This window comes from Natrinema sp. HArc-T2 (assembly GCF_041821085.1).
Taxonomy (GTDB): Archaea; Halobacteriota; Halobacteria; order Halobacteriales; family Natrialbaceae; genus Natrinema.
The window spans coordinates 1-56,905 of sequence record NZ_JBGUAZ010000008.1 but is presented as its reverse complement, the minus strand read 5'-3'; the positions used below and the strand labels follow the sequence as shown (position 1 = coordinate 56,905).

Below are 56,905 nucleotides of genomic sequence, written 5' to 3'. Positions count from 1 at the left end.
GGCGAGCCAATCGCAGCCAGCCTCGATAACCGAGGCTATTTTCACCGCCGTCGAAGACGCGATTGCCGTTTTCACGGTCGAACGTGACGGTTCGGAACCGACCTTCCGATTCCAGCGAAACAACCACACCCACGAAGAACAGACCGGGATCACAGCGACCGCGTGCCGTGGCCGATCACTCCGTGACCTTCTCGGCGAATCGGACGGCACTGCGGCAGCCAGCCGGTTTCACGATTGCGTTTCTCGACGTGAGCCCATCGACTACGAGGAAACGCTCGAGTTCCCTCCCGGAACTGTCGAGTGGCAGACGACACTCACGCCGGTCGTCGAGGACGGCACACTCACCACGATCGTCAGCGCGTCACAGGCAGTCTCCGAGGAAACGAACCGAGAATGCAAACTTCAGTCGCTCCAGCGCGAGTACGAGACGGTTTTCGAGCACGTACAGGACGCCCTATTCCTGCTCGATGTCGACGAAGACGGGACGATTCGGTTTCAGCGGTTCAACGAGCGCGAAACCGAGTTTACGGGCAAGTCGACCGACGACATCCGTGGGAAGACGCCGGTCGAAGCCTTCGGGGACGACCTCGGAGCCGAGCTCGCAGCGAAGTATCGCGAGTGTCTCGAGTGTCGGGAACCGATCGTCTACGAGGAAACGCTCGAACTGGACGGCGAGACGACGGTCTGGCAAACCAAGCTGACGCCACTCATCGTCGACGGACGCGTCGAGCGGATCGTCGGCTCGGGGCGAGAGATCACGACGCTTAAAGACCGCGAGCAGGCACTCGAAGAGAGCAGAAACCGACTGCAAGCGTTGTTCGACCAGTCGCCGGATGCGATCGCCGTCCACGATGCGGACGGAGAGATCATCGCCACCAACGAGCAAAACGTGGAGAGTCTCGGCTACGCACGCACAGAGCTCACCTCGATGAACGTCACCGACTACGAGATCGGACTGGACCGCGAGGGCGCACGCGAGCTCTGGGCGTCGATGGACATCGGCGAGACAGTAAAAGTCGAGGGGAAACACGAGCGAAAGGACGGGTCGACGTTCCCGGTCGAAGTCTGGCTCAACAAAATCGAGATCGGTGACGAGCCGCAGTATCTCGCACTCGGTCGTGACATCACCGAGCGCATCGAGCGCGAACGAGAGCTCGCGGCGGAACGTGACTTTCTCACCACGGTCATCGAGAGCCTCCCGTATCCGTTCTACGTCCTTAACGTCGAGGAATACACGATCGAATACGCGAACTCACATGCGACCGTCGAAACGGGTGACACCTGTTACGAGCTTACTCACGGACGGACCCAGCCCTGTGATGAGGGTGAGGACCCGATCCCGTGTCCGATCGCCGAGATCAAGAACACAGACGAGCCGGTCACAGTCGAGCACGTCCACCGCGACGACGAGGGAGACGAACGGATCTTTCAGGTCCACGCGAACCCGATCTATGACGACGATGGATCCCTCGTCCGGCTGGCAGAGAGCAACATCGACATCACGGCCCGTGTCGAGTACGAACAGCAACTCGAGACCCAGCGGGACAACCTCGAGATGCTCAATCAGATCGTGCGCCACGACATCCGCAACGACCTCCAGCTCGTGCTCGCATACGCGGATACGCTCACGGCATACGTCGACGCGGATGGGAACGCGTACGTCGAGCAGGTTCTCACGGCGGCTCGCGATGCCGTCGAGATCACCGAAACAGCGAGAGACATCACGCAAGCGATGCTGCAGTCGGATGCCGACCGCTTCCCCGTTGGCCTTCAGTCCGTTCTCGAATCGGAAGTCAACGCCGTCCGCTCGAGCCACGAACGGGCAGTCGTCTACATCGACGGCACGATCCCAGATATCGAGGTACTCGCCGACGACATGGTACAGTCGCTGTTCAGAAATCTACTCAAAAACGCGATCAAGCACAACGACAAGGAGATCCCGACCGTCACCGTCACGGCAACGCGAGCGGAGACGAAGGTCAGAGTTCGGATCGCGGACAACGGTCCCGGAATCCCGGAGACACACAAAGATCGGATCTTCGATGAAGGAGAGAAAGGGCTCGAAAGCAACGGAACCGGGCTCGGGCTGCATCTAGTGAAGACGCTCGTCACTCGCTACGACGGGCGCATCTGGGTCGAAGACAACGATCCGGACGGGAGCATCTTCGTGGTGGAGCTTCCGGTCGCCGCCGAGGAGACCCCCTAAACCGAGGGACCCGATCGCCGGGCTGTGTCGGATCAGACGAATCGTGGGGCGACGACAGGAGACTGCGGACTACGATTCAATTCGGTAGAACGCATCACAGACCCGCTTTTCGAAGCGGTGGTCAACAGCCTCGGGTCGAGGCGTCATAACTGTGGCACAACTGGTGAGCCCGCGAAGACGCGTTCGAGTCCCTGTTCGATCAGCGGCGATCCATCGTACTGGACCGTGCCGTGACGCCAGTCGTAGGTGATGAGTCCTGCCTGTTCGAGCCGTGGCAACTGCCGGTGATGGAGGTCGATATCGATCGCGTCTCTGTCCGGTTGGGTCGGTCGGTTCGGATCCTGCACTTCGGATTCGAACACCACCTCGACCAACTGTGATCGATCAATCTCGAGGTCGTCCGTATTGACGAGATAGGTGAGAATACACGCCCGTCGCCAATCGGCTAAGATGGCAAAATCAGGATCGGCAGTGGTACTGACTGAATCTGCGTCCGCGTCCGCTCGCTCATCGGAGTGTGGGTGTCGCCAGAACGTCCAAGCCATATTCATCACAGCGGGCGACTCGATCAAGTACCTTCCTAGGAGAGATATTGAGACGTCTGTATCACTCCCCTATCAGTAGTTGGTAATGCGGTTTCTTTACTCAAAGTGTGTCGTGAAACTAGCGGTGAGTACAGCAACCTCTTTTACCGGGGTCCTCCCTCGTTCGCGTTGCTCACTCGGTCGAACCCCGGCAAAACCCGTTGATGTCAAAAGACCGCCGTCGCGAGGTGAAAACCCGCTCCGGCGGCGAACCGCTCGCTTCGCTCGCGGATGCTTGTTTACCGCCTGCCGTTCAATAAGCACGTGTAGTGACCGAACTTCCAGATTCTTTTTAAATAGAATTCTGAATTAATAAATCGCGCTACTATCTACTGCTATAGTAACAACTGAAACGATTTACACACCGATCGCATAGCCCTCGTTCGATCTGGTGTACATTGACTTTCAGTGGCTACTGTAGCCGTCAACGCGGATCGACCGTGTACGCGTCGACCCAGGGCGGCATCGACCGATCCTTCGACCACTCGAACAGGTGGCGCTTCTCGTTCGCGTAGTAGTATCGGTAGGCGTCGACGTAGTCGTCAGCCGTCCATCGCCCGGTCAGTTGCGGCGGGTCCGTTCGCCCCTCGGTCGGCCACTCGAGGCCACGGACGGTCGCGTCGTCCAGCGATCGAACGGTCTCCCACGAGCCGTGGCGCTCCGTCGGCCCGTGATCCCACCGGTAGCGCCACTCCTCGTGGACTGCTTCCGTATAATCGCACAGATACTGCCAGTTCGCGATCGAGCGCGCCGCCCAACGAGTCAGCGGGTGGTCGGGATGGGTAAAGGATAGCGTGTCCGATTTCGGATAACCGTTCAACTGGACCGCAGTCGTCAGCACCATCGAACACTCGAAGACGCTGCTGGTTACGTGCCGGTCGACGAGCCACGTTACGGTTCGCTCGAGGTCGCGATCGAGCCAGAAGGCGTTGACCATTCGTCGGAAGCTCCGTTGTGCAGCAGCATAGAGCTCTCACCGAACGCGACGGACGGCCCATCGTGGTGGCGTATATTCAATATCGTACGGATGATAGCAGGGTCACTATAGATGAGTGACGCCGGTTCAGACGGCCCCACAGAGTCCTACAGCGGAGAGCCGACTGCTGAGCGACTCATCGAGATAGCGACGTATTTCATCTATATCGGGATCGTCGGATTCGGCGGCCCGCTCGTCCACATCGCGATGATGGAAGACGACCTCAGCGGGGAGGACGGCTGGACTGACCAGCAGACGTTCATGGAAGGACTCGCGATCTGCAACACACTGCCGGGCCCAGCCTCGACACAACTCGGCATCTTCATGGGATGGGTTCGCGGCGGGACGCTCGGCGCGCTCGTTGCCGGCGGTGCGTTCATGCTGCCGACGTTCATCATCGTGGTCGTCTTCTCGTGGCTCTATTTCGCGTATCAGGCCGTTCCCTCCGTTGAAGCGTTCTTCTACGGGATCAATCCCGTCGTCATTGGCCTCATTGCCGGTGCGGCATGGTCGATGGGCAACTCCGCACTCGCAGAAGGTCGCACGGATCTCGAGTTCCATATCGGCTCCGAAACGTGGTCGGTCGATTACCTCCTCGGTGCCCTCCTGAGCGCGACGATCGTCGTGACCGTCGTAGCGAATCCGAATCCCGTGCTCTCGTTTATCGCAGCAGGGCTCGTCACCGTTTTCCTCTATCGGTCGACGTGGATTCGGCACAACATTCGACAGGTAGGAGTATGGGGTCTCGTCGGTGTCGTCGCCACACTCCTGTTTCTCCGACGTGATCGCATCCTCGCGGTTCTTCGACCTCGAGTCCGCACCGCTGTGGAATCCTCCCCGATTTGGGGCCTTTTAACGGTCCTCTGGACGAACGAAGGGGTGAAACTCTTCCTGTTTATGCTCTACACGGGATCGTTCATTTATGGGGGAGGGCTGGTTCTCATTCCGTTTATCGAAAAGTACGTCGTCAACGAATTCGCCTGGATGACCGGTCGTGAGTTCGTCGACGGCGTCGCTATCGGGCAACTCTCGCCCGGTCCCGTCGTGATGACGACGGCATTCATCGGCTACAAGCTCTTGCTCGACATCTCGGATGGCTCAGTTGGGGTCGCTGTCCTCGGTGCACTCGTGGCAACGATTGGCGCGTTCGGGCCCTCGTTCGTGTTTATTCTGGGTTTCTTCCCCAGCTTCGCACAGGTCCGAGAGAACGACGTCATCCAGACGGCGCTGATGGGTGTCAATGCTGCAGTGGTCGGTGCGATTTTGGGAGCGATAGTGACGCTCGCCCGCGATTCCTTCGTTGATCTCCTGACTGTCAGTGTAGCGGGACTCACGTTCGCCCTGTTTCTCCGCGGAGTCGACGCAGTATACCTCATTTTCGGCGGGGGAGCGGTCGGAATCGCCGCGTTCTATCTTCTGTGATGGAGCAACGAGAAGCGGAGGCGGAAGAACTACTCAAGGAATACGAAAGTCTCGCAGCCGAACACGGAGTCGCAGTCGAAACGAGACTCGCACACGGATCACCAGCGCGAGCGATTATCGGTGCCGTTGATGACCTCGGTGCCGATCATATCGTTATCGGGAGTCGCGGACGGACGGGCGTCGGTCGGATACTGCTGGGAAGCGTTGCTGAGGAGGTGGCAAAGCGGTCTCCAGTTTCAGTAACGATCGTTCGTCCCGAAACGTGAACCGCCTCGGGGGTACGTCCCGAGATACTCGGCCTGCTTTTTCTATAGAAACGAGAAATCCGGTCGCTCGAACGCTCACTCGCGGAACGTCACAGCAGCCTCGTTCAGCCGCGCCGCGATTCGGGTCGCGGCAATTCGGAGCTGCTCGCGAGTGGCACCGCCGTCGGTCCTGCAGGCAAGTGGGGGCGCTCTGTTACCTTGTGTTCGCTCCTCCTGAGTGCGGGGTAACTCGAGGCGACCGACGAGAGGCACATCGATACCGGGCGGTCGTCCCGAATCGCCATCGTCGTCCATCGACCCGACGGCTGGCTCGAGTGGGACGCGACCCAGAACGGGAACGTCGAACTGGTCGGCCAGGTCGTCGGCACCGCCGGTGCCGAAGATATCGTGAAGCGACTCGCAATCCGGACACTCGAATCCGGCCATGTTCTCGACGATTCCTAACACCGGGGTGTCGTGACGTGCGAAGCCGACGAGGCCACGGGCGGCGTCGTCGACCGCGACTTCCTGTGGCGTAGTCACGATAACGGCGCCGGCGACGGGGAAGTGCTGCACCAGCGAAAGGTGTGCGTCCCCGGTACCCGGTGGCAAGTCGACGATCAAGTAGTCCAGTTTACCCCACCGGACATCGCCGAATAGCTGCTTGATGAACTCGTCGACCAGCGGGCCGCGCCAGATGATTGGGTCGTCCTCGCCGGTGATGAACTCCATGCTCATCGTCCGGACGCCGTAGGCCTCGCGCGGGACCATCTCGTCGTCGCTCGTGGCGTTGGGTTGTCGCTCGTCGAGGCCGAGCAGCGTCGGCGCGTTCGGCCCGTACACGTCGGCATCGAGAAGGCCGACAGTCGCGCCCGTATCCGCCAGCGCGGCCGCGAGGTTCGTCGCGACAGTGCTCTTGCCGACGCCACCCTTGCCCGACGCGACGGCGACGACGTTTTTGACGTCGGGAAGCATGTCGACGTGTTCTCCTGGATCGGCAGCACTGGCCTGGAAATCGACATCAACCGACTCAACGTCATCGACGGACTCGGCAGCAGCGATCACGTCCGCGGCGAGTTGCTCGCGGAGTGTCTGGCTCGGCACCGGAAGCGAGATTTCGACCGACGCCACGCCGTCGCGAACGCTGATGGTACTAACGCCATCGATCGCTGTGAGGTCGACATAGAGTTCCTCGGTTCCCACCTCCGCCGAGGCGATAGCCTCCCGGACGGCCGCGGCGGTATCATCTCTCTGGCCGGCGTCGGCTGACGCTGTCGACGTCCCATTCCGCCCAGCGTGAGGAGTCGCATCGGAATCGTCCATCGCGGGTCAGTCCTCACCCTGTGGGCCGAACTCGTCCGGCTCCCATCGCTGCTCGCGACCGATCGGGCCATCCAGATACCAGGCATCGTCCTCGCCGGGGTCGGACGGCGGTGCGATCGGTCGTTTGAGCCACTTCGGTCGGCGCTTCCCGTCCGGACCATCAGCCGGCTGGGTCTTCTCGACCCACTCGCGGTAGATCTCCATGGCGCGATCGGTATCGACGTAGACGTCTCCGTAGTAGTCGTCCGGCTTCGCCGGTCGGACCCGGACCTTCTGGTGCCAGCAGTGCATCCCCGAGATGGGGTCGGGATGAGGTGCATGTGTGAGGTTCTGTGGAACGCCGCCATCGGTCCACCAGACCCTGGCAGAGTCGGGATCGTCGCTCTCGAACGGCCCGATTCCTGACTGCTGGCGCATTCCCCACTGGCTATCCTCGTCTTTCAGATCGACCGTGACCTTTCCGTAGGGATCGCCACCCTCATCGAAGTCCCCGTCAGCCTCACCGTCGCCGTCACGGTCGACTTTCCACTGGCCCATGTGGTGGCTCATCGCGGCGATACCTGGCTTGATGGACTCGGTGACCCACACTTCGTTGACGTAGTAGCCAATCTCAGTCTCGACGCGCACAAGGTCGCCCGTCTCGACGCCCAGTCGCTCGGCATCCGTACGGTGCAGCCAGACCGGGTTGTTGTGCGAGATTTCCTCGAGCCATTTGGAGTTCGACGATCGGGAGTGAATCGCCGTCGGTAGGCGGAACGTCGGCACGAGCACCATCTCGCCGTTCTCGTAGTCGATGTTCTCGGGATGGACGTGACTCTTTAGGTAATGAGGAATCGTGTATTCCTCGTCGTCCCAGCCCCACTCGGCGAGCGTCTTCGAGTAAAACTGCTGTTTGCCGGTCGGAGAGGGGAATCCGCGTTTCGGTTCGCCGTCCACGACCACGCCGAGCACCTGGGTCTCGAGGTCCGAGACCCCTCCGTGTGGAACCGTATCGTATCCTTCAGGATGATCGGCCCCCTCGTCGAGTTCGGCCGACTGCGCCGCCCCTTCGGGGATCGAGACGTCTCCGTCGTCGTCGAGCACCCGGTGGATGGTCCCGTACTCGTCGACGAACACGTCGTCGTCCTCGAGCAGCGCCGGATCGAGCGGCTCCTCGTGGAGTTCGTACTCGTTCTCGCTGGCCTCGAACGCCCCGTGGTGTTTCATGTACTCGAGGGGCTCCATGCCGGCTTCTTCGGCTGCCTCGACGAGGTTCTCCTCGTGTTCGAAGACGTAGCGGTAGTACTCGTCGACGGTCATCTGCGGGGGTTCGTCGGCAGCCTCGTCACTGCTCGGCACCCCTCGCTCGGCTGCGCTGTCGTCTCGCTGTGTCGCCGTACCGCCGTTTGCTGCGGTCGTCTCGCCATCTCGATACGGGCTCTCGAAGTGCTCCCGGATACCCAACTCGCCGTCCTCGTCGACGCGCCAAGAGAGGTCCATCCAGAACTCGTCTTCCTCCCAGACTTCGCCCGGATTGGCCTCGTAGGTGCGCTCGATGTCTTCGCCCTCGCGCTCGGCGAACTCCCGCTGGACGGGCTGGCGGTAGGTGACCCACGTCGCGGCGTGGGTTTCCTGACTCTGGATGTCGTGGCGCTCGGGACTGTGGCCCATCGGCAGGACGTAATCTGCGAAGTACGCCGTCTCGTTCCAGGTGGGCGTCAGCGCGACGTGCATTCCGACTTTGTCCTCGTCGCTCAGCGCCTCGATCCAGGAGAACCCGTCGGGGTAGGTGTAGACGGGGTTGAACACGCGGGTGAAGTACACCGACAGCTTGCCACGGCCCTCCTTGAGGAAGTACGGCAGGAGCTGGCTCATCTCGTAGTGGGCGAACGGCCACTCCGGCGGCAACTGGAGTTCGTCCCACAGCTGCTGGCGCGGTGGTTCCTTCGGCAGTTCCGGCTCGAACTGGTGCCAGGCGTTGGGCGAGGTGCCACCTTTCGTGCCAACGCTGCCGGTGAGCACGGACAGGAAGTGCAGCGCCCGACTGACCTGCCAGCCGCCCTCGTTGCCCGACGCCGCAGAGCGCCAGATGTGGCTGGCAAACCGTGAACCAGCAATGCCGATTTTCCGACCCACTTTCTCGATGGTGGCGGCGTCGACGCCGCTCTCGGCCTCGGCGTACTCGGGTGTAAAGCCCGCGTACGTGTCCCGGAGCACGTCGAGGTACGTCTCGAACGTCCGTTCGCGGCCGGGATGTTCCTCGTCGAGGAACTGCTGCCAGTTCACCCAGTTGGAGAGGAACTCCTCGTCGTAGAGCCCCTCCTCGAGGATGACGTTCGCCATCGCCAGCAAGACCGCGGCTTCGCTGCCGGGCTGGGTAGGCAGCCAGTAATCGGACATGGCAGCGGTGTTCGACAGCCGCGGATCGAGCACCGCGAGCTGGCCCCCCTCCATGACGCCCTCGATGATGCGCTGGGCGTGGGGGTTGAAGTAGTGGCCCGACTCGAGGTGGGCGGACAACAGCAGGATGAACTCGGCGTTGGCGAAGTCCGCGCTCGGCCGGTCGTACTTGTGCCAGAAGGCATACCCCGCGCGGGCACCCGCCGAGCAGATGTTCGTATGGGAGTTGTGGCCGTCCAGTCCCCAGGCGTTGATGACCCGGTCCATATACCCCTCGTGGCCGGGCCTGCCGACGTGGTAGGTAATCTCATTTTCGCGACCATCGGTGATAGTTTCGCGCATCTCGCTGGCGATGTCCTCGAGGGCATCGTCCCAAGACACGCGGGTCCACTCGCCGCTCCCACGTGGGCCGTCACGCTTGAGTGGATAGCGAATTCGCTGGGGGTCTTTGATCTGATTGATCGTGGCTGGTCCCTTCGCGCAGTTGCGCCCTCGGCTTCCGGGGTGTTCGGGATTGCCCTCGATCTTGCGGATGTCGCCGGTCTCCTTGTCGATGTAGGTGAGCAGTCCACAGCCGGCCTCACAGTTGAAACAGGCCGTCGGGACGACCGAGTACTCCTTCGGGAGGCCCTCGGACTCGTACTCCACCCAGTCTTGCCACTGCTCGGGGTCGGGATATGAGCCGAGTTTACCCTCCGGGGCGATTCTGTCGATGCCGTCGACGCCGCGGCGCTGTCGCTGTTTTTTCGTGTTCTCAGTGCGATTCGAAATGACGCCGAGTCGTTCGGCGAGTTTCTCGATACGGCTCGGATCGAATTCGTGTCCCATGGTCAAGCGAGTGAAATGGTCTGTGGGGCGGTTATCCAGCAATACTCGAAGGCGAATAGCCCAGCAAGTGCGAGCGCGCCGGCCACCGCCGCGAGGATCGGCCAGCCGACGGCCAGCGCCGCCAGCGGCAACAGGATGCCGAGGACGACGCCACCGATCCAGAACGCTGTCCGGAATCGGCCACGTGTGATGCGCGCAGCGGCCTCCTCGGCGTCCTCGGTCTGGTGGGGCGTGAAGATCTCGGAAGCAACCAGCACAGCGTGACCAATGAGGCCGGCGCCGAGCGCCAACGCCGACGGCCCGACCATCGTTTCAAACCACGGCACACCCGCGACGCCAAGGACGACCAGTGTCGCGCTGCCGGCGACGACCGACTGCGTGAACATGTGCAACGGCATCGCAGGACTCTGCCAGAGGTCTCGCCCCTTCGACTGACTGAACAGGAAGGCGGTGTAGACCGCTGTCGCCGAACCGAGGACGGCGGCCACACCCAGCGAAAGCGGGGTGACGATAGCGTCGATTCCGAGAAGCGCCCCCAGTACGACCAGTCCGAGATACGCGCCGGTCGCCGAGATGATGTAAGCCCCCTTCACGAGCCAGGAGTTCCAGTTCGGTCGCAACAGCACCCAATGGAACCGCGTCGGTTGCTCGAGGTCTAGAATGAGGAGAACACCGGTCGCCGCCAGAAACAGCCCGCTGACGAACGCGCTCGCGCCGAAGGCGGCCACGTTGGGTTCGACCAGTCCGAACAGCATGAACAGCGCCGGGAGCATGAGCGCCCCGGCGGCAATCCCCTTCGTCCACGTGTAGGAGTACACCTCCCACCCCCAGGAGCCGTAGTGACTCTCGCCGATGTCGTAGACCCGCGTTGCCTCCTCGTGGAGGAGTTCGTAGGCGCGTTCGGTCCGGCTCGTGTCACCCTCGTCGTCGCGTGCCCGTCCGGACGGGTCAGTGGCGTAGCCACCGTCGGACTGGTAGCCGCTGTCTGACTGCCCGTCTGCAGTCCGGGTGGCGTCAGATCGGTCGGTGGTCCCTCCATCGCCACACGCACAGGAGTCACAGCCACAGTCCTCCCGCCCTCCATCCGCGCGGGCTTCCGAGTCATCCGAGCTGTCGGCACCGCTAAGCGAGACATCGGACGCCGCAAGCGACTCGGCTGCCTTCTCGAGGTCGAAATCGGGAACCGAGCCGCCCTCGGTCTCGACCTGATGGGGCGCGTCGCTCCACATGTAGTGTTCTTCGCGGGCGGTCGTCCCCGGCGTAGTACTGCCTTCGTCGCCGTCGACGTAGAACAGCTTCGGCTCGGTCCCTTTCTCGGGTTTACGGGCCTGGACCTCCTCGCGGGAGATCGTGCGCGCGATTTTGGTGTCCGGATTCTCGAGATCGCCGGCGAGAATCGCGTCCTCGGGACAGACGGTCACACAGGCCGGCTCGCGCCCCGTGTCGACCCGGTGGCTACAGTAGTTACACTTCGCCGCGGTCTCCGAGTTCGGATCGATATAGAGCGCGTCGTACGGACACCCCTGCATGCAGGCCTTGCAGCCGATACAGCGCTCTGGGTCGAAGTCGACGATGCCGTCCTCGCGTTCCCAGAGCGCGGTCACGGGACAGACATCGGTACACGGTGAATCATCGCAGTGGTTACACCGCATCACCGAGAAATTACGATTCGTATTGGGGAATTCACCTTTCTCGATGTACTTGACCCACGTTTTGTTCACACCGATCGGATCGTCGTGCTCACCCTTACAGGCAACCGTGCAGGCGTGACAACCGATACACCTCCTGTTATCGATGACGAAGCCATAGTTCGTGATGGAGACCACCTCTGTTGGTTCGTGGCAACAATCAACGTGAGTCAAGATAACACTTAAAACTTGCGCGGATTGCACAATATACCGAATAAAGTGCATTTCAGCCGGCGGGACGGCCTGAATCAGCGGAACCGCTTCTCGACCGTCATTCGAGCATCACTGTCTGAGAGAGGCGATACCGCCTCGGATACCGGTATCCACGGCTGAGAATGTCACCCAATTTTCAAAGATCCGAAACTTTATCGGCCTGTGCGCGGTAGATAACGTTGTACGAGGCCGGCAAGACACATGAGTACAGACTACGACATCACCGAAACAGTCGACGTCAAAGGGCTGAACTGCCCGATGCCGGTTGTGAAGGCAAAGCAGGCGGTCGACAGCCTCGAGTCGGGAGACGTCCTTGCGGTCATCGCGACGGACCCGGGGAGTATGTCCGACATCAAAGGGTGGGCGAGCTCGACAGACGGGGTAGAGCTTCTCGAACAAGCCGAGGGCGACGAAGACGGTGAGACCGTCTATCGACACTACGTGCGGAGGACAGGGACATGAGCACTGATTCGCCGACGGAGCAAGCGACAACGGACCCAAGCACAGCGAACGTCCAAGAGCAACTCGACGAGCTTCGAGCAGAACTCGCCGCGATGAAAAGCGATGACGCCGACGACCAAAAGCGGATGACCATCATCGCGACGAAGGGGACGCTGGACATGGCGTACCCACCGCTCATTCTGGCGAGCACGGCGGCGGCGTTCGGCTGGGACGTTACGGTCTTTCACACGTTCTGGGGCCTGGAGATGCTCCACGAGGAGCGCTCGAAGGAACTCAAGTTGAGTTCCGTCGGGAACCCGAACATGCCGGTTCCGAACGTCCTCGCCGCGCTTCCCGGCATGGATCGAATGACGACGTGGATGATGAATCGCCGCATCGAAGACAATGACACGGCCACCATCGAGGAGCTCATCGACACCTCCCTCGAGATGGGCGTCGAGCTACAGGCCTGTCAAATGACTCAGGATCTGATGGACTACGACGAAGCGGAGTTCTACGACGGCGTCACGACGGGCGTTGGCGCGGCGACCGCACTCGAGCACATGGCCGACGCAGACATCCAACTACTCGTGTAACCATGCCATCCATCGACAAGATCGGTATCATCGTGTACAGTGACGATCCGAAAAGTCTCGCCATGGCCATGAACCTCGGTCAGGTCGCCCTGGCGATGGACACGGAGGTGGTCGTCTACTTCACGTTCGACGGCCTCACACATCTGATGGCGGGTGAAAAGGACCTCGGCGACTTCGAGCGGATGGTCGAGGCGGGCGTACCTGACCCCTACGAGATGCTCGCAGACTTCGTCGAAACCGGAGACGAACTCGTCACGACCGTCGCCTGCACAACGACCATCGACATGCTTGACTGGGATCAAGAAGGAATGGACGACGCGGTGACGACCGAGTTCGCCGGTGCAGCCGCGTTCCTCGACGAAACGTCGGACGCTGCCCACGTGTTCAGCTTCGGGTAGTCAGTCGCCCGTCATCGCCTCCTGCGTTGCAGCGCAGTTGTTCGGCCCAAGCTCTAACTCGAACGCACGGTCGTCATCGACATCCTGCTGGCCGAGATTCGTCGCGATGATCTCCTCGAAGTTGGCCGGCCGTGGTGGCATATCTGACAGGATCAACTCGACGAACTCGTCGCGGTCCATCGACAGCGCCGACATGTGGTCCTCGAGGTCGTCCAGCTGCGCCGTGTAGGTCCCGTCCGATGCTGGCTCGGCCGCGTCGCTGAAGTGCCCCGGCGCGACGACGGTGTCGTCCGGCAGCGACAGGATCTCCTGTAAGGTGTCGTACAGCTGTCGGGCAGCGTCAGGCGCGCCCTCGGCTCCCTCTTCCAAATCCGGCCGCGCGACGCTCTCCGTGAACAGACCATCGCCCGTCAGCAACACACCGCCGTCGACGAGGAATGACGTCATTCCCGTCGTATGCCCCGGCGTCGCGTGAACCTCGATGGTGGCGTCGCCGACTGAGAGAACGTCGCCGTCCTCGACGACGCGGTTCACATCGTACTCGACGCCTCGCTCGATGGCACGTTGCGACAACACGGCGGTGGCACCAGTGTGGTCTGCGACCTCGCGAACGCCGCTGATGTGGTCCGCGTGGACGTGCGTGTCAATTGCGTACGTTAGATCGACGTCGAGGTCGTCCGCGAGATCGACGTAGAAGTCGGCGAACGCCCGAAGCGGATCGACGAGCGCTCCCTCGCCGCCGTGGTGAACGAGATAGGAGAGAGACCCACTCGAGGGGCGCTGAAGCTGCAGTACAGTCGCCGGTCCAGGCGCGCGCGACATCTCGACGACATCGTAGATGCGGGCCCAGCCGTTCATTCCGTCAGCCATGTTCACCGCGTCGATATCATGCTCGAGTAGCGTTCCAGCGACGAAATGGCTCGAACCCCCCTTCGCACAGACAGCGACGACCGGATCGCCCTCCGGGACCCGTTCGAGCAGTTCGTCGTCGACATCGTCGAGGAATTCGTAGTACGGGATGTTTACCGCCGTGATGTCATCGTCCTCGATGTGCCACTCTTCGTACTCGTCTTCTGCACGGACATCGAGGAGGGTTACCTGTTCACCTGCGTCAATACGGTCGCGGAGTTCCTCCGGATCGATGGACGACACCTCGATGTCCTCGGGGAGATACTCCGCCAGTTCGTCTGGCTCGCCCATGCCATATATTGGCACGGATTTCGTCTTAATGATTTGTCTCAGTTTAACAGAGAGTTTAAATATAAAGTGCATACGAGGTGTCGCGTTTTCTGAGCGCCGCTGTCGAAACCCGCGAGGACCAGGTCCAGAACCCGACGCGCGCGAGCGGAAACAGTACGATTCCACACGGTAGCGTGTCTGCTGTGCAATCGGAGACTGCCTCGAGCGAAAGAAGCGAAACGTCAGCAAGACGTTATCGAACCATCGACGCGGAGTTGGAGCGACGCCCCAAGTGACGATGGAAAACGACGTACGCCGCGAGTGCTGCCGAAACGATTCCGACCGGGACACCACCGAATAGTATCGCTGCTATGAGTCCGGTAGCCTGCGTCGAGAGCACGATCATGGCAACCCCACCACCGCCGAGAAAGCCGAGTATCGCCGCAACCGTCGTCCAGAGCCGTCGCGACGTTTCCGGAGTCGCCGTGCCGGTGGCGGTGCGCTCCTCCCAGTAGGTCAGTCCCAGATATGTCAGCGGGAGCAAGGCAGTTCCAGCGACGAGTCCGGCAGGCAAACCCAGCATCGCAGACGGCCAGACGTAAGGCTCGAGCGCTTCGGTCACGCCGATACCGACAGCGAGAAAGCCGAGCACGCCCACGAGAAGGCTTCCGAGACGCTTGATCCAGTTCCCCATAGCTGTCAGTCACGGCGTCTGACTATATGATCGTGCCGGGGACATCCTACACCATCTCTTCCAATGATCGGACGGTATCGGACATGATCCACGCCGTCTCGCTGTCCGGCTCTTCGATGCAGATCGCAAAAAACGAGTCACGACCGTCATCAACGGTGATCCGATAGCCACGACTGACTAGCGCTTGCTCCTCGCCACCACGAGATTCTGCGGAGGTCACATCCGCCTTCAGGGTCACCAGCGGATAACGAACACGATTTGGACGGATACATCTTGCCAAGACTATAATAACAGCTGAAACGAGTGACACACCGATCGAACAGTCCACGGTTCTCACTCACGTCGTCGCTCCGACCCGCGCTTCCGTCGTGCGATCGAGTGTGTAGTGACGTTCAATGGCGACTATAGACATCGTTGTGATGGATTTGGTAACGTTTCAAGGACCACGGAGCTTTCACAGCGCGGGAACACCAGAGGGGGTACTTCAGTGAGTCTCTCGATAGTCGGATCATCGCGAACCATGACCGAGTTCCCAATCACAGACGACGATGGACTCGTGCAGTGTACATGCGAGACAGACGAGCTCTTTCGTCTGCTCACGGACGCCTCCCGACGACGGGCTATCGCATTGCTAGAAAACCTGGAAGATAACTGGATCCGTGTCGACGAGATGGCACAGCGCCTCTCGAGGACACGCGAAGACGAAACTGTGACCGATTGGGAACGAGATCTTCACCACATTCACTTGCCGATGCTCGAGGACACAGGGCTGATCGACTACGACAGACAGGGAAGGGTAGTACGATACTATCACTCTGAGACGGTCGGAGAGATCCTCAGCGTACTCGACTCGGGCGATAGTCATACCTAAACGGGTTCAGACGGACTCCTGTCAGGCGGTGCCGGGAGGCCCGCAGAGCGGTCGCGATCCCAGCGGGACGGCGGGATAACAGCCCGTTTCACACACCGACGCAGGGCCCTCGTGCGATCGGGTATGCTATGCCAGGAAGTAGCGACGATATCCCACCATCGTCTTTGGCTGTGCGACACGCCTTACATTGTCCTTCGAGGGAACGGAATGTGTCTTGTTAGTTATACGACGCAGCAGATAGTAAGAGCCAGAAATATATCTCTGGGTGATATAGCATGCGTTGGGATGCCATACCACGAGAATCGGCGGCGGTTCCTCGAAGTGGCGGGTGCTGCCGGTGTAGCCGCACTCGCCGGTTGTATTGGCGGTGACGGTGGCAACGAAAATCGTCTCAGCTGGCACGCCGGTGGGACTGGTGGGACGTACTACCCGCTCTCGAACGAGTTCAAAACGATTGTCGAAGACAACACCGACTTCTCGCTAAACGTCCAGTCGACGGGCGCAAGCGTCGAGAACGTCGGCAGTCTCGCGGACGGCTCGGCCGATTTCGCGCTCATCCAGAACGACATTGCGTCCTTTGCGAAGGAAGGTACCGGAATCGACGCCTTCCAGGACAACCCGATCGACACTCTTCAAGGCGTCGCGACGCTATACCCAGAGACGATCACGCTCGTCACGCTTGCCGGAAACGGCATCTCGTCGCTCGAGGACTTAACCGGCGCGACGATCAACACGGGCGACCTCGGATCGGGGACGCAGGTCAACGCCCTCCAGATCCTCGAGTCGGTCGGAATATCGGACTTCGAGGAGCAAAACGCCGGCTTCTCGCAGGCGTCCGAACAGCTTGCCAACGGAGACATCGACGCGGCCTTCGTCGTCGGCGGGTGGCCGGTCGGCGCGATCGAAGACCTCGCCAACACGAACGATATCGTGATCGTTCCGATCGAGGGCGAGAACCGCGAGGCAGTCAAATCGGATGCCTCCTGGTTCTCTGACGATACGATTCCCGGTGGCACCTACAGTGGTGTCGAAGAGGACGTTGATACCGTCGCAGTGCAGGCGATGATCGCCACACACGCCGACGTGGCTGCCGATACTGTCGAGACGGTCACCGCGGCGATCTTCGACAACCTCGGTGAGCTCTCGATCAAGACCGACTTCATTTCGGTCGACAGCGCACAAGACGGGATGTCCATCGAGCTTCACGAAGGTGCGGCGGCGTACTTCGACGCTTGATCCGGGTTCGTATCGGCAGCTCGAGGCAGCGGTACAGACACGTGATCGATCGGCCATGCGCCGGGCCGCGGAACGAGTCATGAACACGGACACCAGTGGAGCCTGTGGGACCGTGACCCTCGCTATCAGTGGTTCAACTACCGGGATGTGAACTAACTAGCACGTAAGAATGAGCCGCGTCTTTCGACTGACCGTCTCCGCTGCGCTCCTCGTAGCAGTAGTACTGGTCTTCGTCGCTGTTGTCGCGACGGTCCCAACCGAGACGGTGCTTGTCGTCGAGGACATCGAAACCGGCGAGCGGTACCTCACTGAGCCAGTCTCCGACGGAAGTACCGTTGGCCTCGAGTACACACATAGCGTGGAGAAATCCCGGGTCTACGATGAGTACCGCGTGGACGATCAAACCCTGGTGAACACCCGAATGGAGTTCGAGTCCTACGGCTGGGGACTGCCCGCCAGGGTCAACGTCACGACCGTCGATGGGATGCTTGTGTATGAGCCATCCGAGCCGATCGCAGAACTACAACGCCTTTCGGTCTCACCTGGACGAACAGCGGGTCATACGCTGATCATCGACGATCGACGATATGACCTGGTCGCTGCGACGAACGCCAGTGACGTTCGTATTCACGTCGAACAACGATCACGAATCGAGAGAATCCTATGACCACGAACGATCCATCGGACAGCGGTTCCGACGGGCCTAACGACGATCGGGACGGACCGAACGACGAACTGACCGAGGAGGTCTCCCAGGAGGAGGCCGAAGAGTTGATCGATGAAATCGAGCGCCGGCGATCGCTACGGGGGGTCGCCGCGGTGGCCGTCGCGGCGATCGGCATCCTGTTTTCGGTCTTCCAGTTGTTCCTGGCCGCACGCGGCTTTTCGTTCACGATTTGGGTACCGATCGTCGACAGCTGGGAGGTCTCGCTCCAGCTCCTGCAGGCGAACGCGGTCCACGTCTCGTTCGCGCTCGTGCTCACGTTCTTGCTGTTCCCAGCGAGTATGGGTGATGGGGTCATCACACGGAATCTGGGCCGGATCGTCCCCGCCGCATCCCGCAGACTCGGTGATCGAAATCCCCTCACGCGCCTTCTTGCGCGTGTTCGGGCCACGTTTCGGTGGGCGTTCCTCGATCCCGACCGCGAACGGGTCACGCCGTTCGACCTCCTGTGTATCGTCGCCTCGATCCTCTCGGCGGTCTACTTCCTGACGGAGTTCTCCGAAATTCAGGACATGCGGGTGTTCGGGCTCACGTCTGGGCGACCGATCACCGAGGTGTACACGTTCCTCCAGCCCGTCCTCGGTGGCGTTCCGTTCATCAGCGAGTACTCCTACGCGATGGCACTCGGTGTGATCGGCGTCCTCTTGGTACTCGAGGCCACCCGCCGGACGCTCGGCCTACCGCTTATGATCATCGTCGCGACGTTCATCCTCTACGCACGCTGGGGCTACCTTATCAGTGGCGAGACGCCGCTTCTCGGCCTGCTCGCGGTCAACGAGCTGTCCTGGCCGGACATCATTCAGAACCTCTGGTACAACACCGAAAACGGGGTCTTCGGCATTCCGGTGACGGTCTCGGTGAGCTTTATTTACATCTTCATCCTCTTCGGTGCGTTCCTGGAGATGAGCGGCGCTGGCCAGTGGTTCATCGACCTTGCGTATGCGGTCACTGGAGAGCGCAAAGGTGGTCCAGCGAAGGCGAGCATCCTCGCAAGCGGCTTCATGGGAACGATCTCGGGATCGTCGATCGCCAACACGGTCACCACCGGTGCGTTTACGATTCCGCTGATGAAGCGTTCGGGGTACTCACCGGAGTTCTCCGGCGCGGTCGAGTCGTCGGCATCGTCCGGCGGACAGATCTTGCCACCGGTGATGGGTGCTGCCGCGTTCCTGATGGTCCAGTACACGGCGACGCCGTTCGCGGATATCATCATCCTCGCGACGATCCCGGCGATCGTCTTCTTCTTTGGCGTCTGGGTAATGGTCCATCTCAAGGCAGTCGAAGAGGGGATCGGTGGCGTCGGGGACGTCGACACCGTCTCGCTGGGCGCACACCTCAAACGCGGGTGGTTCTACCTCGTCCCGATCGGGTTACTCCTGTACTACCTGATCATCGAGCGACTGTCCGTCTCGCGGTCGGCGTGGTTTACGCTCGTCGCGCTCGTCGCGCTGATCGCGCTGGTCTCAGCGTACAACGAGAAAACGCGCGGGCGACTTCTCGGGATTTTCGTGGCTATCATTGGCGTCGAACTTGCGAGTTATGTCGTCGCCGGCGTCCCAGCAACCGGGCTCGTCACTGGGGCAGGCGGGGCTGGAGTACCCATCGGTGAGGCGATCAACCGTGTCATCGCCCAGATCGAGTGGTACGTGATGCTGGCCGGCGTGCTGACGTTGGTGTCTCGTCCGGACATCGACGCGCCGCTGCTCGACCTCAACCCGGCAGTCCAGACGACCGCTGACTCGATCGGCGATCGAACCGGTCGCGATCTCGGTAATATCCAACTGTTCCGCCTCGGTACGTTCGTCGTCAAATCGATGGACGAAGGTGCGCGGACGGCTGTTCCGGTCGTCATCGCCGTTGCAGCAGCCGGCATCATTCCGGGCGTCATCAGCGTCACTGGACTCGGTCCGAACCTCACGTCGCTGCTACTCGCACTGTCGGGTGGGTCGATCGTGGTTATGCTGGTCGTGACCGCCGTGTCCAGCATCATCCTCGGGATGGGGATGCCGACGACGGTCACCTACATCATCCTCATCTCGATGCTCGCGACGCCGCTCGTCGAGTTCGGGATTCCGCTGCTCGCCGCTCATCTGTTCATCCTCTACTTCGGCGTTATCGCTGATATCACACCCCCGGTCGCTGTCGCCGCCTATGCTGCGAGCGGCGTCGCCAAGTCGGATCCGTTCGAGACGGGCGTGAAAGCGTTCTCGCTGTCGCTGAACAAGGCGATCGTCCCCTTCGCGTTCGTCCTCGCACCCGGAATCGTACTGCTTCGTGAGAAGGCCAACGCCGACGAGTTGCCGATCCGCGAGCAGTACCGTGTCATCGGCTTCAGCGACCTCGCGGAATTGTCGTACTCCGTTCCGGAGATCGTCGTTCCCGTCCTCGGCGTCTTCCTCGGGGTGATCGCCCTGGGTGCGACCGTCATCGGGACGCTGTATACGAGCGTTAATCGCTCCGAGCGAGCCGGCTTCGCGATCAGTTCACTGCTGCTGATGGCACCGCGGCTGCTGTCAGCATCGGTGTTCGATCTGCTCGGCGTCGCCGGCATCACCGTCTCGGTCGACGCGCTCCTCCTCGATCTCACACTTCGCGGCCTCGGGTTCGCGCTGTTCGCCGTCCTCGTTGTCAAAAACCGCCGCGAGGCGACGAACATTCCTGAGACGAGACAGGCCACCGTGGGCTGAATCCCGGAGCGGTCGATGCCTGCGCCGACAGCGGCTCTCGAGGCGATTCGGTCACAGGTCGTCGGCGCTCCACTGGCATATCGCTCGCATCTGGAGGCCAACGCACGACGCTCGAGGACGCTATCCGACCGTCAAGACGGGAATCGACGCACGCCGAACGACGCGGGCCGTCGTGCTTCCCAGCAACCGACCGGTCCCGACGGTCCGACCGCGTGTTCCCATCGCAACGAGGTCAGCGTCGACTGCCGACACCGCCGCGAGCAGTTCGGCAGCCGGCTCGCCGCGACGGATGTCGGTCGTCACGGAGAGGCCCCGATCTCGTACCATGGTCGCGACTGTCTTCGTCGCCTCGCGTCCACCCTCTTTGAGCAATCCAACGATACTCCCTGGTGCATCCTCGAGATCGTACGGCATCGGATCGACCACGTAGACGACGTGTACGTCGGCGTCGTACTTCTCGGCGACGTCGAGTGCCGTTTCCGCGGCGCGTTCGGCGGCATCGCTCCCGTCGGTCGGAATCACCACCTGCTCGTACGGTCCCGCCGCTGTTTCGCGATCGTCTCCCAGCCGGACCGAAAGCACCGGCACATCGGCGAGCGTGAGGACGCGTTCAGTCGTACTCCCGAGCCGAGCCCGGTCGACGCCGGTCCGACCGTGCGTCCCCATCACGATGAGATCGACGTCGTGTTCGTCCGTATACGCGAGAATCTCCTGATGCGGGACTCCCTCGCGTATCTCTCGAGCAGCCGTCAGGTCAGCGTCCTCAGCACGGTCCGTGATCCGGATCGTCGCCTCGCGGCCCCGTCGTTCGGATGGCGCGTAGAGTTCCTCGCGGTCGGCGCCAGCGATCCCGGTCGGCTCGGCACCGGTATCGACGACGTAGAGCGCGTGCACCGCCGCGCCGTAGGTCCGAGCAAACTCGAGCGCATGACCGATCGTTGCCTCGGCACCAGCGCTGCCGTCTGTCGGGACGAGCATCGTGCTGAACATAGCCGCTCGTTCGACCCGAGCGGGCATCAAACGCCCCCACACGTTTCGCGATCGTGATACGACGGGCGGATGTCAGCATACGAGAGGCCCGCACTCATCGGATCACGGTGACCGGAACCGGGACGCGACGGACGACGGTTTCGGTGACGCTCCCGTAGAGTGGCCGCCGGTCGTCCAGCCGCCCGTGGGAGCCGAGGACGACGTGATCGATGTCTTCGACCGTCGCATACTCGACGATGAGCCGCTTCGGATCACCGATATCCGAGTCGGTCACGACCGACCGATCGTACTCGGCGGCGACCTCGGAGACGTCCGCAAAGAGCTGGTCTGTAGCCTCCTCGACGGCACGGTCCCACGCTGCTGTCCCGATCATCGGTTCGTACGTCGAGTCGACATCCGCGAGCGTCCCGTAGTCGGGCCTGAACAAGTCGACGACGTGGTACGCGACGATCTCTGCGTCCGGGAACTCCCGGCACGCATGCCGGAGTGCGTCGAACGATAACGGCGATCCGTCGACGGGAACGAGCACTGTCCGCGACATACGCACTGCTTTCCCACGAAGTGGTATAACCTCCTGGGGCACGTACACGCTCGAGATGGCCTCGATCGAGCTACCCGATCCCGAAAGCGACGGATCGACGAGCGTCGAACAAGCGATCGCGACCAGGGAAAGTCGCCGGTCGTTCGCCCAGACGCCGATCGACATCAACGACGTGGCACAGCTCCTGTGGGCGGCACAGGGACAAACGCACGTCCGAGATGGCGTCGAGCTACGCGCTGCACCGAGTGCCGGCGCGACGTATCCACTCACCGTCTTTCTCGAGGTCGCGCCGAACGGAAGCGAGGAACTGGAGCCGGGTGTGTACCGATACGAGCAGCAACGGCACGCACTCGAGCGCGAACTCGAAACAGCCGTCCACGACGACCTCACTGCCGCGTCGCTCGACCAAGCGGTCATCGCGGATGCGCCGATGACGATCGTGGTGACAGCGGACTACGACCGAACGCAACGGCAGTATCCGGACCACGGCGAGCGGTACGTCCACATGGAAGCCGGACACGTCGCGGAGAACGTCCACCTCGTCTGTGAGTCGCGCGGATTGAATATCTGCCCCGTCGGCGCGTTCACCGACGCTGCCGTCGCAACGGCGCTGTCGCTGCCGGCACGACTCGAGGCACTGTATCTGTTGCCAGTCGGTCATCGACCGGCGCAACGAGCATAATCGTCAAAGACACTGACGGCGTGACGCAGACGTGGGCCTGCTGGTCGGCAGCATCGCGGTGTCGTCACGTGGCCCGGGAGGGGTCGTTTACTCCTCGAGCAACCACCCGAATCGTTTCTCCCAGAACTCCGCGCTCGGCGGTTTCTTGCTCCGACCGTGAGTCTTCTGGTCGCGGATCTGTCGCTCCAGAACCTCGCGGGCCTCATTGAGCGCGTGACTCGCGCCGTATCCTTCGCCAGAGGCGATGTAGAGCCCCCGATCGGTATGCAATCGGATGCGAGCGAGCAGGAGTGGCCGCCCGCGACGTGTCTCGTCGTGCTCGTGAAGGTGGATCTTTGCGTCGAGGACGTTCATCCCGTGGTCTCTGTCGTCGAACTTCTCGACCATCGCTACGATCTCGTCGTAGGTCGCGTCGTCTATCAGATCAGTCCCGTAGACCTGGACGCCCCGATTCCCTCCTGCTTCCCACGTGAGCGAGTCGAGGACATCGGTCTTCGTAACGATCCCATAGGGCTGGCCGTTCGACGTCACCACCAGCGACGAGCCACCGACCTCGGACATCTCTTCGACGACCGTCTCGAGCGTTTCGGTCGGTGGGATCGTGCGTACCGGCGAGGCCATGACATCCCGAATCGGGAGATCGAGAATCCGCGCCGGCTCACCCTCTCGAGCGCCGAAGCCGCCGCGCCGTGAGCGACCGGTGCTCGAGGAGATTTCGCCGCCGAACGGGTCTGTCCCGCCCGCATCGCCGCCCTTGCTCTGGACCTCTGCTCGAACCGTCAGGTCGGTCACGTCGTAGAGACTGAGGATACCAGTTGCCGAATTCCCGTCGACGACCGGGAGGTGCGTGATCTGATTTTGCCGGAAAACGTTGAGCGCCTCACCGAGTGTCGACGCCGGATCGAGCACGACGAGATCGCTCGAATACGCCTCGGCGACGGTCGCGGCGTCAAGATATGGCTTGACCTTCTGGAGAATCGCATCGACGGTGACGACGCCGATCAGTTCCCGTCCCTCGAAAACCGGCAGGAGCTGTGAATCGCTCTCGATCATGAGCTGTGCGACCTTGCGGATGTCCTCATCGGGCGTGAGTCTGGGGACGTGCCAGACCAGCGACCCGAGCTTTTCGTCGGGTTGGCGATGCGATGTCGCGAGCTGGCGTCTGGTGACGACCCCTTCGAACTCGGTGTCCCGTATCAGGACACCCTTGACGTCGGAATCTGTGAACGTCCCGACGAGCTTCGAGACCGGTGTGTCTGGCGTGAATTCGACGTATTCGTCCGAAACGATGTCAGCGATATCCATGGGTGTTAGTGTATATCCGCTCGAGTGTTCGATCTGTCGTCCGATGCGGCTGTGCTGCTCGCGGCTGAAGGCGGTTCCTGTCTCCCACGTATCCGATTGATACTCTCGGTCTCTCGAATCGAGACGCGGTTCGTCGTGTCCTGCTCATGTCTCCGACTCCAGGTATTCCATCGCCTCCTCGTCGGACACTTGCGCGAAGTTCTCGTAGAACTGCCCGACGCCCCGGAAGCCACTCGGCGTCTCGAGACAGACGACCTCGTCGGCTTCATCCGCCAACTCGTCGATCGTGCTCGGCGGGCCGACTGGTACTGCAAGAACGATGCGCTCGGCGTCCGTGTTCTGAAGCCGTTTGAGACACGCCCTGACAGTCGATCCCGTCGCCACGCCGTCGTCGACGACGACGACGGTTTGATCCGTCAGATCGGGTTCCGACCGGTCACCGCGATAGCGGTCGGCCTTTTGGCGCGCGTTCGCCGCTTCCTTCTCGCGCATTTCCTGGAAGTAGTCATCATCGGCGCCCGTCCCCCGAAACGCTGTTTCGTTCCGCCAGACGCTCCCGTCGCTTGCGACAGCACCGATCGCATACTCCGGGTTACCCGGAGCACCGATCTTCTTTGCGACGACGATGTCGAGGGGGACGTCGAGTGCGTCGGCAACGGCACGACCGAGCGGAAGGCCGCCTCGCGGGATGGCAAGCGCGATATCCGCGTCGAGGTCCCGCTCACGGAGCGCCGTTGCGAGCTGCTCTCCTGCATCAGTTCGGTCGGTAAATCGACGAGCTCCTCCCATCGGATCATCGAACGAGCGACAGTAGCATATAACACAGGTGTGTCTCGACGAGCCATGACGAGCTCGGCACAGAGCGATGGCGACTCACCAGCAGTGTCAGCGAGCGGCGACGCTAATGTTCGCCCGTGTCGATAATGCCGTGCTGTTCGAAGTAGAGGTGGAGTTTCCGAACTGATGTCACGACGACATCACAGTATTGCTCGACGACCGGCTCCGGGTTGAATCCAATAGCAGTCCCAGCAGCACGAAGCATCGAGAGATCCGTGGCCCCGTTGCCGACCGCGATCGTCTGCTCGAGATCGACGCCGTCGGCGACGGCGAGTTCTCCGAGTGGCCCATCCTTCTGGCCATCGAGCACGGGACCGTCGACATCGCCAGTTACCGCACCGTTTTCTCTCACGAGGCGGTTCGCCACGACGTGATCGACCGTCGTTTCGGCCTGCTCAAGTGCTGCCTCGACGGCTCGCTCGAAACTGCCCGTGAGAACGGCCACACGGACATCCGACCGTCGGAGTGCAGTGATCATGTCGGCAACACCGTCACGAAGGGAACACCGCTCGAACGCGATTTCGACCCGGCGTTCCGGCATCCCCTCGAGCAACGAGGCGCGCTCTTGCAGGCTCGTTTCGAAATCGATCTCGTCACGAACGCCTTGCTCGAGGAACCCGCGCATTTCCGTTGCCACGTCGTACTCCCTCCCGAGGAGAATACTCGGGTCCGATTGAGAGAGCGTTTCGTCGAAGTCGAAGGCAACGAACGTCATGGCTCGCTGTTCACCAGCCGTTCCAATAATACCCGGCTGTCAGGATTTCGGGAGTCGTTGTCGTTCTGTTCACAGCCCCCACGGATAGAGGTCTGGCACGTGTGTTCGGTCTGCATGAAGCGAAAACGGATGGAGTGCGCTCGTTTCGCCGAGAGACACGAACGCGTCGTAGCGGTCGGGGAGGACGGTCGGTACGTAATTTCCGGATTCACGATTCGGATGGTAGACGACGCCGATCGCACGATGGCCTCGGGGCTCTCGAAGTGGCGTCTCGTCGTCGAGTTCGTCAGTGAGCAGGAGCTGATCGGTTTCGCTGGCTTGCTCGAAGACGTGTTCGTAGCTTCCGGGTCGTGCTGGTGGCACTGTCAGCTCTTCCATCGGTGCGTCCCACGAATCGGCAGCGATAACGCTCCCACGAAACGTTCCCATGCCGATCAATGCCACCTCGGATGCGCCCTCGTGTTGTCGAACGAGTTGTCCGATGTTGAGCCGCCCGCGCTGTTCCATGTCCGTCGCTCGAGCATCGCCGACGTGGGTGTTGTGCGCCCAGACGATCCCTTTCGAACCCCCACCGTGATGACGCTGGAGGCGCTCGAGCGTCTCGACCATATGTCGGTCCCGAACGTTCCACGAATCGGTGTTGCCACGAGCCATCTCCCGGTAGTACTGTTCGGCGTTTTTCGCGACGAGTGCGTTCTGTTCGGCATTGAAATAGTCGTCCTGTCCGTGATCGTACGTCGGGGCTGCTTCCTGAAGGCGCGTCAGCGTCTCGAGGACCTCGTCTTCACACGTTTCGGGGACCATCCTGAGCGCCTGCGCATACTCCCGAGCGTCCCCACCGTACGGGTCGAAACACCGGTAGGCGTCTCTCGCTTCGGCTGCGGCATCCGGGTCGACATCCTCGAGGTAGTCGACGACCGCGTCTAACGACTCGAACAGGCTGTAGACGTCGAGGCCGTAGAAGCCGATCCGGTCGTCCTGCTCGAGCAGTTGGTTGTGTACCTCGAGCCAATCGAGGAACTCGAGGACTTCCCAGTTCGCCCACATCCAGTTCGGCCACCGATCGAATGTCTCGAGGACTTCGCGACCGGTTTCAGCAGACTCGGGAAGGCCCTTGACGTATCGATTGACCTCGTAGCAGTTCGTCCAGTCGCCTTCGACAGCGACGAACGAGAAGTCCCGTTCCTGGATGAGTCGAGCGGTCAGTCGCGAACGCCAGCGATAGAACTCGGACGTTCCATGGGTAGCATCCCCGATCAGCACGTATTTCCTGTCGCCGAATCGCTCGACGAGTTGGTCAAGGTCTGCCGGGCTCGTCAGGTCGTGTCCAACCGACCGGATATCGGACACAGCAGCCTCGATATCGGTGGACTCTCGCCATGCTGTTCTGTCGTGAATCTCGTTCATCGTCTTGGCCAGTGACTTTCGCACACGCACTGAGTGTCGTCGTTCTGTTCCCCCTCTCACTCATCGCAACCGATGTCTCTCGCTCCGAGATGTCACTATATACCACGAACAAGCTGAAATAGCCCACCGACTCGGAGAGACGATACGCACGATTGGTGACAGCCACAGCGACAGCATCCCCTCGCTCGAACGGGTACCGATGGTCGTCGAACAGGTGAGCGTGGGGAAGCGTGTCGCAGTGGTCATTCGTACTCGAACCCGTGTAGTTCGTACCGATAGGTTCGCGCCGCTTTTTTGACGACGAGATACTGTGTGCCACCCGCTTGCTCGAGACTGTCGAAGTGGCTCCCGAGATTACCGGGATTCAGCGACGGCGCATCGCCGTCAAGGGCGAACCGAAGGACGGCTTTCGGTTGGCGAACGTCGTCGACTTGCTTCGCTTCGACCGCAAGCATGGTTCCGGTGTTCCCGACATCGACTGTCCCGGTAAGTTCCCACATGTGGTCGCCGTACTGTAGTTCCGTTCCACTGAGCTCCGGCCACTGTGTCTCGCCCATGCCACTAAATACCAGGGAGATCCAAATCGTCTTTTCGGTTGTCAGATGTTCTGGGTGTTCGTCGTCTTGAATCGTGCCGTCCCGTCGACTCGAGAGACCTGGCGACCGGAAGCGTTCACGACTGGACAGCCAGTCGCCGAAGACAGCGACCCCCTACAATTATTCGGCGAGTCGGTGAACAGCAATGCGATGCCATGGGCAACCCAGTCGATCGATGCAGTGTTGCTACCGACAGACGGGAGCGATGGCGCTCTCGCGGGTGCAAAGCGCGGTATCGATCTAGCCGCTGCAGTGGACGCGGAGGTCCACGTCCTCTCGGTCGCCGACACGACGGACTTCGATGATCTCTCGTTGGTTCTCGACACCGACGCGGTAGCAGAGGAACGAGACGCGCTCGAAGCCGACGCCGAGGAAGCCGTCGAAACCGTGGTGACGATCGCTCAGGAACAGGCCCCCGACCTCGAGGTCACGACGGCGATCGAACGGGGCACGCCGTTTCAGTGTATCGACGACTACGCCGATGCAGCCGACATCGATCTCATCGCGATGGGGACGAAAGGCCGGACAGGGCTCGAACGGGTCGTACTCGGGAGCGTGACCGAAAACGTCCTTCGGACGGTCGACATCCCGGTGCTGGCCGTCCCACCGGTCGCGGCTGACAGCTCAGTTACTCCGGAGACCACCGAGAACGTGCTCCTGCCGACGGATGGCAGCGACGGTGCCGCAGCCGCCGTCGACTGGGGGATCCACCTCGCGGACGTGTTCGATGCGATGGTGCACGCGCTGTACTCGGCAGACACGAGTCGGCTCACGATGGGATCGAGCCCGAATACGATCCTATCCGAACTCGAGCGCACAGGCGAGACCGCACTCGAGACGGTTCGTGAACGCGCGAAAGCGACCGGCGTCAGTGTCACGGGAACCGTCGCAAACGGCCCGCCGGCGCGGGTCATTTTGAACTACGCCGACGAGAAGGCGGTCGATATGATCGTGATCGGAACGCACGGTCGCTCCGGACTCGAGCGTCACCTGCTCGGCAGCGTCACCGAAAACGTCGTCCGAGATGCTGACGTTCCCGTGTTTTGTGTGCCGATGCCCACCCAGTAACAGTAGCAATAGTTACAATAGGTAGAATAAGTACATAGGTGGCGATTCACACAGCGATTTCGCAACGGCAACTGAGACAACGCGGCGACTGGGAACTGACACCATTACGCACGCCCGAACACACACGGGTACCGCTCGCGTTGCTATAGTGGCTGTCCAGATGCAGGGTAACTCGTATGCTGGTTCCTGCGTAGCACAACGTATTCATGGCGACCGTTGAGACAGTCCTGTCCTCGATTTTTAGTACGATCCCTGAACTTCACTCCGGGCAACTCGGCCTCCTCGCGGGACTCCTCGTCGGCGTTCTCTACTGGCACGGTCATCGCCAGTCGGCGCTCGGTCTCCTCACCGGTTGCTATTTGCTGGCACTCGGCGTCGTCCCCGCGTCCACGAGAGGGCTCATCGTGGTGCAGTCCAAGCCGTGGTATTTTTGCTCGTTTCTGGTGCTGACCTCGCTTGGCACGATCGGTGGATATGCCCTCTGGCGTCGGATATCGCGATCGGTCCAGTCTCGAGCGCTGGCAGTCAGACACCGGGCATCCGACCATGAGGAGGGGAGTCGCTCACACCAGAACCGCACGTGACCGGCGTGCAGAGAGCCGATGGCTGCCGATATCGAACCGAAAGGTGGGCACCGATTTAATTCACTTCGGAACGGATTCACCGGTATGAGGTATCTGGTAGCCGTTGACGGCTCCGACGAGGCCGAAACCGCCCTCAAATACGCTCTCGAGATCGCAGACGCAGTCGGCGGCTCCATAACGGTGGTGCATGCGGTCGACCCTGCCGTCTACGACGAGAGTGGCAGCGAACCGATTTCGACGCTCTCGGACGCCGACCAGCGGCTGGTCCTCGAGAGTATCGAAGACGCCGAACAACGTGGCGTCGCCATCCTCGAGGAGATGGTCGCGTTCGCCGCAGAACGCGACGTCGATGTCGAAGAAGAACTCCTCTACGGCGATCCGAGCGTGGAAATCCCCGCCTACGCCGAGACGGAGGGGTTCGATGCGATCTACCTCGGCCACCGCGGTCGCTCGGAGCGGATGGAACGGCTGCTCGGTAGCGTGGCAAAAGTGATCGTCGAACGGGCGACCGTTCCGGTCACCGTCGTCCGCTGATGGGAGCACAGCTCATACGGACTCCTATCAGTGGCTGCCGGTGGGACCGCGACCGTCCTGCGGTCGGGCCGGTCACTCGGTACAGCAGACCGTATCAGCGTATCGTCGGTGGCTCGCGATCCGTCTCTGCAGTTGGCAGAGCAGTCGGACGGCTCGAACGGACCGACAGCGAACCGGGCCGCAGGAATTTACCCATCCACGGAGAATGGGGCATATGTCCGCAGCCAACGGTGGATGGGGCGCGCTCTTTTCGGGGGGCAAAGAGTCCTCGTGGGCGCTCTATCAGGCCCTCGAGTCCGGTCGTGACGTCCGCACACTCGTCGTCGTCCAGCCGCCAGCGACATCGTCCATGTACCACGCGCCCGCACAGTCGGTGATCCGACTGGCCGCACGCAGCATCGGCCTTCCAATCCTCGACGTTGGGCTCCCCGTTACCGATCTGGAGCCACCAGACCTGCAGGCGGGTGTGTCAGAAGGGCAAGAGGGCGAGCTAGAAGAGCTCGAGCCCGCCCTCGAGCGGCTGGATGTCGAGTTCGATGGCGGCTTGCGCGGACTCGTCGCCGGGACCGTCACGAGCGACTATCAGGCTGATCGACTGCAGTCGATGTGTGACCGGCTCGACTGTGCGTTCGTCGCGCCGCTGTGGCAGGCGGATCCGCGTGAACTCGCGGAGACGATGATCGACGGCGGACTGACGATACGCATTGTCGAGGTGGCAGGACCGGGCTTCGACGAGTCGTGGCTCGGTCGACAGCTCGACCACGACGCCCTGACAGACCTGGCGGCGCTTCACCGCGAGTACGGCGTTCACCTGCTGGGAGAGGGCGGCGAGTTCCAGACGATCGTCACCGACGGCCCACACATGTCTCGTCCCATCACGCTCGAGTTCGAGCGAGAGTGGTACGGCACGTGGGGACGGATTCGAATCACCGATGCCCGACTCGACGCATCCGCATCAGCGGACGAAGACGAGCATCGGTGATCGACCCAGCTACCCGCTCACGGCTGCTGCGATATCGCACCGCTGCTGGTCGCAGCGTGGGCCGCTCGAGGGCAGTCGGGAACCCCTGGTTTATTTCTCTCGGCGTCGTCGGGGATCACCGCCTCGCATCGTCCACGACGATGTGTATCCGATCCCAGACCTATGTCAACGAACATCCTCGTTCCGATCGATCGCTCGTCACAGTCGACCGCAGGGCTCGTCTATACGCTCGTCTCGTTTCCCGATGCCACCATCACCGCGATACACGTTACCGACACCGAACACGACGCGTACGCAACAGTCGGCTCCCCCGAATCGAGCGAGGAACGCCTCGAGCAAGCTGGCGAGGGGCTCCTCGAGCAGGCAGCCGAGACGGCAGCGGAGTATGGCCGCGAACTCGATACGGTACTCGAGAGGGGCATCCCGCATCGCACGATCGTCGAGTACACCGTCGAACACGACATCGACCACATCGTCCTGGGAAGCCACGGCGAATCCCCGATCGTTCGTCCGTTTCTCGGCCACGTCAGTGAAGCAGTCATCCGACGGGCTCCCGTCTCGACGACGATCGTTCCGGAGGCACAATCGGAGCTTCTCGAGCGAGAGTTCCCTGGTCGCATTCTGGTGCCTGTCGACGGCTCGGACCAGTCGCGTGCCGCACTCGAGTACGCGACCAGCCAGTTTCCGGCGGGACGAATCACGATTTTCCACGCCGTGACGCTGCCGTTCGAATACGATGTCGATGCCATCGATGGAACGTACGCAGCACAGATCGTCGACGACCTCACTGAGCGGGGAGAGACGATCGTCGAAACAGCCGGCGAGACGATCGAAAACAACGATCTCGCCGTCGAGACGGACCTGAAATACGGGGTGCCGTCTCGGTCGATCGTCGACTACGCAGCGGACAACGGATTCGACCAGATCATCATGGGGAGTCACGGTCGATCCCTCCCGGCGCGACTCATCACTGGCAGCGTCGCTGAGACCGTGTCGCGTCGGTCGACGATACCAGTGACCCTGATACGTGGACGACCGAGCGGATCGTCATAACTCCCAGACACGTATCGAATCCACTGCCTGCTACCGCGCATCGATCACGCTCTCAGACACGCCTCGAGCCATCCCGAACGCAACTACTGGCAAGCGGAACAGCGCGTTACTCGACCGCTATCGTGTGTCCACCGACATCGCTCGGTTGCTGCTTCGGGAGCGTAAGCAGCAGGACACCGTTCTCATACGTTGCAGTTACCGCTTCCTCGTCAACCGGCTCCGGCAATCGAACGGAACGACTGACAGATCGGTGTGCCCGTTCGCGCTTGAGATACAACTTCTCCTGTGCTTCAGCCTCTTCTTTGCGCTCCGCTGTGATGGTCAGCGTGTTCTCGGAGAGCCGGGTGTCGATATCGTCACTGTCGAAGCCGGGAAGGTTCGCCGTGAGTTCGAACTCATCGCCGTGATCGATCAGGTCGATCCCGATCGACGTCATCTCCGATTCCGAGAGCCCGAACCGCTCGAGATCCCACATCCGAGATATGTTTTCGAACTGCCGTTGGAGTCGCTCTAATTGTGTGTCAAATCGATCGGTGGAATCGCGTTCCCCAGTCATGGCGCTTCTCACGGGCATGCTGCCCAGTTGACGGGCCACTCGAGATGAGTTAAAACTTGGCCGTCGGGAGCCGCCGACTCGTTCGACCGCTGGGAGAATCGGCCACGTCCACCCCATCAGAGAGCTGGTGTGAAATCGTGACGGACTCACTCCGGCAGCCGTCGGTAGGACAGTATTGACTGCCCTTCAGATCGAAGGAAGGACGTCAGACAATCCGATCGAGAAAGTCAAGCAGCGACGAAATTTACGTCCATATGATTGTAATTCCACTCTGATCGTCATCTACCGAGACCGACGGAGTGACTATGTACCTCGTCGGTGTAGGGGCCGCTCGAACCGGGGTCGAGTCCCACGTCCCACTCGCGAGTGTGTGTCGTGGGTCGACGCCGGCTCGAGCCGGTGATCACCATGGAATACGTCTACGCAGCCCTCATCTTGCACGAGGCCGATCAGGAAATTACAGAAGAGAGCGTTACCGACGTTCTCGAGGCCGCGGGTGTCGACAGCGAAGAATCCCGCGTGAAGGCACTCGTCGCCGCACTCGAGGATGTCGATATCGAGGACGCCATTTCGGAGGCAGCGATCGGTGCACCAGCGCCAGCTGCACCCGCTTCGGAGGTGGAAGAACCGGAAGGAGAGGAAGAAGCCCCAGAGGAAGAAGCAGAAGAGCCAGAAGAGGAGGAGGAAGAAGACGTGTCGGGCGAGGGGCTCGGAGATCTGTTCGGATAGCCGCTCTCTTTTGTTACTGACTGTTGTCCGACAGTATTTGTAGTGTGCCATTTTCAGGACCTCTGTGGGCACAAGCCGTTTGCTGTTCTTTCACAGACAACCGCCCACGAACTGACCACACGACCCCAACGGAGCGGAAAGCAGCGGAAGGAAGCGCAAGTAGGCATGGCGATTATCGCGAAAAACGTCGACGCGCACGACGATTTCCCGCTCGAGCGCGACGCGTTCGTCGCCGAACACGGAGACGATCCGATCCGGATCAACTACAAGACTGTCGTACCACTCAGCGCGTTCTTCGAGTACGTTGAACCCGAACAGCCTGAGACGATAGTCGATCTGCACAAGGCCGTCGCGAATGCGATGCGCGCCGGCAACTTCTGGGCGTACCATCCGACAGGCACCACGCCGGAGAAGCGACACGCCTGACTGCCTTGCGAGATGACCCGCAAAAGCATTTGACGGTGGCTCGCGTACGTCGTGTGGCACGGTGTCGAACCGCCGTGTCCCTGCTCAAAGAACGACCCATGACAGTAATTGCCAGACTCGAGATTATCCCGGTTCGAGAAGAACACATGTCGGACCAGATCGCCGCCGCGGTCGACGCGCTCGACCAGTTCGACATCTCGTACGAACTCACGCCGATGGATACGATCATCGAAGCCGACGACGTGAGCGAAATCTTCGACGCTGCAGCGGCTGCACACGAAGCGATCGACGAAGACCGAATTATCACCTCGTTGGAAATCGACCACCAGCCCGATCGCGAGCAGCACACGACAGACCGAGTGGCAACGGTCGAACGCGAACTCGGTCGAACGCCGCAAGGATAACGACGGGGCGATGGAAACCGAATCGGTGATCGTCACCGACCGACCGCGTCGTTTCCCCACTCTTCCGTACGGCATCCGACAACGTCAGCAGTGCCGCCTCTGTCACTGGCACGGCTCGCGCTACTGTGAAAATCACCGGTGTCGAAATCGTCTCCACAGAAATTACAGCGATGGTGATGGTGCTTCGGCGACATACCGGAGTACGACAGCAGTCCCTATGAATCAGGGGGGCAGTGAGCCTGAGAATCGGTATCGAAACGAGAGCCCAAAGTGTATTCACCGTTGCCCGTTGACAGGAAGTACATGACATCCCGAATCCTGGTCGCGTTCGACGAATCACCGCAGGCGACCGCCGCGTTGCACCACGCACTGTCGACGTACAACGACGCCGAAATTCACGTCCTCCACGTGAGTGACCCGCGAGAGTGGGTGAGTACCGACGGTCTGAACGGGTTCTACTCGGAGACGGCCTACAGACAGTCACAGGAATCCGCCGAGCAACTCCTCGAGGAGGCGACCGAAATCGCACAGGAGTACGACGCAGCTCTGACGACTAACACGACGGTCGGACAGGCAGCGTCGTCGATCATTCGGTATGCAGAGGACCACGACATCGACCACATCGTCCTCGGGAGTCACGGTCGACGCGGGCTGTCACGGTTCTTGGTGGGAAGCGTCGCCGAGCGGGTCGTCCGGCGCTCACCGGGATCCGTGACGATCATTCGCGAGGCACACCCCGACGGCGCGACGTAGGGCCGACGTCCGGTTTCCGGTCGTCCCTCGAGTCCCGTTACGCTGGTAAAGCCGTCAGTTCAGCAGTACGAGATACGGCGTGGTTCACCGAAACGATCGCGTCTCCCCACTGTTGGCGGAACTCATCGGCAGTGAACCTTCGGGAAGAAGGGCAATGCCGTTTCAAGGCCCTCGTTCTGGTACTACGAACGAGTCATGAAAGCGTTTGTCATGGAAGAGGTCGGCGAAACAGGATTCACAGAGAAAGAGGAGCCGGAACCAGGACCGACCGATGCGATCCTCCAGCCAACGAAAGGGCTCGTCTGTACCTCCGACGTACATACGGTCCACGGCGCGATCGGTGAACGGGAAGACCTCACGCTCGGTCACGAGATCGTCGGCATCGTCGAGGAGGTCGGCAGCGACGTCGACTCGTTCGAACAGGGTGACCGTGTCGCCGTTGGCGCGATCACTCCCGACTGGGGCTCCGACGCGGCACAGGCAGACCATTCATCACAGTCTAACGGTGCTCTCGGCGGGTGGAAGTTTGCGAACGTCAAAGACGGCACGTTTGCCGAGTACGTCCACGTCAACGAGGCCGACGCGAATATGGCCCACATTCCCGACGACGTTACCGACGAAGAGGCTGCCTACACTACCGACATGATGAGTACGGGGTTTATGGGTGCCGAACACGCCGATATCCCGATCGGCGGAACCGTTGCCGTGTTCGCCCAGGGTCCCGTCGGTCTCATGGCTACCAAAGGGGCTGCACTGCAGGGAGCAGGCCAGATACTCGCAGTCGAATCGGTACCCAAACGCCAGGAACTCGCCGAGCGCTACGGTGCGACGGAGATCGTCAATTTCGAGGACCACGATCCCGTCGAACGGATTCACGAACTGACCAACGACAGAGGCGTCGACGCCGCCATCGAAGCGCTCGGGTCCTCCACGACGCTCGAACAGTGTGTCGCGGCGACGAAACCCGGTGGAACCATCTCCAACGTCGGCTATCACGGTGAGGGTGAGTACGTAAACATCCCGCGTGAGGCGTGGGGTGTTGGCATGGCCGAAAAGGACATCGTCACCGGCCTCTGTCCCGGTGGCCGACTTCGATTGCGCAGATTGCTCCGTCTTCTCGAAGAGGACGTCGTCGATCCGACGCCGATGACTACCCATGAGTTCGATTTCGACGAGATCGAAGAGGCGTTCAGGCTGATGGAGACCAAAGAAGACGGCATCATCAAACCGCTTATCGACTTCGAATAGAGCTGACGAACCTGTATTCGACATCACAAGCCATCGTCGTTCAGGTATCGCATCGCCTCCGAATCCGGTACCAATTCGGTGCGACCATTGACGGTCCACACGAAAGCGTACTTGAGACCCAAGGAAACGCGCAGCCTGAATATCCCCTTCGGGGAATCATCACCCTTTAGCGAGGGAAGGATGTCAAAAACCTGAACCCAGTGTCGACCGTTTCGTAGCCCACGATATCATGTCTATTACTAAATGTATATTTCTACTAGAACTCACAATAGTGCGTAAGATCATCACGTAGCCTGCAGTTCCTGGTCGAACGTCAGCATATCAGCCCACGAGCAGTGATCTGAAAATGCATCCAGTAGTGGAGGAAAATAACGATAATATGCGCTATAAACGATAGTAGTATAAAATATTTGCATCTCAGTTGGTTAAATTACATAATAGTTATAAACACGAGAACAAACAATAGACGAAATAGTATTGTGAACAATATGCAATATCTTATCGTAGACGGTATTGACAGGTTTCTAGTAATTATGATCATCGACAAACTGCTGGAGACTCTCACGAACGATATATGTTAGTTAGAGATCAGCGAGTGACGCTCGCATACACCGCGTATCCTCGAGCCGATTCCTAAATTGCGGTGTCCGAAACCTCCATGATTGTGGTTATCATAGGTTACGGCGTGACGACCGTAAACAGAATTGTTGAAGACGTGATGTCAACGCCGCTGGAGATCGTCTCGAAGGATGCGACGCTCACGGAGGCTGCAACAGCGATGCGCGACAAGGAGATCAGCGCACTGGTCGTATCGACGGATCCACCCTCGATCGTCACCAGCACTGATCTCGTCGCTTCGGCCGCTGAGGGCCACGATCCCACCACCCAGCAGGTGTCCGACGTAATGACGGAATCGGTCGAGACCGTCCCACCGGATCTCTACCTCGAGGAGGTCGCTGCGATGATGACTAATTTCGGTATCAACCATCTGCCAGTCGTCGACGGTGACGACTACCTCGGGATGATTTCGTCGACCGACGTTACATCCGAACTGTCCTAAGCGGTTCCAGTCCGGAAACGGACGCGAATTTCATTTCGCTTTGCCGGAGTATCGCAGTCCGTTTCCAGTAGCAGAACCCGCTACTGTGCTGTCCAGAACAACTCGAGTGTTTTCGTCGTGTGTCCAGTTCGACTGTTTGTGTCGGGGGCTTCGACCACGATGTGATCGGACGCGCCCTGCAAGCGCCGTCTCATTTCTCGATTTCCCGAACGATCGACGCTATCATCCCAACTCAATTCGCCTACTGTAACTATTGTACCTATGAGAGTGTCATAGAGCGATTCCCACACCGACTATGTAGACATCCTGATTCGATAAGTACAGATGGACTACTTATCGACCGTTTTACCAGCCACGAACAACTAGGGTGTGATGAGAAATGAACCGGACTGATTTGATGGTGGCGGCACTGATCCTACTCCTAGTAGCAGTCTTTCTGATAGGGACCATCCTAGCCGGTTTGACTGCCGGATTGTGGTGAGTGGTTACCGAACTACACGTATAGTTGGCTTTAGCTGCTGAATCTATCGGAGGGAGGGCAAACGAAATGACTCGAGCGATCGGTGAACCGGATCGGAAACACTTCGATAGAGGTGTGTTTCGTGGCGCGATTGAAATTGCAATGGCTGAGAGACACAATAGCATTTATACAAGATGAGACGTGGCCAGAAAGTGCAATCGAGAGTGCTCAGAGCTTGCGTTCGATATCCGATATTTCAGAGGGTATTCCGCCAGATTACACATCGATAGAGGTGTGTGGTAGGACGAATCCGCGATACCGATTCAGACGGCCACCTGTCAGGCAGTGCCGGCGAGTTCGCGACCCACCATGCGGGTGCGTCGGGACACAGTGACAGCAGATCGCATCAGTTTTCGTTCCGAACCTGTGCCTTGACGACACTCGTTACCTCGTCCGCAGAGACCATATCGAGACGCGAATCTTCACGAATTGTTTCAAGAATCGTATCGGGACGCTCACCGAACTGAAACTCGAGGAACATGCCCGAACTCGGCCCATGACTCCGCCGTTCGAAGTCGACAAGCGAGTACGTCGTCATCTCTTTCATCTTGTTTACATACGTCTCCTGATGATATTGTTCGGCACCGATCGCGTCAGTGAGGAACTGATAGACACGATACCCGGTCGTGCTGCGAGCGGATTCGTCGTCCGCCTCGGCAGCGACAGTTGCGGTCGCGTAGAGACATAGCTTCTTCTGAGTGCTGATCCCGCGGACGACCTCGAGAACCCGATTTTTCTCGACTTTATCCTGTGCTTTGCGAACGTGTTCTTCACGAACACGTTCGTCACCTTCGCGTTCTGCGAGCTCGCCGGCAACACGCATCAGGTCGATCGCCTTGCGGGCATCGCCGTGAGTCTGTGCCGCAAAGGCCGCCGCCAATGGAATGACATCGTCGTCGAGGACATCCTCGTAGAACGCGTCCTGTCGACGGCGAAGGATCGACTGGAGTTGATTCGCATCGTAGTCGTCGAAATGGACGTCTTCCGGGGTAAACGAACTCAGAGCCCGACTACCCACAGCCTCCATCATTTTCGTATCGTTCGAAATCGCAACGACGGAGATGTGAGCCGTGAGTTCGTTGTTTGCACCGGCTCGAGAGAGTTGATAGAGCAGTCGAGAAAACGCCGGCTCCTGTTTGTCTCGGCGACCGACAAGCATGTCGAGTTCGTCCAGGACGAAGACCGCTGAGTCGAAGTTCTCGTTGACGATCCGATAGAGTTCGTCCCACTTTTCTTTCGTCGCGACGCCGTGTTTCGGAACCTCCACGTCGACGCCAGCTTCGGCGGCAGCGCGACTCGCCAGTTCGTAGACCGCAACACCGAGGGTGTCGAGATCCTGGCAGTTGACTTCGACCGTCCCGAACCGGATATCGCGGGACTCGCAGATGGAACTAATATTCTTGCAGACGGCTTTCGTAATGAGTGATTTTCCGGTTCCCGAGGGACCGTAAAGAAAAAGATTTGGCGGGCGGTTATCACCCAGAGCAACACGGAGCATCTTGGTGACCTCTTGGAGTTGCGCGTCGCGACCGACGATCCGATCCTCCTCGACGATATGATTCGGATCGAGAAGCGACCGGTCACGAATGAGTCCGTCCTGTTGGTCGAACTCAAGTAACATGTCCTCGATCGATTTCGATTCACTGGTCGGCGCTGGATCGGTCGAAGATGAGGGTCGCTCGGATGCAGTCGAATCAGACGAGGAAGGAGCCTGCTCCGTCGTGTCATCCTTCGATGTCCCCGCCCCATCGCGAGGATCCTCGAAGTGGTCCATACGATGACCCATACAGGGTGGAACCAAAAGTGTTCCCCCACCGCTATCGATGTGTATTTCTTCGATTGAGAAGGTATCGCCACCAGTTCCCCTGAGCTGAGAGTAGGCAACCGCGAGTCGTGACCGACGACCGACGATGTGTTATGCCGCAGTACGGTGGTAACACAGACACCCCTCTATCGATGTGTTCGAGGTGAAGGTGGAGACAGAAACAGAGCCTTTGAACGAGAAATGAGCGTGGTGGAGAAACCGTTCTGAGAGGATTCGATACAGAACAGCCTTGAGAAGGAAGATCTAGAGGATCTGTGTCTCTGAGAGGAACGCTGCTCTATTCAAGCAGTAGGGCGATATCTGACGTGATTGAGACAACAAAAGAGCGGCAGTTCGGAACACATCGAACACATCGATAGAGGGGTGTGTGAGTGTCTAGTCTAGAAGCTAGAAGAAGAGAAGAAGAAATCGACTTGCTTAGCGTCCTTGATATCCGCTTATCTGCTCTTTGCTTCGATATCTCGAGGTACCGAACCTCTCACCTACTCTCCCCCGTCGGATACCCCCCCCCACCCCCTTCGACACATCGAACACATCGATAGAGGGGTGTCTGTGTCACGACGTCCTCGTTCGTTTTCGGCACAGCTGCCGAGCTCTGAAAGCCACACATCGATAGAGGGGTGTCCCTTCACAGACTTAAACAGTCTCCCATGCCGATCATACAATTTTACTATCAGTAAGCAATTCCATCACGACTCACACTGATCTCGCGTATTATCACCAATCATGTCAATCACAACTATTTCACCGTCTCTTTCACTGTCCACGCCCCAACGTTCGACTCGAGTTGCAAGTGATCACCTCTCACAAACACATCGATAGAGGGGTGTCTCTGGACGATTCCACAAAACCATCGAGTCCACCGAAGCTTCTGTTGTCCGGCTATCTATTCTCCGATCCTGCTTGACGCTCGCCCACCGGACGATATCGGTGAAACCGCTCATGTTCCAGTCGCGAAACGGTGCGTAATGTGGAACCGAGATGCCGTAGCGATCGGCTATCGTAGCCACTGAACGTCAACGTACATTCGATTGCGCAGCTATCGTGCGATCTGTGTATCAATCGTTTCAGTTGTTCCTATAGATCGCTGCGTTCAAAGCCCAGATCAGAACCCTTTCGACCGCTCATCGGTGAGAGTCGATCGTGCATACTGCTCGTGCTGAACGGCCCGACAGCCGCCGTAGCTGGATCGTGGCGATCGTCGGCTCTGTAGCGATGGTTTTTACCTTCGGGACACCGCTTTCGTACGGTATTTTCCGTGCACCGTTCAGCGATGCATTCGGCGTCTCATCGGTCGCGCTCTCCGGTGTGTTCTCTATCATGCTCTTTACGTTCTTTATTGGCTCCGGGCTCATCGGCGTATTCGGCGCACGGTTTGGGGCTCGAGCGGTGTTGCTCGCGTGTTCGCTCGCAACGGGTGCGGTCGCACCGTCGCTGTATCTCTTCGAGTCGCTCGGTGGACTGCTCGCCGTGTTCGCTGTCCTCGGACTTGCACTCGGAACGGCGTTCGTTCTCCTCGCCTCCGTCGTTCCGCGTTGGTTCGAGGTTCGCCGGGGGGCCGCAACGGGACTGCTCTTCGTCGGTAACGGACTCGGACTGTTCGTGCTCCCACCGATCTGGCAGCGCGCGCTCTCGGCGATCGGCGTGCGGCGTGGCTTTCTGTTGATCATGTCGACAACCGCCCTCGCCTTTCTCCTCGCAGGGCTCGTCTGTCGACGCCCGAACTGGGCAGCACAGTCGACTGCGACCGCCAGCGAACTGCTCGAGTGGCTCACTCGCTTAGCCGGGACGCGAACGTTTCAGTTGCTGTTCGTCGGGATCGCGCTCTCGTTTGCGTGGTACCAGCTGCTTGCCGCCTATGCTGTCGATCTGTTCGCTACTCGCGGACTGACGGCTGCCGGTTCCTCCACCGCGTTCGGGTTGATCGGCGGTGTCAGTATCATCTCGCGGATCGCCAGCGGCTATCTCGCCGACGTCATGGGCTCGCGACGAGCGTTTCTCGCATCACTCGTCTGTGCGGCTGTCGGTATCGCAATGCTGGTTGTCCCCTCCGTTTCGATCATTGCGGTTGCGATTTGCCTGATCGGGCTCGGACTGGGTGGCTCCGCGACGCTGTATATCCCGCTTCTCATGGGTGTTTATTCACCCGAGAAAGACACTGCCATCGTCGGAACGTTCAACGTCGCGATCGGTGTCGCCGCTCTCGCGATGCCACCGCTCGGAACAGCCAGCGTCGAGTACACCGGAAACTTCACCATTGCAATCCTTCTAACGCTTGCCGCGGCAGTCAGTGGATTGTGGGCGACCGCTGTCGGCACAGCCGGTCCGTAGTAGAGCCTGATACAGACCGATAGCGCATGCCTCCGTCTTCAGGCGGAGGTCAAGCAGTAGGCCCGGCGCAACACTCGCCATCGGTAGCCGGAGTGGATTTCGTTCGTAATCATTGAGTCGATTAGCATACTTCCGTCTTCAGACGTGGGTTGAGCGGGAGGCATAGCACCGTCCAAGTTAGGTTACCACGAATGGCTGGATTTCCAACGCTATTGAACAAACACGATATAAACCTAGGGTGGACTACGGAAACGACGGAAGTAAGCTAACTACGCCTTGAAGGACATGGCATTCAGCGTGGACTTCCGATTTAACCGATAAGGGGGGTAGCGAATATCTCCATTTACCTGAAAATCAGGCGCTAATGCCCGTCCTCAACGAGCGAACCGCGTCAGCGGTGACCGAGTAGGGTGGGAAGGAAGTCACTCGAGTGATCACTTTCCCTGCCGGGTTCGGCCAGAGCAGGTATCCAGAGTGGCGTTAGCCACAGGTGGATGTCAGTTCGAAGCAAAGATATTGGTCGCGACCCAGACAAGGACCTCCTCGCCGTCCTGATTGCGTGCGACCGTCTTGTTCCGAACATAGCCACGATCGTCGCGGCTCTCCGATGGACGCGTTTCGAGAATCTCGTTCGAAACAGTAAGCGTATCGCCCGCTCGAACCGGGTTCTGCCACCGGAGCTCGTCCAAGCCAAGCGCACCCATACTCGCAGCCTCATTGAGGAATTCGTCTGCGAGGAGCCGCATGCAGACGCTAGCAGTGTACCAACCGCTCGCGATTACCCCACCAAAGATGGAGTCCCGAGCAGCCTCCTCGTCAACGTGGATCGGCTGCGGATCGTACCGTCGTGCGAACTCCATCATTTCATCCTTTGGGACAGTATAACTACCGAGTTCTCGTCGTTGGCCTTCCTCGAGATTTTCGAAATACAGATCTGCCATTTCCGCTGTACAGTTGTCTCTCTCAATAAAAACTTCTCCGTAACAGCGCCAGCATTCAGAAGTGGCTATAAAGTGTGGCTAGTAATACTGTGTAGTATTACTGTCCAGCAACACTGTCTTGTCTGGATAGTATTTTTATATAAGGAGACCATCTGCTTAGCGTGTATGATTCCGTATACAGTCTGGTCCGAGGCGGGTGGCGTCGGAAAGACGACGCTTGCGGCTAACCTCATGCGTGCGCACGCGAATCAAGGGATGAAGGTTCTCGGAATCGATATGGATCCGCAGGATGGCGGCCTCACCAATCACTTCGGTCTCGATGATCGGAAGGCCGACAGCGAAGCCGACAATCTCGTCCTCCACATGGTTGACCGACCACGAGGCGATTTCCATGACCTCATCCAGTCGACTGAAGGCGTAGATCTCGTTCCGAGTCACAATAATCTCGGCAACCTTGCTGATCTCCTCGCGACGGCCAAGGAACTCGAGGACCAGACGAGCCTCGAGGGGGAGTTCGAGAAGGAAAAGCAGCTCCGACGGGTCCTCGTCGACGCGGGTGTCCCATCGGAGTACGACGTTATCATCATTGATCCACCAGCGTCTGAGGGGCAACACCTGTACAACGCGGTTTACGCAACGTCGAATCTCCTCATCCCCTTCGAACCATCTCCGAAAGGCGAGCGGAGTGTTCAGGGCCTCCGTGATGTGGTGAGTGGCCTCGAGGCTGAACTCGGAGATATCGACGTCGGTGTTCTCGGTACCGTCCCGAACAAGGTCAAGGGGACAAACGTGAACCAGAAATATCTCAGTGCACTCGAGGAGGAGTCACTGCCGATCGCCCCTGTGTCGATTGGCGAGCGTGGGTCGATGCTTGGTGACGCGTGGGACAACCAAGTGTCGATCTACGAACTCGCGGAGAACGACGACTACCGCGATCTTCGCGATTACGAAGAACCGACGCTCGAGAAGTTCGACGAGCTAGCCGAGTTCATTGCCGATCAATTTGCGACGACAGAGGTCACAGCATGAAATCTGGTGGCCAAAACCCGTTTGCTGACGAGACTGAGCAGAGTGACCAATCAGAGGAGCAGGAAACAGAAGCCAGTACTACTGGCCAGTCAGAAGAACAAGAAAATGTGGTTAGTAATACTGGTGGTACTGGTCAGTCTGACCAGACTGATGGGCAAAAAGATGCAGCCAGTAATACTGGCCAGGCTGGCCAAATCGATCAGGAAGAAAACCCGACGCCGTCTGGCAGTAATACCCGTCAGTTTGACCGATCAGACTTACCGCGAATAGTCGTTCGAGACTCAGTCAAAGAAGATCGCGATGGGGGTGTGCACCAATTGTTCGTCTATCAGGATACCGAGGACAACGAGAAACAAGCACGCCGCGAGCTCGAGGACCGATTTGACGATGACCTTTACAAGCTTGATGCTCGGGAAGCGATCTATCTCGCCGGGATGCAAAATTTAGACGACGCCGAGGATATTCTCCGCGAGTGGGGTATGGATTTCTAGCACTTCCGTTTTCTTAGACCGACCACTCTGAAAATCAGACTGTGATGTGACTTGGGCATGCCGTCATCGTGTCGCAATACCGATGTGGATCCCTCTTGTCAGAAGTAGCGTATCGTAGATGGTAATCCCGATTACAGCAAGGCAGAATGTAGAACACCAGTTGTATCGACTGGACGTGAGACTATTCCTTGAGAGGAAAAACTCGACGCTATCAACGAGTAATACTGGTCAGTTTAACTGATCAGACTCACCTAAAACACCGTTAGGGGCACTGTCAAAGGAGACCGTGATGGATGCTGCCGGACTTGAGGTCAGTTCGCTCATCCTCGTTGAGTTTGGCTTCGACCGTGGAAATGCGGCGCCTCTCAAAACCCACACGCTCTTGACGTAGTGAGATGGGTACTGTCGGGTCGTGGCGGAGCGACCGACCTTCACGGACACACCGGGTGTTCAGGTGTTACTTCCAGACAATTCATAAGAGAAGTCGAGGTGAATTAAATTCGACTGCAACCGCGTGCCTTGATTGGGATGTGCGGTCTACACGGCGAAGTCTCGGGGCTTGTCCCCGAGATACTTCACACAAAGCCTCCGATTATTGCGGCCAGCCAACTCACACAGGTGTGAACCGGTAGCCGTCCCAGTCTTGACTCTCGGGTTCCCGAATGCCAGCGCCGGGTTCGCGGAGTTCGTCGACGTGGACAGGGCGGACCTCATCACCTGTTTCAACATCATCGGTGGTCAACTGGCCGATCGCGCGGACGGATTCACCCTCTACGTCGAACTCGACGATCGCGAGGTAGTTCGGTTCGCGGACGCCGGGCGGCGTCGCGGTGCTGGTCGTCCAGGTGACGACTTCAGCGGTATATTCGCTGAGATCGATCGTTTCCGCCGGATTCGAGCCACCGGGACCGCGCGGGTGGCCGGGATAGCTGATCGTACCGTTCTCATATCGGATCGCGTCCATCGTCATTGTGCTGCCTCCATGATGGTGGTGATCACGCAGTTACCGAAGCCGCCGACGTTACAACAGAGGCCGACATCCGCGTCGACCTGTCGTGGGCCGGCCTCGCCGACGAGCTGTTCGTAGATCTCGACGCCCTGTGCGACGCCACTCGCACCGAGCGGGTGACCCTTCGACTTGAGGCCGCCAGACGTATTGACCGGAAGTTCACCGTCTTTCTCTGTGTATCCGTCTTCGACAAGTTGCCAGGCTTCCCCCTGGTCGGCAAACCCGAGTCCTTCCATCTGGAGGAACTCGAGGATAGTGAACATGTCATGGAGTTCTGCGACATCGATATCGTCAGGACCGTAGCCGCTCATCTCGTAGGCGCCGTTCCCGCTCTTCACGACGCCTCCCATCACGGTTGGATCCGCACGCTCATGGACGACATGCGTGTCTGTTGCTCCGTCGACACCTGCGATCACGGCGTAGTCGTCCGTGTACTTCCGGGCGACCGATTCGGGGCAGAAAAGCAGCGCGGCCGAGCCATCCGTCACCGGACAGAAGTCGTAGAGACGGAGCGGATCGGCGATAATCGGTGACTCCAACACCGTCTCGAGATCGACTTCTTTCTGGAACTGGGCGTTGGGGTTGTCGACGCCATTTTTGTGGTTTTTGACCGCCACTTTCGCCAAACTCTCCCGGGGCACGTCGAATCGTTCGAGATAATGGCGCGCTGTGAGGCCAGCAAACGATGGGAGCGTGACGCCGGTCTTGTACTCCGTGGGATGACCGATTGACGCAATGATGTCGGTCGACTCGCCGGTCGTTGTATGAGTCATTTTCTCACCGCCGACGAGCAAGGTCATGTCACTGGCTCCGCTTTTGATCGATTGCCAGGCGGCGTAGATCCCGGCTCCGCCGCTCGAACTCGTCTGATCGACTCGCTGGGTGTATGCCGGCATCATGTCTAGGTCGTGTGCCAGCGCGTTCATCACCCCCGTCATCCCTTCGAACTCACCGCTGGTCATATTCGAGACATAGAGGTGCTTGACGTCGTCTGCGTCGACGCCTGCGTCCTCGAGACACTTGATTCCGGCTTCCGCGAGGAGATCCATTACCCATTCCCCCTCGCGTTGTCCGAACTGAGTCATTGAGGCACCGATAATCGCCACGCGATCTGTCTGTCCAGCTGAAGATTGACGATGCGCCGTCATTCGCAATCACCATCCAGTGTCGGTCGCAATGGTTTTCGGGAATGTGTCATTCGGGTAGCTTGCTGGCCGCTTCCCTTGTGGATTGGCTGAGGGATCATAGGTCGATACCCCCATTAATGTCACTGACTTTGCCGGTGATGTAGCTCGATTGCTCGCCGGCAAGAGTTCGGCATTCCTTAGATAGCATAGCCGTCCTCCGTACGCTTGATATGGTCGTTTGCGGCGAGCGATCTGATAATTGGAAGAATCGTGAGCTTGGGCAACTCTAACAGTTGCTGGATCTCAGATACGGTCGCCTTCTCCATCACGAAGAGGGAGAGGTAGACGAGTTTAGCCTGTGATGATGCGAGACCATCCGGAATCGCTACTTGCTGTTCGTTCGTGGATATCATCGCATTCGTGCTGGCAACGTACTTGTATATATAATCAATCGCTCATGTTTTATATCTATGATTATTTTTTATGGAGTGATAGTGTGCGATAGGTCGCACCGTCACCGTCTAGTGTGACCTCCTCCTCACTTTGAAGTCCTCCTACGGCTGAAGCCGTAGGATTCCCGATCGTTGGGATAGTATGGTTTGCAGTCGGCGACCTGTTCTCGGCCCGCTACCCTGCCGGTGTATTTGTCGAACAGGCGGACTGCTGGCTGCGCCAAACAGCCGTCTCCTATCCGTTTCAGGACTCGGAGTACCGTCGCTCGCATATTCTCCGCAGCGTTCAGATCCCGTTCGCCACTAATCCACACTCGTCACAGACGTACAGTCTACGTTCCACGCGATTCGCAGATGCTTCCATCCCGCACGCACAGCACGTCTTCGACGTTCGGAGCCCGGATTCATCAACGCGCTCGACGCTGATCCCGTGCTCTTCGGCTTTGTACTCGATCATGCCGATGATCGTGTCAAACGGTCGATCGTGGAACTTCTTGTTCCCGTGGCGACCCCATTCAGCATCATCACGGATGTCTTCCGGGTGTTCTACAGCGATTTCACCAACACCACGAATAGTACACTGCTCCACGATGTCTCGCGTTAATGCGTGAAGCGAATGTCGGCGATGCTGCTCTTTCTTCTTCCGCGTCCATTCTGCTTTCTTCGATGGGCCGTCATCACCTTCCGTGTCGCATTCGACGTGGCAGAAATAGTGTCTATCCTTTTTCACAGCGTTTTCCGGGTAGAGAGCGTTTCATCGCCGTTCCAGACGACTCTGACTTGCTGGACACTCGTAACGTCTGCAAGATCGACGCCCGGGCGTGTTTCGTACCTCTCCTTGTAGAAAGATAGACTGATAGAGTTACAAAAGCCACGGTCACCTGACCCGTGGTCGTTTACGTGAGGTGGATGTCACTAATTGACTCAGTGAAAGTCAATTGCAGTATAGGCAGGCGTATATTTCGCTGTGGTGGCCTTGGCTAATCCACTGTTTTCTCTTGCCGCAGTTGCTGCAGCGATTAGATCGTTCCTCCGGGTCTTTGTCGCAGTTTTGTCCGGGATAAGCTTGCATATTTATAAATCACAGGGGAGGAATAAACAAATTTAGTATTCATTGCCTTTGCAAGCTGAAAGAATCCAATTGCAGAGTTGTATCCAAGCAAGCCATCCGTCTTCACGTGAGTCCGATGCCCTCAGCAATCAGTTCGTGCGAACGGAACGCATCCGTATGGGTTGCGTGGATGTGTTGAATCATCACTTCGTCAACGCCGACGCGTTCCGTGAGTCGTTCAAGAAGTGATGAAATCGTCTCCGGGCTCCCGGAAATCGCTCGTGGCCATTCATCAGCAGTGAGTGTTGCGGGCGTCGGCTCTGGAACGCCACCGAATTCGTCGATAGCCTCTTCAATGGACGGTCTCGTGCCGACAACCCCGCGTTGCATACGCTGGTATGACGCCTCGGCCACGGCTCGGAGTCGTGCCGCCTCTTCATCGGTCTCTGCACAGACTGCGTTCACAGCGATCATACCTTGTGGCTCGCCGATACTACCGGCAAGTGACGACGACTGGAACTGTTCGCGATACGTCTCGAACGAGCGGGTTGCCAGCTGCGGTCGAATGAACGCCGCAAAGCAGTATGGGAGCCCGAGTTCAGCTGCGATCGCAGCGCTTGATGGACTTGACCCGAGCACCCATGGCGTGGGGACGTCCTCGCCCGAACGCGGTATCTGCAGGTCGCTGTAGGGATGTCCGTCAGGGTAGTCGTCATAGAGGTGGTTGACGACGGCTTCGATCTTCTCTGCATGATCTTCATCGGGATTCTGGATGTGTCGGTCTGTTCCGAGGGCTTGATCTGCCGCAGGCGATCCATTAGCCCGGCCAAGGCCCGCGTCAATACGACCTGGTGCGAGTGAATCGAGTACGCCGAACTGTTCGGCGACTTTGAACGGGCTGTAGTGGTTGAGTAGCACTGCCCCTGATCCAAGTCGAATCGATTCTGTTTCAGCGGCGAGGTGTCCAAGCAGCACTTCGGGCGTCGTCCCGGCGATAGTGTCTGCCATGCTATGATGTTCGGCCACCCAGAACCGAGAGTATCCGAGCTTTTCAGCCTGTTGAGCGGCCTCAACGGTGTTCGCGTACGCGTCACTCGCGGTCCCGTCGTTCGGAACGGGAGACAGATCGACAACAGAGAGATCCATACCCTGATTCAGGGATTGCAAGAGTTAACGGTTTGGTTAGTCTTTCTTCTTCTTGATGATACCGTCGAAGCTCGTGTGGGGATTCTCCAGACGGAAATATACGAATTCGTCGCTTCTGTCTCGCTCTGGCGCTCTCGATGAGAAACTTTTTGCACTAACTGAGTAATTACTTGTATGTCAGCGACACTCCTCATCCTGTTCGCTAGTGACTCTTCGAACAGGTATACTCGATCGAACATGGGACACACAGATGATCTGGCCGCATCCACGTAGATAGCCTCGTCTCTATGAGTGATCGATCCCGACTTTCGCTTGTCGTCTGGAGTGTTCTCGTCTCGCAGGTGTTTCTCTATCCGGGGCTTGACGAAACGGTCTCGGCGCTGGGTGGCAGTGAGAGCATTCTCGCCGGAACGTGGTTTCTAGTCGCTGAGTTTGGCGCATTTGTTCTGTGTGCCGTTTTGTGGGGTGTCGCCAGTGATTCTCTTGGGTCTCGAACACCGTCGGTCGTCTTGGGCGCGACGGGCGGTGCTGTAAGTTACTTGGCGGTTGCAGTCGCTCCTCATGTTAGTCTCGGGTTCGGTGTTGTGTTGCTATTGCGAGTCGCCGGTGGTGCGTTTACCATTGGTGCGTTCTCGCTGTCGATCACGATGCTAATGGATCGCTCAGGTGGACACGGTCGAAACATGGGTGCAGCAGGGACAGCTATCGGACTCGGTGCGGCACTCGGCTCGGTCGTTGGTGGGCAACTCACCACGGTTGATCCGCTTGCGCCACTATACGGGGGTGCAATACTCCTCGGTGGTTCGGCTGCCCTCGCTGCGACGATCCCCGACCGGAGTGTCGGTGGTGGGCCCCTGTCGATACAGTCGTCGATCGAGTCCGATCGAGTCCGATCGTACCCGATCTTACTTGTGCCGTTCGCATTCGGATACATCGATCGCTTGACTGCGGGATTCTTTGCGTTAACCGGTGTTGCGTACTTCAGAGATACATTCGATATCGATGCTGCAACAGCGGGATTCACGCTTGCGTTATTCTTCGTTCCGTTTGCAGTATTACAGTATCCAGTCGGATCGCTCTCGGATCGAATCGGGCGATTCCTGCCAGTCGTTGTCGGATCACTGCTATATGGAGTGACGATCATCGCCGTCGTACTTTCGCCTACTTACGTGGCCGCAGCAATTCTGACGGTACTCGTCGGTGTCTGTGGGGCGCTTGTCTCACCAACGACAATGGCACTTGTCACTGATATCGTACCGGCGACGGAGCGTGGTGCAGCGATGGGCGGATTCAATGTGTTCGGTAGTCTCGGGATGTTGAGCGGATTTCTCATCGGTGGAACCGTTACAGAGCTGTACGGCTACCTACCGGCATTTCTCGTAGCTGGTGGACTAGAGGTCGCGATTGCAGCGCTCGCGTTTCAGCCTGTTCGGCAGATCACGGATTCTGACACAAGACTGTCACACGGCCTGGGTGACAATTGAAGATGACTGGCGAATGCCGACAGGAGAAGGCTTATACTTACTAATCGATTAGTTAGTGACATGGCTCAGTCAACATCGCAGAAACGACCGTGGCTCGCGATGCTACTCGCGATGCTCGCTACCGGGCTCGGTCACCTTTACCTTCGGCGGTGGCGTCGTGCGCTCGGATGGCTCGCTGCTTCGTTCGTCGTGACCACACTGTTCGTCGATCCGACTGCGCTCGACGCGTTTGTGACCGGAAACGGTGGACTCGAGGAGGCGTTGGTTGTCGCACCGCTGTTCCTCGTTATCGGCCTCAGCATCTTGGACGCGTACCTGCTCGCGCGCTCTCAGCGTGTTCCAAGCGCGGTCGATCCTGCCGCAGCGGAGTCGACACCCTGTCCTCATTGCGGAAAGGAACTGGATTCCGACCTCGAGTTCTGCCAGTGGTGTACGAAGCCGATCGATGACATCGATCGGGAGCGACTCGAGGAAGGGGACGGTCGATAATAATCATTCTACGGACTTACGACTGGTACTCAGTCATCAGCGACTAGAGCGGCGGTCACGTACTCTGCTGCGGTTCGCCTCGCTGTCTCGAGCGAATCTTCTTCGTCGAACACAACCGCTCGTGTCCGCGCGCCGTCGACGATTATCATGAGCGCTTGGGCTACGTGGTCAGTGTCGACATCGTCGAACACGCCTGTCTTGACCCCTTGGTCGATCACTGTGCGGATCAGGTACTGAACGTACTCATCGTTTTGCTGAAACCGCTCGCGGAATTGGTCGTTGTACGGCACTTGACTCCGCATCTCCAGTATGGCGACGAGAAGGTCTTGATGGTCCTTGGGATTGACGAGCAGTTTGTCGAGTAGCAACTCGAGTCGCTGCTCGGGATCTGTCGTCTCGACCTCGTGAACCGTGTCCTTGAACTGATCGAGAATGAAATCCAAAAATGCTGTCAGCAGGTCGTCCTTCGTGTCGTAGTGGTAGTGGATTGCAGCGGTTGACTTTCCGTATTCATCGGCGATACGCTTGATCGTGAGATCGGCATATCCGTGCTCACGAAGTGCGCGGTACGTTGCGCGCATGATCTCCTCGTGTGGATCGGGTTCGGCCTCTGTCGGCGTATCGGCCATCGTACGAGTACTGATGTGGGCCGCAGATAATAGTTTTGACCCACTCGTCAGATAGTATCACTTCGGACGGTGTCGGTGTAGACGTCTACATAGGTGAAAACCGATGACCTCTCTTGAGAGCGTTGCGTTCCAAACCCTTTTGACTAATCGGTTAGTAAGTATGCGTGCTTCCCGATATGGACGATGATACAGCTACTGAAATTCTCGAGGCGACGTCTCGGGCACTCTGCCAGCACGGATACGCCGATCTCACTCTCAAAGACATCGCTGACGAGGCAGACCGGAGTAAAGCAGCCATCCACTACTACTACGACAGCAAAGAGAACCTCTTCCTCGAGTTTCTCGACTTTCTGTACGAACGATACACTGCGCAGCTTCCCGCAGTCGACGGTGGCACGCCGCGTGACCAACTCTATACGCTCCTCGAAACGGCTCTCACTGACGAAGAAGCTGCGCCTGCCCAAGAGTACCAAACCGCGCTACTCGAAGTGACAGCGCAAGCGCCGTACAACGACGCGATCCAGACGCGACTCGTCAGCTTCGATGATTTGCTCTTCGAACGGGCGCGGGAGATCATCACGGCTGGTGTCGAGATGGGCGAGTTCAATGAAACGGTCAAGCCCGCCGTCGCTGCCGAGTTCCTTATCACAGCTATCACGGGAGCACATACGCGGCGTGTAGCTATCGATCAGTCATTCGAGCGATCCTATGAGGCGATCACACAGTACGCTGAGACACACTTTCTCGCAGACGAGCTATCGGAGGCGACCCATTAATGGGAGTTCGAAGTCGCATTCGATCTTTGTTCAAGGGACCCGAGGAGTTCGATCTCACCGCGGGTAGCATCGGCAAGCCCCTCTTTTTCTTGTCGATGCCGATCGTCGTGACGAACCTCTTCCAGACCGCGTACAACCTCGCGGATACCTTCTGGCTCGGCCAGTACAGCACGGATGCCCTGGCAGCGATCAGCTTCGCGTTCCCGATGGTCTTCCTGCTCATCTCTCTCGGGATGGGAATCTCCGTCGCCGGCAGCGTCCTCGTCGCACAGTTTACCGGTGCAGACGAAGAACGCGAAGCCGAGTACGCCGCCTCGCAGACGGTGACGTTCGCCGCTATCGCCGCAGTCATTCTTGGCGGCATCGGCTACGTCGGCGTCGACACCTTCCTCGGCCTGCTGGGCGCCTCGCAAGATGTGCTGCCGCTGGCGACCAGCTACATGGAAGTCATCTCTCTCGGCCTGTTGTTTATGTTCGGGTTCGCTGTATTCATCGCACTCATGCGGGGATACGGCGACACGATCACGCCGATGCTCGTCATGTTCGGGTCGGTGGTGCTCAACATTGTCATCGATCCGTTCTTGATCTTCGGGTGGACAATTGTCGAGAACGCCCCGCTTGTCGGCACGCTCTCGTTCCCGGAACTCGGCATTCAGGGCGCGGCTATCGCCACCGTGTTCTCGCGTGCGCTCGCACTGATTGTTGGTCTAGCAATCATGTTCCGCGGAAACCGTGGTGTCCAAATCAACCTCCACGATATGGCCCCTGACCCCTCGTATCTCCGCCGCCTCGTTCGCATCGGCTTGCCGGCATCCATCGAAGGTACTGGCCGAGCGATCTCGATGAACCTGCTGTTGGTCATCGTTGCGATGTTCCCGGACACAGTCGTAGCTGCGTACGGTATCGGTACGCGTGTCTTCTCGGTTGCCTTCCTCCCTGCCCTCGCCGTCGCCCGTGGCGTGGAAACGATGACCGGCCAGAATATAGGGGCTGATAAACCAGACCGAGCAGAACAAGCGGCAGGGCTGGCCGCGAAAGTACTCTTCGGGGTCCTCACGATCGCAGGAATCGCCGCCTTCCTGTTTCCAGAACCCATCGTCTCGGCGTTCGTCGGTGCTGACCAAGCGCACGCCGCCCAGGTAGTCGATATCGGTGCAGAGTTCATCCGGTACGTCGCGCTGACGTTCGGGTTCATGGGCATTATGCGGGCGTACACGGGCAGTTTCCGTGGTGCCGGAAAGACGCTCACTGCAGCGGCGATCTCAGTGCTGACGCTCGGTGTTGTCCGCTTCCCGATCGCGTGGCTCACTGCGGGCCCGCTCGGAGAAAGTGGTATCTGGCTGTCGTTCGCTATCTCGAACATTGCGGGAGCAATCATCGCCTACGCATGGTATCGACGTGGCACGTGGCGCGAAAGTAATCTGACCGAATCCCGAGTCGACCTCGGTGAAACCAGTGTCGAGGTGGCAGGCGATGACTGATCCAGCGCCACTCTCCTCGTCACAAATCAACCGTCAGTTAGAGACAGTGCTCAGTGACACAGAAGAAGCCGGGCTCCCACTTATCCGTGAGGTTCTACAGGAACCCTGCGACAGGTGGTACGGCCAACTGGTGGGACACGCATACGCCTCGCTGACAGACACTCGAGACCTCGAGACCGTCCTACCAGCTGCAACAGGAGTCGAACTGCTCCGCGGCTACGTCCGCCTTCGGAGTCGATTATTCGTTACCCTCTCCGGGAAAGGGCTCCACTCACTCACGTTAGAACCCGCACCGGCGCTGCTCGCTGGTGACTACCTGTATTCGGTCGCATTCTCTTCACTCCACTCGATACCCGACGCTCCGTCCAGTGACTGTTTCGAAATACTGACAACGGTTCTCGGAACCATCACGGAAGCATTTGCCCGTGTATACACGTCAGCCGAACCGGCGGATTACGATCCAGCGACGTTTTTGGATGAGACGGCAGGGAGTCTTGGTAAAGGTGCTGCCGTCTTGGGAGCAACGCTTGCTGGCGTCGATGACTTGCATCGCCGGCACTTCGCGCGACTCGGACACGAACTCAGCACCGTCCGACAGGTTGACCGCGTTCTCGAAGCGAATCGGAAAGAAGCGATGGTTGTCCTACCAACGCTGGACGAGTCACAACTCCAGACACACGCCCAACGGCGGCAAGATGGCGCTGACCGAGCTCTCGACGCACTATCGAAGACTGCTGACGTAACAGATTTGCGAACTTTCACTGAGTCGGCACTGTCTAGATGAGAGTTTGAGGAACGAGCAGGTGTCAAGAAGTGTCTATGCAACTCGCCAACCTGCTCAGAGAGAGCTTAGATTCGCTAAACCGTTCAGTGCTGGCTATGTCCTGTCCAAGTTGTACTTTTCTTCTGCCCGAATCGTTCCTCAACTCTAGGCATTAGAGAGTATCAGTGGTTGGTAGCTGGGTCCGGGGTGGAGAAACGAAACTCACTGAGCCGACCCAAGAGGACAACGAGTCCGACACCGACGACGAGCGCGCCACTGGTGGCCTCAGGCATCCCGAATCGTTGGTTTAGACGTGGCGAGAGGATGGCCGACCCGACGATCTCGAACAGTCCCCAGGCGAAGAACACGAGACCGATTTGAACCGTACCGAGACCGATGATGAGCGGCGTGTACGCGAGCAACGTGAAGAAGCCGAAGGTGTAGAGCATGCCGATAACTGCGTTCGTAAATACGCCCGTGTGGCGGAACGTCCCGACGACATCGCGAATCCCCTGCTGGCGTTCGGTGTCTGGTTCGGAGACTGTGGCGATGACGAACCCGAACGTAATGATCATCAGGATACTGGTCCCAGCGAACGGCAGTCGCCATGACTGTGCGCCGAGCAAGCCACCGAGAAGCGGCCCACAGGCGATTCCAAAGCCGAGTGCCGCTTCGTAGAGTGTGATAGCTCCCTCACTGCACCCGCCAGCGACACCGACGATGATAGCGAGTGCCGTCGTGGTGAACAGCGCGTTTCCGAGTCCCCAGACGCCACGGAGAATCGACAAGGATTCGATCGTCGACACGAACGCACAAGCCCCCGCGAAAACGGCAACCGTTGCAATTCCGAGGGGCATCGTGTTTTTGCTTCCGAATCGTGTGGCAAGCGCGCCCGCAACCAGGTTAGCGAGCCCCATAACCAAGAGGTAGCTCGTGAACAGAAACATCACCATGAAGTGGGATGCCCCCATCTCACGCGCGATACTGGGCAGAATCGGATCGACAACCCCGATTCCGAGGAAGGAAACGAACGTTGCAAGTGCTGTTGCAAGAACAGCCGGATGGAAATCTCGAAGACCCATACAGAGTAGGCACTCTCTCGCACATAACAACTTATCTGAAATATTATAAATATGTGTTTAGCGTACCATGGGAATAAATTCTCACATTTTATCGGTTGGCAAACACGGCGATCGAATCAGTCACGATCAGCGAGGAGTCCAGCAATGTCGAATGGAAGGGATACGATGTGGTTGAGCAGTCGCTTGACCACCGTCGCTCTTTGGTTCATCTCCGCGGACAGCAGTGACAGCGACGATGAGTGGTTTGGCCTGACAGCGGACGAAGCCAGCGAGGTAGCAATGGTACTAGGAAGTGCCATCGCGGCGGCGAAACCGAGTGAAAGCGTGTAGAACAGCGCGACAATGTCGAGTTTCCGTTCGCGTTGGACCAGTATTCGTTGTGCGTGCACGCTCGAGCAATTCATCAGGGGGAAACAGGGGAACGCTCTTCGAATTCGATTCACAAGTACTGAATTCGGTGCTTTGTAGGTCACATCATCCACCGGATTTCTCAGACCGCTCGTCACAACGCCATCCAATCAGATGGCTGTGCAATCTGCTAACCTAGAACGGATGCCGGGTTTAGTTAAAATTACCACTTGCCGGATTCGTACCCCAGTGGAAAAGGGTTGCCCCGAAAATAGTGATGGCACCCAGCAGGATGAGAGGAAGAACGGATCCGCCGGTCACGTGATGTAGCGCGTTTACAATGAGCGGTGTAAGGAACGCAGAGCCAGCCACGGTCATATTGATCAAGCCGACCGTCGCAGTCGCATTCTCGGAACCAAAGCGAGTGAGGATAATCGGTGACCAAAGCGAGGCGAGGGGCCCAAGGGCGATACCAAACCCGAAGAGAACGACGTAGATTAGAAGGTTCGAGTGAGCAAATGGGAATCCAACCGCGCAGAGACTGGCGAGGACGGCACTTGTTATAAAGGTCTCGCGCTGGCCCACACGGTCTCCAATGATCCCACCCCCGACGCGGGTGAAGACGCTGACGCCACCGATGATACTGAGTCCAGCGGCGGCGATCGTGACATCGATACCGTTCGCTGTGAGAATCTCGACGAGGTGGGCGGAGAGTACGTAATACCAGCCAAAAGCAAGGGCGAACCCGATCGCCGTACTGAGAAACCGTAA

General features: G+C 59.1%; 54 protein-coding genes and 2 pseudogenes (1 of these 56 cut by a window edge). 29 read left to right on the top strand and 27 right to left on the bottom strand.

The annotated features are described in order from the left end of the window. On the top strand, window positions 1-2,206 hold the 3' portion of the coding sequence (locus ACERI1_RS16410; RefSeq protein WP_373619542.1) for a PAS domain S-box protein. The gene continues 65 nt to the left of window position 1, outside the view; the window shows 2,206 of its 2,271 coding nt (coding positions 66-2,271); its start codon lies beyond the left edge, outside the window; its stop codon occupies window positions 2,204-2,206. A gap of 143 nt (window positions 2,207-2,349) precedes the next feature. Here ACERI1_RS16410 and ACERI1_RS16405 read toward each other — a convergent pair whose 3' ends face one another. Both ACERI1_RS16405 and ACERI1_RS16400 read right to left on the bottom strand, forming a co-directional pair. Then, window positions 2,350-2,751 carry a hypothetical protein gene (locus tag ACERI1_RS16405; RefSeq protein WP_373619540.1) on the bottom strand — a complete coding sequence of 134 codons (402 nt, stop codon included), beginning with the start codon at window positions 2,749-2,751 and terminating at the stop codon, window positions 2,350-2,352. 463 nt (window positions 2,752-3,214) lie between these two features. Next, a complete protein-coding gene (locus ACERI1_RS16400) occupies window positions 3,215-3,727 on the bottom strand; it encodes a hypothetical protein (protein WP_373619539.1) in 513 nt (170 codons plus the stop codon). Between the two features lie 111 nt (window positions 3,728-3,838). Here ACERI1_RS16400 and chrA point away from each other — a divergent pair, with 111 nt between their 5' ends. Together chrA and ACERI1_RS16390 are read left to right on the top strand one after the other, a co-directional pair. Further along, complete coding sequence (gene chrA, locus ACERI1_RS16395) at window positions 3,839-5,188, top strand: chromate efflux transporter (RefSeq protein WP_373619537.1); 1,350 nt, start codon at window positions 3,839-3,841, stop codon at window positions 5,186-5,188. Next, complete coding sequence (locus ACERI1_RS16390) at window positions 5,188-5,454, top strand: universal stress protein (protein WP_373619536.1); 267 nt, start codon at window positions 5,188-5,190, stop codon at window positions 5,452-5,454. The genes chrA and ACERI1_RS16390 overlap by 1 nt, the downstream gene beginning before the upstream one ends. A 75-nt stretch (window positions 5,455-5,529) precedes the next feature. Here the strand turns inward: ACERI1_RS16390 and ACERI1_RS16385 are convergent, their stop codons facing one another. Genes ACERI1_RS16385 through ACERI1_RS16375 form a run of 3 tightly spaced genes read right to left on the bottom strand, consistent with a single transcriptional unit; the run spans window position 5,530 to window position 11,684 of the window. Beyond that, window positions 5,530-6,756 (bottom strand): Mrp/NBP35 family ATP-binding protein, encoded by a 1,227-nt coding sequence (locus ACERI1_RS16385; RefSeq protein ID WP_373619535.1) that lies wholly within the window; start codon window positions 6,754-6,756, stop codon window positions 5,530-5,532. Window positions 6,757-6,762: 6 nt separating this feature from the next. Next, on the bottom strand, window positions 6,763-9,963 hold the full coding sequence (locus ACERI1_RS16380; protein WP_373619534.1) for a molybdopterin-dependent oxidoreductase: 3,201 nt from the start codon (window positions 9,961-9,963) through the stop codon (window positions 6,763-6,765). Between the two features lie 2 nt (window positions 9,964-9,965). Beyond that, window positions 9,966-11,684 carry a 4Fe-4S dicluster domain-containing protein gene (locus tag ACERI1_RS16375; protein ID WP_373619533.1) on the bottom strand — a complete coding sequence of 573 codons (1,719 nt, stop codon included), beginning with the start codon at window positions 11,682-11,684 and terminating at the stop codon, window positions 9,966-9,968. Between the two features lie 381 nt (window positions 11,685-12,065). On the opposite strand from ACERI1_RS16375, the gene ACERI1_RS16370 reads away from it, so the two are divergent. From ACERI1_RS16370 to ACERI1_RS16360, 3 genes are read left to right on the top strand one after another with little or no spacing between them, the layout of a single operon-like run. Then, on the top strand, window positions 12,066-12,326 hold the full coding sequence (locus tag ACERI1_RS16370) for a sulfurtransferase TusA family protein (RefSeq protein WP_373619532.1): 261 nt from the start codon (window positions 12,066-12,068) through the stop codon (window positions 12,324-12,326). Then, on the top strand, window positions 12,323-12,901 hold the full coding sequence (locus tag ACERI1_RS16365; protein ID WP_373619531.1) for a DsrE/DsrF/DrsH-like family protein: 579 nt from the start codon (window positions 12,323-12,325) through the stop codon (window positions 12,899-12,901). The genes ACERI1_RS16370 and ACERI1_RS16365 overlap by 4 nt, the downstream gene beginning before the upstream one ends. Before the next feature lie 2 nt (window positions 12,902-12,903). Continuing rightward, window positions 12,904-13,299, top strand: a complete 396-nt coding sequence (locus ACERI1_RS16360) for a hypothetical protein (protein ID WP_373619530.1) — start codon at window positions 12,904-12,906, stop codon at window positions 13,297-13,299. Here the strand turns inward: ACERI1_RS16360 and ACERI1_RS16355 are convergent, their stop codons facing one another. From ACERI1_RS16355 to ACERI1_RS16345, 3 genes are all read right to left on the bottom strand, one after another. Then, on the bottom strand, window positions 13,300-14,499 hold the full coding sequence (locus ACERI1_RS16355) for an MBL fold metallo-hydrolase (RefSeq protein WP_373619529.1): 1,200 nt from the start codon (window positions 14,497-14,499) through the stop codon (window positions 13,300-13,302). Window positions 14,500-14,731: 232 nt separating this feature from the next. Further along, entirely contained in the window at window positions 14,732-15,172 is a 441-nt protein-coding gene (locus ACERI1_RS16350; RefSeq protein ID WP_373619528.1) for a hypothetical protein, read from the bottom strand. A gap of 46 nt (window positions 15,173-15,218) precedes the next feature. Further along, window positions 15,219-15,392 carry a hypothetical protein gene (locus ACERI1_RS16345; RefSeq protein ID WP_373619527.1) on the bottom strand — a complete coding sequence of 58 codons (174 nt, stop codon included), beginning with the start codon at window positions 15,390-15,392 and terminating at the stop codon, window positions 15,219-15,221. 300 nt (window positions 15,393-15,692) lie between these two features. Here ACERI1_RS16345 and ACERI1_RS16340 point away from each other — a divergent pair, with 300 nt between their 5' ends. From ACERI1_RS16340 to ACERI1_RS16325, 4 genes are all read left to right on the top strand, one after another. Next, window positions 15,693-16,043, top strand: coding sequence for an ArsR family transcriptional regulator (locus ACERI1_RS16340; protein WP_373619526.1), 351 nt, complete (start codon window positions 15,693-15,695; stop codon window positions 16,041-16,043). A 285-nt stretch (window positions 16,044-16,328) separates the two neighbouring features. After that, window positions 16,329-17,279, top strand: a complete 951-nt coding sequence (locus ACERI1_RS16335) for a TAXI family TRAP transporter solute-binding subunit (protein WP_373619525.1) — start codon at window positions 16,329-16,331, stop codon at window positions 17,277-17,279. A gap of 169 nt (window positions 17,280-17,448) precedes the next feature. Then, the gene (locus tag ACERI1_RS16330; protein WP_373619524.1) at window positions 17,449-17,946 is read left to right on the top strand and encodes a DUF1850 domain-containing protein; all 498 of its coding nucleotides are present in this window, start codon (window positions 17,449-17,451) and stop codon (window positions 17,944-17,946) included. Next, window positions 17,943-20,690 carry a TRAP transporter permease gene (locus ACERI1_RS16325; protein WP_373619523.1) on the top strand — a complete coding sequence of 916 codons (2,748 nt, stop codon included), beginning with the start codon at window positions 17,943-17,945 and terminating at the stop codon, window positions 20,688-20,690. The genes ACERI1_RS16330 and ACERI1_RS16325 overlap by 4 nt, the downstream gene beginning before the upstream one ends. Before the next feature lie 120 nt (window positions 20,691-20,810). Here the strand turns inward: ACERI1_RS16325 and ACERI1_RS16320 are convergent, their stop codons facing one another. Together ACERI1_RS16320 and ACERI1_RS16315 are read right to left on the bottom strand one after the other, a co-directional pair. Next, window positions 20,811-21,680, bottom strand: coding sequence for a universal stress protein (locus ACERI1_RS16320; RefSeq protein WP_373619522.1), 870 nt, complete (start codon window positions 21,678-21,680; stop codon window positions 20,811-20,813). A 94-nt stretch (window positions 21,681-21,774) separates the two neighbouring features. Next, window positions 21,775-22,221 carry a universal stress protein gene (locus ACERI1_RS16315; RefSeq protein WP_373619521.1) on the bottom strand — a complete coding sequence of 149 codons (447 nt, stop codon included), beginning with the start codon at window positions 22,219-22,221 and terminating at the stop codon, window positions 21,775-21,777. Window positions 22,222-22,276: 55 nt separating this feature from the next. On the opposite strand from ACERI1_RS16315, the gene ACERI1_RS16310 reads away from it, so the two are divergent. Beyond that, window positions 22,277-22,903 carry a SagB/ThcOx family dehydrogenase gene (locus tag ACERI1_RS16310; protein WP_373619520.1) on the top strand — a complete coding sequence of 209 codons (627 nt, stop codon included), beginning with the start codon at window positions 22,277-22,279 and terminating at the stop codon, window positions 22,901-22,903. An 87-nt stretch (window positions 22,904-22,990) separates the two neighbouring features. On the opposite strand, the gene ACERI1_RS16305 is transcribed toward ACERI1_RS16310, so the two are convergent. From ACERI1_RS16305 to ACERI1_RS16285, 5 genes are all read right to left on the bottom strand, one after another. Further along, window positions 22,991-24,208, bottom strand: coding sequence for a CBS domain-containing protein (locus ACERI1_RS16305; RefSeq protein WP_373619519.1), 1,218 nt, complete (start codon window positions 24,206-24,208; stop codon window positions 22,991-22,993). 144 nt (window positions 24,209-24,352) lie between these two features. Next, window positions 24,353-24,997, bottom strand: a complete 645-nt coding sequence (locus ACERI1_RS16300) for a phosphoribosyltransferase (protein ID WP_373619518.1) — start codon at window positions 24,995-24,997, stop codon at window positions 24,353-24,355. A 112-nt stretch (window positions 24,998-25,109) separates the two neighbouring features. Then, window positions 25,110-25,760 (bottom strand): HAD family hydrolase, encoded by a 651-nt coding sequence (locus ACERI1_RS16295; protein ID WP_373619517.1) that lies wholly within the window; start codon window positions 25,758-25,760, stop codon window positions 25,110-25,112. A 69-nt stretch (window positions 25,761-25,829) separates the two neighbouring features. After that, window positions 25,830-27,110 (bottom strand): erythromycin esterase family protein, encoded by a 1,281-nt coding sequence (locus tag ACERI1_RS16290; protein WP_373619516.1) that lies wholly within the window; start codon window positions 27,108-27,110, stop codon window positions 25,830-25,832. Window positions 27,111-27,409: 299 nt separating this feature from the next. Further along, window positions 27,410-27,724: a hypothetical protein gene (locus tag ACERI1_RS16285; protein WP_373619515.1), complete on the bottom strand. Its 315-nt coding sequence runs from the start codon at window positions 27,722-27,724 to the stop codon at window positions 27,410-27,412. 189 nt (window positions 27,725-27,913) lie between these two features. On the opposite strand from ACERI1_RS16285, the gene ACERI1_RS16280 reads away from it, so the two are divergent. The 5 genes from ACERI1_RS16280 to ACERI1_RS16260 all read left to right on the top strand — a co-directional run bounded on the left by ACERI1_RS16280 (window position 27,914) and on the right by ACERI1_RS16260 (window position 31,984). Then, on the top strand, window positions 27,914-28,831 hold the full coding sequence (locus ACERI1_RS16280) for a universal stress protein (protein WP_373619583.1): 918 nt from the start codon (window positions 27,914-27,916) through the stop codon (window positions 28,829-28,831). A 206-nt stretch (window positions 28,832-29,037) separates the two neighbouring features. Then, on the top strand, window positions 29,038-29,415 hold the full coding sequence (locus ACERI1_RS16275; RefSeq protein ID WP_373619514.1) for a hypothetical protein: 378 nt from the start codon (window positions 29,038-29,040) through the stop codon (window positions 29,413-29,415). Window positions 29,416-29,499: 84 nt separating this feature from the next. Next, a complete protein-coding gene (locus ACERI1_RS16270) occupies window positions 29,500-29,949 on the top strand; it encodes a universal stress protein (protein WP_373619513.1) in 450 nt (149 codons plus the stop codon). A 214-nt stretch (window positions 29,950-30,163) separates the two neighbouring features. Beyond that, window positions 30,164-30,931 (top strand): diphthine--ammonia ligase, encoded by a 768-nt coding sequence (locus tag ACERI1_RS16265; protein WP_373619512.1) that lies wholly within the window; start codon window positions 30,164-30,166, stop codon window positions 30,929-30,931. Between the two features lie 162 nt (window positions 30,932-31,093). Beyond that, window positions 31,094-31,984 (top strand): universal stress protein, encoded by an 891-nt coding sequence (locus ACERI1_RS16260; RefSeq protein ID WP_373619511.1) that lies wholly within the window; start codon window positions 31,094-31,096, stop codon window positions 31,982-31,984. 106 nt (window positions 31,985-32,090) lie between these two features. Here the strand turns inward: ACERI1_RS16260 and ACERI1_RS16255 are convergent, their stop codons facing one another. After that, window positions 32,091-32,540, bottom strand: a complete 450-nt coding sequence (locus ACERI1_RS16255) for an Hsp20/alpha crystallin family protein (protein ID WP_373619510.1) — start codon at window positions 32,538-32,540, stop codon at window positions 32,091-32,093. 408 nt (window positions 32,541-32,948) lie between these two features. Here ACERI1_RS16255 and rpl12p point away from each other — a divergent pair, with 408 nt between their 5' ends. The 6 genes and pseudogenes from rpl12p to ACERI1_RS16225 all read left to right on the top strand — a co-directional run bounded on the left by rpl12p (window position 32,949) and on the right by ACERI1_RS16225 (window position 37,160). Continuing rightward, window positions 32,949-33,269 carry a 50S ribosomal protein P1 gene (gene rpl12p / locus ACERI1_RS16250; protein ID WP_373619509.1) on the top strand — a complete coding sequence of 107 codons (321 nt, stop codon included), beginning with the start codon at window positions 32,949-32,951 and terminating at the stop codon, window positions 33,267-33,269. A 115-nt stretch (window positions 33,270-33,384) separates the two neighbouring features. Further along, window positions 33,385-33,695, top strand: a pseudogene (locus ACERI1_RS16245) (DUF5785 family protein); the annotation flags it as partial. A gap of 98 nt (window positions 33,696-33,793) precedes the next feature. Continuing rightward, window positions 33,794-34,099, top strand: coding sequence for an MTH1187 family thiamine-binding protein (locus ACERI1_RS16240; protein WP_373619507.1), 306 nt, complete (start codon window positions 33,794-33,796; stop codon window positions 34,097-34,099). A gap of 303 nt (window positions 34,100-34,402) precedes the next feature. Continuing rightward, entirely contained in the window at window positions 34,403-34,852 is a 450-nt protein-coding gene (locus ACERI1_RS16235) for a universal stress protein (RefSeq protein ID WP_373619506.1), read from the top strand. A gap of 195 nt (window positions 34,853-35,047) precedes the next feature. Beyond that, the gene (locus ACERI1_RS16230) at window positions 35,048-36,100 is read left to right on the top strand and encodes an NAD(P)-dependent alcohol dehydrogenase (protein ID WP_373619505.1); all 1,053 of its coding nucleotides are present in this window, start codon (window positions 35,048-35,050) and stop codon (window positions 36,098-36,100) included. A 718-nt stretch (window positions 36,101-36,818) separates the two neighbouring features. Continuing rightward, window positions 36,819-37,160: a CBS domain-containing protein gene (locus tag ACERI1_RS16225; protein WP_373619504.1), complete on the top strand. Its 342-nt coding sequence runs from the start codon at window positions 36,819-36,821 to the stop codon at window positions 37,158-37,160. An 866-nt stretch (window positions 37,161-38,026) separates the two neighbouring features. On the opposite strand, the gene ACERI1_RS16220 is transcribed toward ACERI1_RS16225, so the two are convergent. After that, window positions 38,027-39,454, bottom strand: a complete 1,428-nt coding sequence (locus ACERI1_RS16220) for an orc1/cdc6 family replication initiation protein (RefSeq protein WP_373619503.1) — start codon at window positions 39,452-39,454, stop codon at window positions 38,027-38,029. Between the two features lie 1,266 nt (window positions 39,455-40,720). On the opposite strand from ACERI1_RS16220, the gene ACERI1_RS16215 reads away from it, so the two are divergent. After that, a complete protein-coding gene (locus ACERI1_RS16215) occupies window positions 40,721-41,836 on the top strand; it encodes an MFS transporter (protein ID WP_373619582.1) in 1,116 nt (371 codons plus the stop codon). Between the two features lie 497 nt (window positions 41,837-42,333). Here ACERI1_RS16215 and ACERI1_RS16210 read toward each other — a convergent pair whose 3' ends face one another. Beyond that, the gene (locus tag ACERI1_RS16210) at window positions 42,334-42,777 is read right to left on the bottom strand and encodes a MaoC family dehydratase (RefSeq protein ID WP_373619502.1); all 444 of its coding nucleotides are present in this window, start codon (window positions 42,775-42,777) and stop codon (window positions 42,334-42,336) included. Between the two features lie 165 nt (window positions 42,778-42,942). Between ACERI1_RS16210 and ACERI1_RS16205 the strand changes: the two genes are divergently transcribed. Both ACERI1_RS16205 and ACERI1_RS16200 read left to right on the top strand, forming a co-directional pair. Beyond that, complete coding sequence (locus ACERI1_RS16205; protein WP_373619501.1) at window positions 42,943-43,806, top strand: ParA family protein; 864 nt, start codon at window positions 42,943-42,945, stop codon at window positions 43,804-43,806. Beyond that, window positions 43,803-44,297 (top strand): hypothetical protein, encoded by a 495-nt coding sequence (locus tag ACERI1_RS16200; RefSeq protein WP_373619500.1) that lies wholly within the window; start codon window positions 43,803-43,805, stop codon window positions 44,295-44,297. Before ACERI1_RS16205 ends, ACERI1_RS16200 begins: the two co-directional genes overlap by 4 nt. A gap of 610 nt (window positions 44,298-44,907) precedes the next feature. Here ACERI1_RS16200 and ACERI1_RS16195 read toward each other — a convergent pair. The 5 genes from ACERI1_RS16195 to ACERI1_RS16175 all read right to left on the bottom strand — a co-directional run bounded on the left by ACERI1_RS16195 (window position 44,908) and on the right by ACERI1_RS16175 (window position 49,082). Next, window positions 44,908-45,267, bottom strand: coding sequence for an OB-fold domain-containing protein (locus ACERI1_RS16195; RefSeq protein ID WP_373619499.1), 360 nt, complete (start codon window positions 45,265-45,267; stop codon window positions 44,908-44,910). Continuing rightward, a complete protein-coding gene (locus ACERI1_RS16190; RefSeq protein WP_373619498.1) occupies window positions 45,264-46,454 on the bottom strand; it encodes a thiolase family protein in 1,191 nt (396 codons plus the stop codon). Before ACERI1_RS16190 ends, ACERI1_RS16195 begins: the two co-directional genes overlap by 4 nt. Before the next feature lie 176 nt (window positions 46,455-46,630). Next, window positions 46,631-46,846 (bottom strand): MarR family transcriptional regulator, encoded by a 216-nt coding sequence (locus tag ACERI1_RS16185; RefSeq protein WP_373619497.1) that lies wholly within the window; start codon window positions 46,844-46,846, stop codon window positions 46,631-46,633. Between the two features lie 325 nt (window positions 46,847-47,171). Next, window positions 47,172-47,474, bottom strand: a complete 303-nt coding sequence (locus tag ACERI1_RS16180) for a zinc ribbon domain-containing protein (protein WP_373619496.1) — start codon at window positions 47,472-47,474, stop codon at window positions 47,172-47,174. Window positions 47,475-48,059: 585 nt separating this feature from the next. Then, on the bottom strand, window positions 48,060-49,082 hold the full coding sequence (locus ACERI1_RS16175; RefSeq protein ID WP_373619495.1) for an LLM class flavin-dependent oxidoreductase: 1,023 nt from the start codon (window positions 49,080-49,082) through the stop codon (window positions 48,060-48,062). A gap of 287 nt (window positions 49,083-49,369) precedes the next feature. On the opposite strand from ACERI1_RS16175, the gene ACERI1_RS16170 reads away from it, so the two are divergent. Further along, window positions 49,370-50,566 (top strand): MFS transporter, encoded by a 1,197-nt coding sequence (locus ACERI1_RS16170; RefSeq protein ID WP_373619494.1) that lies wholly within the window; start codon window positions 49,370-49,372, stop codon window positions 50,564-50,566. A gap of 60 nt (window positions 50,567-50,626) precedes the next feature. Beyond that, window positions 50,627-51,055, top strand: coding sequence for a zinc ribbon domain-containing protein (locus ACERI1_RS16165; protein WP_373619493.1), 429 nt, complete (start codon window positions 50,627-50,629; stop codon window positions 51,053-51,055). A 29-nt stretch (window positions 51,056-51,084) separates the two neighbouring features. Here the strand turns inward: ACERI1_RS16165 and ACERI1_RS16160 are convergent, their stop codons facing one another. Further along, window positions 51,085-51,684 (bottom strand): TetR/AcrR family transcriptional regulator, encoded by a 600-nt coding sequence (locus ACERI1_RS16160; RefSeq protein ID WP_373619492.1) that lies wholly within the window; start codon window positions 51,682-51,684, stop codon window positions 51,085-51,087. A gap of 176 nt (window positions 51,685-51,860) precedes the next feature. Between ACERI1_RS16160 and ACERI1_RS16155 the strand changes: the two genes are divergently transcribed. Together ACERI1_RS16155 and ACERI1_RS16150 are read left to right on the top strand one after the other, a co-directional pair. After that, the gene (locus ACERI1_RS16155) at window positions 51,861-52,460 is read left to right on the top strand and encodes a TetR/AcrR family transcriptional regulator (RefSeq protein ID WP_373619491.1); all 600 of its coding nucleotides are present in this window, start codon (window positions 51,861-51,863) and stop codon (window positions 52,458-52,460) included. After that, window positions 52,460-53,941, top strand: coding sequence for an MATE family efflux transporter (locus ACERI1_RS16150; protein ID WP_373619490.1), 1,482 nt, complete (start codon window positions 52,460-52,462; stop codon window positions 53,939-53,941). Before ACERI1_RS16155 ends, ACERI1_RS16150 begins: the two co-directional genes overlap by 1 nt. A gap of 945 nt (window positions 53,942-54,886) precedes the next feature. Here the strand turns inward: ACERI1_RS16150 and ACERI1_RS16145 are convergent. The 3 genes and pseudogenes from ACERI1_RS16145 to ACERI1_RS16135 form a co-directional block, all read right to left on the bottom strand. Further along, window positions 54,887-55,786, bottom strand: coding sequence for an MFS transporter (locus ACERI1_RS16145; protein WP_373619489.1), 900 nt, complete (start codon window positions 55,784-55,786; stop codon window positions 54,887-54,889). A gap of 302 nt (window positions 55,787-56,088) precedes the next feature. Beyond that, a pseudogene (locus tag ACERI1_RS16140) lies at window positions 56,089-56,268 on the bottom strand (IS4 family transposase); the annotation flags it as partial. A gap of 79 nt (window positions 56,269-56,347) precedes the next feature. Then, on the bottom strand, window positions 56,348-56,905 hold a 558-nt coding region (locus ACERI1_RS16135), incomplete at its 5' end, for an MFS transporter (protein WP_373619488.1).

Coding starts and splice junctions, on each gene's coding strand:
- ACERI1_RS16255 (WP_373619510.1), bottom strand. CDS start 32,540: ATGACTGGGGAACGCGATTCCACCGATCGATTTGACACACAATTAGAG.
- ACERI1_RS16185 (WP_373619497.1), bottom strand. CDS start 46,846: ATGATATCCACGAACGAACAGCAAGTAGCGATTCCGGATGGTCTCGCA.
- ACERI1_RS16305 (WP_373619519.1), bottom strand. CDS start 24,208: ATGGATATCGCTGACATCGTTTCGGACGAATACGTCGAATTCACGCCA.
- ACERI1_RS16315 (WP_373619521.1), bottom strand. CDS start 22,221: ATGTCGCGGACAGTGCTCGTTCCCGTCGACGGATCGCCGTTATCGTTC.
- ACERI1_RS16355 (WP_373619529.1), bottom strand. CDS start 14,499: ATGGGCGAGCCAGACGAACTGGCGGAGTATCTCCCCGAGGACATCGAG.
- ACERI1_RS16405 (WP_373619540.1), bottom strand. CDS start 2,751: ATGGCTTGGACGTTCTGGCGACACCCACACTCCGATGAGCGAGCGGAC.
- ACERI1_RS16265 (WP_373619512.1), top strand. CDS start 30,164: ATGTCCGCAGCCAACGGTGGATGGGGCGCGCTCTTTTCGGGGGGCAAA.
- ACERI1_RS16370 (WP_373619532.1), top strand. CDS start 12,066: ATGAGTACAGACTACGACATCACCGAAACAGTCGACGTCAAAGGGCTG.
- ACERI1_RS16295 (WP_373619517.1), bottom strand. CDS start 25,760: ATGACGTTCGTTGCCTTCGACTTCGACGAAACGCTCTCTCAATCGGAC.
- ACERI1_RS16320 (WP_373619522.1), bottom strand. CDS start 21,680: ATGTTCAGCACGATGCTCGTCCCGACAGACGGCAGCGCTGGTGCCGAG.
- rpl12p (WP_373619509.1), top strand. CDS start 32,949: ATGGAATACGTCTACGCAGCCCTCATCTTGCACGAGGCCGATCAGGAA.
- ACERI1_RS16155 (WP_373619491.1), top strand. CDS start 51,861: ATGGACGATGATACAGCTACTGAAATTCTCGAGGCGACGTCTCGGGCA.
- ACERI1_RS16175 (WP_373619495.1), bottom strand. CDS start 49,082: ATGGATCTCTCTGTTGTCGATCTGTCTCCCGTTCCGAACGACGGGACC.
- ACERI1_RS16235 (WP_373619506.1), top strand. CDS start 34,403: ATGACATCCCGAATCCTGGTCGCGTTCGACGAATCACCGCAGGCGACC.
- ACERI1_RS16350 (WP_373619528.1), bottom strand. CDS start 15,172: ATGGGGAACTGGATCAAGCGTCTCGGAAGCCTTCTCGTGGGCGTGCTC.
- ACERI1_RS16190 (WP_373619498.1), bottom strand. CDS start 46,454: ATGACGGCGCATCGTCAATCTTCAGCTGGACAGACAGATCGCGTGGCG.
- ACERI1_RS16270 (WP_373619513.1), top strand. CDS start 29,500: ATGAGGTATCTGGTAGCCGTTGACGGCTCCGACGAGGCCGAAACCGCC.
- ACERI1_RS16170 (WP_373619494.1), top strand. CDS start 49,370: ATGAGTGATCGATCCCGACTTTCGCTTGTCGTCTGGAGTGTTCTCGTC.
- ACERI1_RS16260 (WP_373619511.1), top strand. CDS start 31,094: ATGTCAACGAACATCCTCGTTCCGATCGATCGCTCGTCACAGTCGACC.
- ACERI1_RS16210 (WP_373619502.1), bottom strand. CDS start 42,777: ATGGCAGATCTGTATTTCGAAAATCTCGAGGAAGGCCAACGACGAGAA.
- ACERI1_RS16275 (WP_373619514.1), top strand. CDS start 29,038: ATGGCGACCGTTGAGACAGTCCTGTCCTCGATTTTTAGTACGATCCCT.
- ACERI1_RS16325 (WP_373619523.1), top strand. CDS start 17,943: ATGACCACGAACGATCCATCGGACAGCGGTTCCGACGGGCCTAACGAC.
- ACERI1_RS16230 (WP_373619505.1), top strand. CDS start 35,048: ATGAAAGCGTTTGTCATGGAAGAGGTCGGCGAAACAGGATTCACAGAG.
- ACERI1_RS16150 (WP_373619490.1), top strand. CDS start 52,460: ATGGGAGTTCGAAGTCGCATTCGATCTTTGTTCAAGGGACCCGAGGAG.
- chrA (WP_373619537.1), top strand. CDS start 3,839: ATGAGTGACGCCGGTTCAGACGGCCCCACAGAGTCCTACAGCGGAGAG.
- ACERI1_RS16215 (WP_373619582.1), top strand. CDS start 40,721: ATGGTTTTTACCTTCGGGACACCGCTTTCGTACGGTATTTTCCGTGCA.
- ACERI1_RS16205 (WP_373619501.1), top strand. CDS start 42,943: ATGATTCCGTATACAGTCTGGTCCGAGGCGGGTGGCGTCGGAAAGACG.
- ACERI1_RS16220 (WP_373619503.1), bottom strand. CDS start 39,454: ATGGACCACTTCGAGGATCCTCGCGATGGGGCGGGGACATCGAAGGAT.
- ACERI1_RS16160 (WP_373619492.1), bottom strand. CDS start 51,684: ATGGCCGATACGCCGACAGAGGCCGAACCCGATCCACACGAGGAGATC.
- ACERI1_RS16280 (WP_373619583.1), top strand. CDS start 27,914: ATGCCATGGGCAACCCAGTCGATCGATGCAGTGTTGCTACCGACAGAC.
- ACERI1_RS16365 (WP_373619531.1), top strand. CDS start 12,323: ATGAGCACTGATTCGCCGACGGAGCAAGCGACAACGGACCCAAGCACA.
- ACERI1_RS16285 (WP_373619515.1), bottom strand. CDS start 27,724: ATGGGCGAGACACAGTGGCCGGAGCTCAGTGGAACGGAACTACAGTAC.
- ACERI1_RS16240 (WP_373619507.1), top strand. CDS start 33,794: ATGACAGTAATTGCCAGACTCGAGATTATCCCGGTTCGAGAAGAACAC.
- ACERI1_RS16225 (WP_373619504.1), top strand. CDS start 36,819: ATGTCAACGCCGCTGGAGATCGTCTCGAAGGATGCGACGCTCACGGAG.
- ACERI1_RS16330 (WP_373619524.1), top strand. CDS start 17,449: ATGAGCCGCGTCTTTCGACTGACCGTCTCCGCTGCGCTCCTCGTAGCA.
- ACERI1_RS16145 (WP_373619489.1), bottom strand. CDS start 55,786: ATGGGTCTTCGAGATTTCCATCCGGCTGTTCTTGCAACAGCACTTGCA.
- ACERI1_RS16300 (WP_373619518.1), bottom strand. CDS start 24,997: ATGGGAGGAGCTCGTCGATTTACCGACCGAACTGATGCAGGAGAGCAG.
- ACERI1_RS16340 (WP_373619526.1), top strand. CDS start 15,693: ATGACCGAGTTCCCAATCACAGACGACGATGGACTCGTGCAGTGTACA.
- ACERI1_RS16200 (WP_373619500.1), top strand. CDS start 43,803: ATGAAATCTGGTGGCCAAAACCCGTTTGCTGACGAGACTGAGCAGAGT.
- ACERI1_RS16310 (WP_373619520.1), top strand. CDS start 22,277: ATGGCCTCGATCGAGCTACCCGATCCCGAAAGCGACGGATCGACGAGC.
- ACERI1_RS16385 (WP_373619535.1), bottom strand. CDS start 6,756: ATGGACGATTCCGATGCGACTCCTCACGCTGGGCGGAATGGGACGTCG.
- ACERI1_RS16335 (WP_373619525.1), top strand. CDS start 16,329: ATGCCATACCACGAGAATCGGCGGCGGTTCCTCGAAGTGGCGGGTGCT.
- ACERI1_RS16165 (WP_373619493.1), top strand. CDS start 50,627: ATGGCTCAGTCAACATCGCAGAAACGACCGTGGCTCGCGATGCTACTC.
- ACERI1_RS16380 (WP_373619534.1), bottom strand. CDS start 9,963: ATGGGACACGAATTCGATCCGAGCCGTATCGAGAAACTCGCCGAACGA.
- ACERI1_RS16400 (WP_373619539.1), bottom strand. CDS start 3,727: ATGGTCAACGCCTTCTGGCTCGATCGCGACCTCGAGCGAACCGTAACG.
- ACERI1_RS16390 (WP_373619536.1), top strand. CDS start 5,188: ATGGAGCAACGAGAAGCGGAGGCGGAAGAACTACTCAAGGAATACGAA.
- ACERI1_RS16195 (WP_373619499.1), bottom strand. CDS start 45,267: ATGACGATGGACGCGATCCGATATGAGAACGGTACGATCAGCTATCCC.
- ACERI1_RS16360 (WP_373619530.1), top strand. CDS start 12,904: ATGCCATCCATCGACAAGATCGGTATCATCGTGTACAGTGACGATCCG.